Consider the following 55,740-nt stretch of genomic DNA (forward strand, 5'->3'; position numbering starts at 1 on the left):
CCAGGCGTTCCTGGTGATCCCGGTCTTCGCCGGGGTCTACCTGCTGGCCGCGCCGACCGGGCCCGGCCGGCGGATCCGCCACCTGCTGCTGGCCGGGCTGGCCGTGGTGGTCTCCGCCGGCTGGTGGGTGGCGATCGTGGAGCTGGTGCCGGCGAGCGCCCGTCCGTACATCGGTGGTTCGCAGCACAACAGCATCCTGGAGCTGACGCTCGGCTACAACGGACTGGGCCGGATCACCGGTGACGAGGTGGGCAGCGTCGGTGGGGGAGGGCGGCCGGGCGGCGGGGGCGGCGGACCGTTCTCCGGCCAGGCGGGCCTGCTGCGGATGTTCGACACCGAGGTCGGCGGGCAGATCTCCTGGCTGCTCCCGGCCGCGCTGATCCTGCTGGTCGCCGGCCTGTGGCTGGCCGGGCGCGCGCCGCGTACCGACCGGACCCGGGCCGGCCTGCTGCTCTGGGGCGGCTGGCTGCTGGTCACCGGGCTGATCTTCAGCTTCATGTCCGGGATCTTCCACGCCTACTACACCGTCGCCCTCGCCCCGGCGATCGGCGGGATCGTCGGCATCGGCGTCACCCTGCTGTGGCGGGCCGCCCGAACCGCCCCGGCGGGTGTCGCGCCGACCGGCCCGGTTCCCCCGGCGGGCGTGGCGCCGACCGGCCCGGTTCCGTCGGCGGGCGTCACGCCGGCGGACGGCGGCTCGGCCCCAACGGGACCCGTGCGGTGGCGTCGACCGACGGCCGCGTTCGCGGGCCGGTGGCGCGGTCCGGTCGCCACGTTGGTGCTGTCCGGCACGCTGGCGGTCACCACCTGGTGGTCGTGGCACCTGCTCGGGCGCAGCCCCGAGTGGTACCCCTGGCTGCGCACCACCGTGCTGGTCACCGGCCTGGCCGTGGCGGCCCTCCTTCTCCTGCTCTCCCTCCTCCCGCGCACCACCCCCGCCCCCGTGACCAAGGAGTTGGCGTCGGGCGGCGGGGCCGGAGCCGACGCGAACTCCTTGGTCACCCCGGCCTGGCGCGGGCGGCGCGCGGGACGGTGGCTCGGCGCTGTGGTGGTGGGGGTCGGGCTGGCGGTGGGGTTGGCCGGGCCGGCGGCGTACGCGCTGCAGACGGCGGCCACCCCGCACACCGGTGCGATCCCGAGTGCCGGGCCGTTCGTGGCGGGCGGCTTCGGGCCCGGCGGTCGGGGCGGCTTCCCCGGTGGGCGGATGCCGGGCGGAGGCAGCGGAGAGTTCCCGGGCTTCCCGGGCGGCGGCAACGGCCAGTTCCCGGGCTTCCCGGGCGGCGGCGGCACCGGCGCGTTCCCCGGCCTCCCGGGCGGCCAGGACGGCGGGTCGAACGGGACGGGCGCCGTCCCGGGTTTCCCGGGCGGCGGCCAACCGCCGGCCATGCCGGGCGGTCAGAACGGCGGCACCGGCCCGGACGGTGGGAGCCGGGGGCAGCGCGGCGGCGGCATGGGTGGGCTGCTCGACGCCCGCGAGCCCAGCGCCGAGATGACGGCGCTGCTGACCGCCGAGGCGGACGACTACACCTGGGTGGCCGCCACGATCGGCTCGAACAACGCCTCCGGCTACCAGCTCGCCACCGGTGAACCGGTGATGCCGATCGGCGGCTTCAACGGCAGCGACCCGTCGCCGACGCTGGCCCAGTTCCAGCGGTACGTCGCCGACGGACGCGTCCACTACTTCATCGGCGGCGGCGGGTTCCGGGCCGACGGCGGCAGCGACGCCTCGGGCCAGATCGCCGCCTGGGTCGCGCAGACCTTCACCGCCACCACCGTCGACGGCGTGACCGTCTACGACCTGAGCAGCGGAAGGCAGGGCTGAGCGATGACCTTCACGCAGGAGCCCCGGGCCGCCGTACGGGCCCGGCCCACCGCCGAGGGCGCGGTGCTGGACGTGGTGGTCCCGGTCTACAACGAGGAGGCCGACCTCGGCCCCTGTGTCCGGCGGCTGCACGCGCACCTGACCGCGCACTTCCCGTACCCGTTCCGGATCACGGTGGCCGACAACGCCAGCGTGGACGGCACCCGGGCGGTCGCCGAGGCGCTCGCCGCCGAACTGCCCGGGGTGGAGGTGGTGCACCTGGCGGAGAAGGGGCGGGGCCGGGCGCTGCGCGCCGCCTGGTCCGCCTCGCCGGCGCCGGTGCTGGCGTACATGGACGTGGACCTCTCCACCGACCTGGCCGCGTTGCTGCCGCTGGTCGCGCCGCTCATCTCGGGCCACTCCGACCTGGCCATCGGCACCCGGCTGGCGCGGACCAGCCGGGTGGTCCGGGGCGCGAAGCGGGAGGTGATCTCCCGGGGCTACAACCTGCTGCTGCGCGGCACGCTCGCGGTGCGCTTCTCCGACGCGCAGTGCGGGTTCAAGGCGATCCGCGCCGACGTGGCGGCGGAGCTGCTGCCGCTGGTACGGGACACCGGCTGGTTCTTCGACACCGAACTGCTGGTCCTGGCCCAGCGCGCCGGGCTGCGGATCCACGAGGTGCCGGTGGACTGGGTGGACGACCCGGACAGCCGGGTCGACATCGTCGCCACCGCGCTGGCCGACCTGCGCGGGATCGGGCGGCTGGCCCGGGCGCTGCTCACCGGCGCGCTGCCCCTGCCCCGGCTGCGCGCCCAGCTCGGCCGGGCCCCGTTGCCGGCGCCGCCGGCCCAGGTGCCGGTGGGGCTGCCCCGCCAGCTCGTCCGGTTCGCCGCGGTGGGGGTGGCCAGCACGGTGGCGTACCTGGTGATCTTCGTGGCGGCCCGTGGGCCGCTCGGGGCGCAACCGGCGAACCTGCTCGCGCTGCTGCTGACCGCGGTGGCCAACACGGCGGCCAACCGGCGGCTCACCTTCGGCGTCACCGGCCGCCGGCACGCCGGCCGGCACCACCTCCAGGGGCTGCTCGCGTTCGCCCTCGGGCTGGCCCTGACCAGTGGCGCGCTGGCGGTCCTGCACGCGCTCACGGCGCCGCCGCGCGCGGTCGAGCTGGTCGTCCTGGTGGCGGCCAACCTCGCCGCGACCGCGCTGCGGTTCCTGCTGCTCCGCCTGGCGATGCACCACCGCCCATGACCGTCACGACCCGCCGCCGGGGGTGGCAGGCTGGAGGCATGTACCGGGAGCGGGCCGAGGAGCGGATCCGGGGCGCGGTGCGGTGGGCGAGCGTGTCCGACGGCGCGGGGCGGACCCGGGTGCTGCCGGACGGGTGCCTGGACCTGCTCTGGTCCAGCCGGGCCGGCCTGCTGGTCGCCGGCCCCGACCGGACCGCCCACCTGTCCCGGTCGGCGCCGGGGGAGCGGTGGATCGGGCTGCGGCTGCCGCCGGGCACGGGCCCGACCGTGTTCGGGGTGCCGGCGGAGAAGCTGCGCGACCTCCGCGTCCCGCTCGCCGACCTCTGGGGGCGGGACGCGGAGGTCCTGGCCGCGCGGGTCGAGGAGGCGGCATCCGCCGCCGCCGGTTGGTCGGACGCCGGCGCGGTGGTCCTGGCCGAGGTCGCCCGGGCCCGGCTGGCGGCCGCCGGGGGCCCCGACCCGCTCGGCGCCCGGGTGGCCGCCCGGCTGGCCGCGGGGGCGACGGTCGCCGCGACGGCCGCCGAGGTCGGCCTCGGGGCGCGGGCCCTGCACCGGCGCAGCCTGGCCCTGTTCGGGTACGGCCCGAAGACGCTCGCCCGGATCCTGCGGATGCGTCGCGCGCTCGACCTGGCCCACGGCGGCGCGCCGCTCGCCGAGGTCGCCGCCCGGATCGGGTACGCCGACCAGGCGCACCTCACCCGCGACGTCCGGGAGATCGCCGGCGTGCCCCCGACGCGCCTGCTCGGCGGCTGACCCGGCGCGAATGGCCGGACCCGCCCGCGGTGCCCGGGCGGGTGGTCAGTCGGCGGACAGCGGCGCGAACAGGTCCACGCCGTTGCCGTCCGGGTCGTGCAGGACCGCGTACCGCTGGCCCCAGAAGGCGTCCCACGGCGGCAGCTCCCCGTGGTGGCCGGCGGCGGTCAGCTCGGCGTACCAGCGGTCCACCTCCGCCGGGTCGGCGCAGCGGAAGGCGAGGCTCATCCGGGAGTGGCCGCCGGACGGGTCGAAGGCGGGGTGGAAGCTGCGCACCATCTCTTCGGTGTCCCAGGCCAGCCGTACGCCGGAGGGCAGGGTGACCTCCACGTGGGGTTCGGTGTCGGCGCCGGGCGGGATCGGCAGCCCCAGCCGGCGGTAGAAGTCGAGCGTGCGGGCCATGTCGGTGACGACCGTCCCGACGAGATCGAACTGCGGTGTCATGACCGCCACGCTAGGCCGCGCGGGCCGCTGCGGTCTTGAACGGATCGGACGGGGGACGAGTCACCGGTGTGCCCGCGCGTCCGGATCGCAGGGCGTACGGTGAGTGACAAGTCCGGCTTAGAGCAACAAAGCTCGCATACCGGGCTGCGCTCCGATGACCGGCGAGGGAAGGAAAGCAGCCGTGACGCACCTGGCCTACCTGGACGCGGGATCCGGCAGTCTCATCGTGCAGGCGGTGGTCGGCGGGGTGGCCGGAGTGGCCGTGGCCGCCAAGCTCTACTGGCGCCGCCTGGTGTCCCGCTTCCGCCGTCAGCCCACCGACCAGGGCTGACCGGCGTGACGATCCCCGACACCGGCGTACGCGTCGAGCCCGGCTCGTTCCGCGACCCCGGCAACCGCGTCTTCCACCGGGGCCACGAGGTGCTGCGCGGCCTCGACGAGCGCTCCGCCCGCGACTGGCGCGCCCTGTCCGCCGCCGACTTCTTCCGGAACCTGACCGCCACCGGTCAGGTCGTCGGCACCGAGGAGCTGACCCCGACACCGGTCGACGCGCCCTGGGCCGCGGTGCTGCGACACGAGCGGATCCCGTTCGTGTCGCACCCCTACGAGTGGTCGTACGCGATGCTGCGCGACGCGGCGCTGCTGCACCTGGACGTGCTGGGCGCCGCACTGGACGCCGGCTTCACCACCAAGGACGGCTCGGCCTACAACGTGCAGTGGCGCGGCGCCCGGCCGGTCTTCATCGACGTCGGCTCCTTCGAGGCGCTGCGCGACGGCGAGCCCTGGGCCGGCTACCGGCAGTTCTGCCAGACGCTGCTCTACCCCCTGCTCGTCCAGGCCCACCTCGGCCTGGACTTCCAGCCGTTCCTGCGGGCCCGCGTCGACGGGATCGAGCCGGACCAGATGCGCCGGTTGTTCGCCGGGACCCGACGGTGGCGGGCCGGCGTACCCACCCACGTGCACCTGCACGGCGCGATGCAGGCGCGCAACTCCGCCGCCAGCACCAGCGACGTCCGCGCCCAACTGCGCGACGCCGGCTTCTCCCGGGAACTGGCCCGGGCCACCGTACGCGGGCTGACGAAGCTGGTCCGCCGGCTCGACCACCGGCCCGGCGACAGCCACTGGACGGACTACCAGCGCACCTGCGCGTACTCGGTGCCGGACCGGCAGGCCAAGGAGACCTTCGTCGACCGGGCCGTCGCCGCCACCGGCCCCGGCACGGTGCTGGACCTGGGCGCCAACGACGGCCGGTACGCCCGCATCGCCGCCCGGCACGCCGCGCACGTGGTCGCGGTCGAGCAGGACCCGGTCGTGGTCGACGCGCTCTACCGCGCCCTGCGCGACGAGGGGGAGCAGCGCATCCTGCCGCTGGTGCTGGACCTGGCCGACCCGTCGCCCGGCGGCGGCTGGCGCGGCGTCGAACGGGCCGCGTTCGCCGACCGGGCCCGCGCCGACGTGGTGCTCGCCCTGGCCGTGGTGCACCACCTGGCGATCGGCCGCAACGTCCCGCTGCCGGAGGTGCTGGACCAGCTCACCGCGTTCACCGCGACCGGCGGCGTCCTGGTGGTGGAGTTCGTCCACCCGGAGGACCCGATGGCCCGCCGGCTGCTGGCCAACAAGCCGGACGGGCTCTTCCCCGACTACCGGCGGGACACCTTCGAGGCGCTGCTGGCCCGCCGGGGGCGGGTGGTCGCCCGCACCGAGCTGCCGTCCAGCACCCGCACCCTCTACCAGGTGGTGGTGGGTGGCTGAGGACGTCCTCGCGCCACCGCGGGAGCGCCCGCCGGACACCGACCGGCCCCGGCGGCGGGCCGGCTGGCGGGCCGAGGCGGCGCGGCTGGCGGAGGTGGCGGCGCTGGTCGGGCTGGTGGTCACCCAGCCGCTGCTGGACGTGCTCGGTCGCAGCCCCGACTTCTTCCTGTTCCACCGCGCCGCGCGCGGCGACGTGCTGCTGCTGGTCGCCCTGATCGCGCTGGTGCCGACGCTGCCGTTCGCGGCGCTCGGCGCGCTGTCCCTGCTCGCCGGACGGGTCACCCGCGCCGTGGTGCACACGGTGATCGTGGGACTGCTGCTCGCCGCGTTGGCGGTCCAGGTCGGCCGGCACGTCACGCCGCTGCGCGGCGTACCCCTGCTGGTCGTGGCCGGCCTGGTCGGGGCCGCCGCGGCGGCCGCCCACCGGCGGTGGCGGGCGCTGCGCCGGATGCTGCGGGTGGCCGCGCTCGGGCCGGTGGTCTTCGTCGGGCTGTTCCTGTTCGCGTCCCCGGCCTCGGCGGTGGTGCTGCCGCGCGGCGAGGGTGGCGCGGCCGGGACCGCCGGCGCCGGCGCCCACCCGCCGGTGGTCATGATCGTGCTGGACGAGCTTCCGCTGGTGTCGCTGCTCGGTCCCGACGGGCGGATCGACGCGGCCCGCTACCCCAACTTCGCCGCGCTGGCCGCCGGGTCGACCTGGTACCGCAACGCCACCGGGGTCAGCGGCTGGACGCCCTACGCGCTGCCGGCGATGCTCACCGGGCGCTACCCCGAGCGGGGTGCGGCGCCGCACTACTCGCAGTACCCGGACAACCTGTTCACCGCGCTCGGCGGCCTCTACCAGATAAAGGCCGAGGAGAGCATCACCCGGCTCTGCCCGCCCAGCCGGTGCGAGCAGGCGGTCACCCCGGAACAGGGGCTCGGCGTGCTGACCCGGGAGAGCGGGAAACTGCTGCGCCAGCTCGCCGCGCCGGTGGACAGCCGGGTCGACCCCGAGGACTCCTACCGCGAGCAGACCGCGGCCGAGGTCGGGCTGGACGCCGCCGAGCCGGTGCCCGACGACCCGAAGTTCCGCTGGGACACCCTCGACGACAACCAGCCCGCCCGGTTCACCGCGTTCCTGGCCGGCCTGCGCCCCGCCGACCGGCCCACGCTGCACTTCCTGCACCTGCTCATGCCGCACACGCCGTGGACGTACCTGCCCTCCGGGGCGCGCTACGACGCGCCGGAGGACCTGCCCAACGACGGCGCCGGCTGGGTGGACCTGGCCCGGGCCCGGCACCTGGCCCAGCTCGGCTACACCGACCGGCTGATCGGCGAGACGCTGCGGACGCTGCGCGCCACCGGCCTCTACGACAAGGCGCTGGTCATGGTCACCGCCGACCACGGGGTCAGCTTCCGCCAGGACTGGCAGGGACGCGGCATGGACGCCATCGACCACGCCGCGAACCAGGTGGCCTGGGTGCCGATGTTCGTCAAGGAGCCGGGCCAGCGGACCGGCCGGGTCGACGACCGCAACTGGGAACACGTCGACCTGCTGCCGACCGTCGCCGACGAGACCCACATGCGGGTGCCCTGGTCGATGGACGGCCGCTCGGCGAACGCCACCCCGCGCGAGCGCGCCGACAAACGCTTCTACGACCGGCCCGGCCAACCCGTCACGATCACCGGCCGGGTGCCCGCTCCCGTACCGCTGCCCGCCACCGACCCGCTGGTCGGCACCCGGGTCGGCGCCGTGCCGGCCGGCGGCTCCGCCACGGTGGCCAACCTCGCCGCGTTCGACGCGGTCGACCCGGCGCGGGGTGCGCTGCCGGCGCTGGTCTGGGGGACCGTGCCCCCGTCGGTGCCGGACGGCACGCGGCTCGCGGTCGCGGTCAACGGCACGGTCGGCGCGGTGGTGCCGGTGGTGCCGCCGGACGCCGGTGGCCGGCGGTTCGCCGCGTTCCTCCCCGACGACCGGCTGTTCGCCGCCGGCGCCAACCGGCTCGAGCTCTACCGGGTGCAGGCCGACGGGAAGCTGCGGCGGCTCACCCTGTCCTGACCGGCAGCGCTCCCACCCGGTTTCCGACCCGGCAAGTCGGGAATCAGGTGACGCATACCTCACCCCGAAACCATGCCGAGCGTTGTCCGCCGCACCGTGATTACGGTAGAAGCGAAGGCAATTCAACGAAGATCTTGCCGGCGAAGCGAGGAACAGATGACGGAAGTCAAGCTCGACCACCCCGGTGGGCAGCTGTCGATGCCGGTGCAGTCCGCGGTCGAGGGCCCCGCCGGCATCGGGGTGAGCAAGCTGCTCAAGGAAACCGGGATGACCACGTACGACCCCGGTTTCGTCAACACCGCGTCCTGCTCGTCCGCGATCACCTACATCGACGGTGACGCGGGCATCCTGCGGTACCGCGGCTACCCCATCGACCAGCTGGCCGAGAAGTCCTCCTTCCTGGAGGTCTCCTACCTGCTGATCTACGGTGAGCTGCCGAGCCAGACCCAGCTGACCGAGTTCAGCGACCGGATCCGCCGGCACTCGCTGCTGCACGAGGAGATGCGTCGCTTCTTCGACGGCTTCCCCCGTGAGGCGCACCCGATGGCCGTGCTCTCCTCGGCCGTCAGCGCCATCTCGACCTTCTACCAGGACAGCCTGGACCCGTTCGACTCCGAGCACGTGGAGATGTCCACGATCCGGCTGATGGCGAAGGTGCCCACCATCGCCTCGTACGCGTACAAGAAGTCGATCGGCCAGCCGCTGCTCTACCCGGACAACTCGCTGGGCTACGTCGAGAACTTCCTGCGGATGACCTTCGGCGTGCCGGCCGAGCCGTACGAGGTCGACCCGGTGGTGGCCCGGGTGCTGGACATGCTGTTCATCCTGCACGCCGACCACGAGCAGAACTGCTCCACCAGCACCGTGCGGCTGGTCGGCTCCAGCAACGCCAACCTGTTCGCCTCGGTCTCGGCCGGCGTGAACGCGCTGTTCGGCCCGCTGCACGGCGGCGCCAACCAGGCCGTGCTGGAGATGCTCCAGAAGATCCAGGCCGACGGCGGCGACGTCCGTACCTTCGTGCAGAAGGTGAAGGACAAGCAGGACGGTGTCAAGCTGATGGGCTTCGGCCACCGGGTCTACAAGAACTACGACCCGCGCGCCGCGATCGTGAAGAAGGCCGCCCAGGACGTGCTCGGCCGGATGGCCAAGCCCGACCCGCTGCTGGACCTCGCGATGCAGCTGGAGGAGATCGCGCTCGCCGACGACTTCTTCGTCTCCCGCCGGCTCTACCCGAACGTGGACTTCTACACCGGGCTGATCTACAAGGCCATGGGCTTCCCGACCAAGATGTTCACGGTGCTGTTCGCGCTGGGCCGGCTGCCGGGCTGGATCGCCCAGTGGCGCGAGATGATCAACGACCCGGAGACCAAGATCGGCCGTCCGCGGCAGATCTACACCGGTGCCGCCGAGCGGGACTACCTCCCCGCCGCCGACCGCTGAGGTGCAAGGAAGGGCCCCCTCTTAACGCCTGAGGTAGAGCAGGGGCCCCTTCTTAACAGACAGGCTGACGACGGAGGCCGCCGACCCGGCTCGGGTGGGCGGCCTCTGTCGTGCGCGTGTGCAGGGGTGCGGGAGGTGTTAAAAGGGGGCCCTTCCTCTACCGGAGGCGTTAAGAGGGGGCCCTTCCTTTCACCGCAGGCCGGCGGCGGTGAGGAGGTTTCCCTCGGGGAGGGCGGGCAGGGCACGGCCGGCGGCCATGCGCTGCTCGGCCCGGGCCGCGGTGAACGCCGGGTCCCCGGCGATGGCGGCGGCGTACGCGGCGGCCGTGCGGGACGCGATGGCGGCCCAGCCGTACTGCTCGTGCACCATGGTCCGGGCGCGCCGGGCCAGCGCGCGGGCCCGCTCCCGGTCCGACAGCAGCGCGTGCACCGCCTCGGCGAGGCCGTCCGGATCGTGCGGGGCGAAGGTCATCCCGGTCACGCCCGGCTCGACGATCTCGGCCAGCCCACCGGTGCGGGACACCGCCAGCGGCGCGCCGGCCGCCGCGCCCTCCAGCGCGACCATGCCGAACGGCTCGTAGATGCTCGGCACCGCGAAGCAGTCCGAGGCGGCCATCACCGCGGGCAGGTCGGTGCCGCCGAGGAAGCCCGGCATGCTGACCGTGGCGCCGAGCCCGAGCCGGTGCACCTCGGCCTCCAGGTCAGCCTTGTAGGGACCGTCGCCGACGATCACCGCACGCAGCCCGGGGTGCCGGTCGCGTAGTCGGGGCAGCCCGGCGAGCAGGTGCTGTACGCCCTTCTCGTAGACCAGTCGGCCGGCGAACGTGACCAGCGGGCCGTCGCCGGCGAAGCGGGCCCGGGCGGCGGCGACCGCCGAGGCGGGCACTCGCCAGCGGTGCGGCTCGACCCCGTTGGGCACCACGTCGACCCGGGCCGGCTCCACGCCGAACAGCGCGCCCACCTCGTCGCGCATGTAGCCGGAGCAGACGATCACCCGGCCGGACTCACCGGCCAGCCACTGCTCGACGCCATGGATGGTGCGGTTCATCTCCTCCGGCAGCCAGCCCTGGTGCCGGCCGGCCTCGGTGGCGTGGATGGTGGTCACCAGCGGCACGTCGAGGTGCTCGCGCAGCGTCATCGCGGTGTGCGCGACCAGCCAGTCGTGGGCGTGGATCACGTCGTAGGCGCCCGACTCGGCGGCGCGCAGGGCGGCCCGGGTGAGGGTGTGGTTGAACGCCATGGTCCAGGCCAGCAGCGAGCCGGTGGCCAGCGGGAAGGTCACCGGGTCCTCGGCGGCGCGGACGATCCGCACACCGTCGGCGTACTCCTCCAGCGGCGCGCCCTCGGCGTGCCGGGTGACCACGGTGACCTCGTGCCCGGCGGCGACCAGCGCGACGGAGAGCGCGTGCACGTGCCGACCGAGCCCACCCACGAGCACCGGCGGGTACTCCCACGACAGCATGAGGATGCGCCGGGTCCGCGGCGCGGCGCCGGGCTGCGGCGGTGGTGTCGGGCGGGAGGTCAGGGTGGGCCGGTGGAGCCGGTCCGTCGCGGTGGCGGGCTGCGCGCCGACCCGCAGAGAGGTCACGTCGATCTCCGTCCATGGCAGGGGAGGACACGCCGGCATCGGTGGCGGCGGAAGGGAGTGGTGAGGGGTGGCCGAACGGCCGGGCGGAGACGCGCGGGCGCGTGTCCGCGATCCAGGAAAGTCCATCCGGCGCGAACCCGCATCTCGAAAAGGGCGATCGTGACGGACAACACCCGATCGTTTCGGTTACGGTCCGAACGGGTGGATTGGCGGCGCGTGAGGCGGGGCATGAACGGCGTGCGCATCGGCCGTCCCCCGTCCGGTGCGCTCACGATCATGGGCCCGAAGGAGCGACATGCAGGTCTGGCCGGGCGAGAGCTATCCCCTCGGTGCCACCTACGACGGGATGGGGACCAACTTCGCGATCTTCTCCGAGGTGGCGGAGAAGATCGAGCTCTGCCTGTTCGACGAGTGGGACATCGGCACCGAGCGGCGCGTCGAGCTGCGCGAGGTCGACGCGTACGTCTGGCACGCCTACATCCCGGGCGTGGAGCCCGGCCAGCGTTACGGGTTCCGGGTGCACGGGCCGTGGGACCCGGCCAACGGACTGCGGTGCAACCCGCACAAGCTGCTGCTCGACCCGTACGCGAAGGCGGTCGACGGTGAGGTCTCCTGGGACCCGTCGGTCTACGACTACGAGGTCGGCGGCGACCCGGACCGGATGAACACCGTCGACTCGGCGCCGTTCATGCCGAAGTCCGTGGTGGTGAACCCGTACTTCGACTGGGGCAACGACAAGCCGCCGCGCACGCCCTACCACCACTCGGTGATCTACGAGGCGCACGTGCGCGGGCTGACCATGCGTCACCCCGGCATCCCGGAGGAACTGCGCGGCACGTACGCGGCGATCGCCTCCCCGGTGATGATCGAGCACTTCAAGCAGCTCGGGGTGACCGCGGTCGAGCTGATGCCGGTGCACGAGTTCGTGCACGACCACCGCCTGGTCGACCTGGGGCTGCGCAACTACTGGGGCTACAACACCATCGGCTTCTTCGCCCCGCACCACGGCTACTCCGCGCTGGGCCGCCTGGGCCAGCAGGTGCAGGAGTTCCGGGGCATGGTCAAGGCGCTGCACGCCGCCGGGATCGAGGTCATCCTCGACGTGGTCTACAACCACACCGCCGAGGGCAACCACCTCGGGCCGTCGCTGAGCTTCAAGGGCATCGACACCCCGAGCTACTACCGGTTGTCGGAGGAGGATCGGCGCTACTTCGTCGACTACACCGGCACCGGCAACAGCCTCAACGTGCGCAGCCCGCACTCGCTGCAACTGATCATGGACTCGCTGCGCTACTGGGTCACCGAGATGCACGTCGACGGCTTCCGCTTCGACCTCGCCGCCACCCTGGCGCGCGAGTTCTACGAGGTGGACCGCCTCTCCACGTTCTTCGAGGTGGTGCAGCAGGACCCGGTGGTGGGCCGGGTCAAGCTGATCGCCGAGCCGTGGGACATCGGCCCCGGCGGCTACCAGGTGGGCAACTTCCCGCCTCAGTGGACCGAGTGGAACGGCAAGTACCGGGACACGGTCCGTGACTTCTGGCGCGGCGAGCCGGCCACGCTGGCCGAGTTCGCGTCCCGCATCTCCGGCTCCGCCGACCTGTACCAGGACGACGGCCGCCGCCCGTTCCACAGCATCAACTTCGTCACCTGCCACGACGGCTTCACCCTCGCCGACCTGGTCTCCTACAACGACAAGCACAACGAGGCCAACGGCGAGGAGAACCGGGACGGGGAGAGCCACAACCGCTCCTGGAACTGCGGCGTCGAGGGGGAGACCGACGACCCCGGTGTGCTGGCGCTGCGGGCGCGGCAGCGGCGCAACTTCCTCGCCACGCTGATCCTGTCCCAGGGCGTGCCGATGCTCGGCCACGGCGACGAGCTGGGCCGCACCCAGCGCGGCAACAACAACGCCTACTGCCAGGACAGCGAGCTGGCCTGGGTGGACTGGGAACGGGCCGACACCGAGCTGCTCGCGTTCGTGCGCCGGCTCACCGACTTCCGCAACCGGCACCAGGTGTTCCGCCGCCGGCGGTTCTTCACCGGGCTGCCGGTCGGCGGCCGGGCCACCGGGTCCGGCCTGCCGGACCTCGCCTGGTACACCCCGGACGGCCGGGAGATGACCGGCGAGGACTGGGGCAACGACTTCGGCCGCTCGGTGGCCCTGTTCGTCAACGGCGACGGCATCCCGGAGCGCGGCCAGTACGGCCAGCGCCACCGGGACAGCTCGTTCCTGCTGCTGTTCAACGCGCACGACGCGCCGCTGGACTTCACGCTGCCCGGCGAGGAGTTCGGTCCCCGGTGGGAACTGGTGATCAGCACGGCGGAACCGGATCCGGAGAAGACCACACTGGTCGAGGCGGGGGGCACGGTCTGCGTACCGGACCGCTCGCTGCTGGTCCTGGAGAGGACGGCCTGACCCATGCCCGACACCCCTCGTTCCACCTACCGGGTGCAGGTGCGCCCCGGCTTCGACCTGGACGCCACGGCCGAGCTGGCCGACTACCTGTCCGCGCTCGGCGTCACCCACCTCTACACCGCGCCCCTGCTCACCGCCACCCCCGGCTCGCAACACGGCTACGACGTGGTCGACCCCCGGGCGGTCAACCCGGAGCTGGGCGGCGAGGCCGGCCGGCGGCGCCTGGTCCGGGCGCTGCGCGCGGCCGGGCTGGGCCTGGTCGTCGACATCGTGCCCAACCACGCCGGGGTGGCCCGTCCGGAGGCCAACCCGGCCTGGTGGGACGTGCTGCGCCGGGGCCGCGACTCGGCGTACGCGGACTGGTTCGACATCGACTGGGACCGCGGCCGGCTGCTGCTGCCGGTGCTCGCCGACGCTCCCGACGCGCTCGACGACCTCAAGCTGGTCGACGGCGAGCTGCGCTACCACGAGCACCGTTTCCCGATCGCCGACGGCACCGGCGGCGGGACGCCCCGGCAGGTGCACGACCGGCAGCACTACGAGCTGGTGAACTGGCGGCGCGGGGACGCCGAGCTGACGTACCGCCGGTTCTTCGCCGTGTCGGACCTGGCCGGCCTGCGGGTGGAGGACCCGGCGGTCTTCGACGCCACGCACGCGGAGATCCTGCGCTGGGTCGACGCCGGCGACGTCGACGGCATCCGGGTCGACCACCCGGACGGCCTGCGCGACCCGGCCGGCTACCTGGCCCGGCTGCGCGCGGCCGCGCCGGAGCGCTGGCTGGTGGTGGAGAAGATCCTGGAGTACGGCGAGGACCTGCCGGACTGGCCGGTCGACGGCACCACCGGCTACGACGCCCTGGCGGCGGTCAGCGGGCTGTTCGTCGACCCGGACGCCGAACCGGACTTCACCGCGCTGGACGGCCGGCTCACCGGCCGGCACACCTCCTGGGAGGACCTGACCCACGGCACCAAGCTGGAGGCCGCCACCCGGCTGCTCGCCGCCGAGCTGACCCGCCTCGCCGCGCTCGTCCCCGAGCTGCCGCGCGAGCAGGTCCGCGCCGCCCTGGCCGAGCTGGCCGCGTGCTTCCCGGTCTACCGCGGCTACCCGCCCGAGGGGGCACGGCACCTCGCCGCCGCCCGCAGCGAGGCCGGCCGGCGCCGGCCCGACCTGACCGGCGTGCTGGACGCCGTCACCGCCCGGCTCCGCGACCCCGACCACGAGCTGGCCGCCCGGTTCCCGCAGCTGACCGGCGCGGTGATGGCCAAGGGCGTGGAGGACACCGCCTACTACCGGTGGAGCCGGTTCGTGGCGCTCAACGAGGTGGGCGGCAGCCCGGCCCACTTCGGGGTGCCGCCGGCGGAGCTGCACCGGTTCGCCGCCGCCCGCCAGGTGCGGTGGCCGGCGAGCATGACCACGCTGTCGACCCACGACACCAAGCGCGGCGAGGACGTGCGGGCCCGGCTCGCCGTGCTCAGCGAGATGCCCGGCCGCTGGGCCGAGCGGGTGACCGACTGGATGTCCCGGGCCCCGCTGGCCGACCCGGCGCTGGCCCACCTGCTCTGGCAGACCGCCGTCGGCGCCTGGCCGATCGAGCGGGACCGGCTGCACGGGTACGCCGAGAAGGCCGCCCGGGAGGCGTCGGTCAGCACCAGCTGGGCCGACCCCGACCCGGCGTTCGAGCACGAGATGCACGCCCTGGTCGACCGGATGTACGACGACCCGGAGCTGCACGCGCAGATCACCGCGTTCGCCGACGAGATCACCCCGGCCGGCTGGTCGAACTCGCTCGGGCAGAAGCTGGTCCAGCTCACCATGCCCGGCGTTCCGGACACCTACCAGGGCACCGAGCTGTGGGAGAACTCCCTGGTCGATCCGGACAACCGGCGGCCGGTCGACTTCGCCGTACGCCGCAGGACGCTGGCCCGGCTCGACGCCGGCTGGCGGCCGGCGGTGGCCGCCGACGGCGCGGCCAAGCTGCTCGTGGTCTCCCGGACGCTGCGCCTGCGCCGCGACCGCCCGGAGCTGTTCGCCGGCTACCGGCCGGTGCCGGCGCACGGACCGGCCGGCGCGCACGCGGTGGCCTTCGACCGGGGTGGCGCGGTCGCGGTGGCGACCCGGCTGCCGCTGCGGCTGGCCCGCTCGGGCGGCTGGCGGGACACCACCCTGTCACTTCCCGTTCACGAGTGCACCGACTTGTTCACCGGTCGGGTCTACAGTGGTTCTGAGCTGCTCCTGGATGATCTGCTGAGCACCTACCCCGTCGCCCTCCTCGCACCCACCGACTCTGTGGAGGCCGCCGCATGACCGAGTTCACGGTGTGGGCGCCCGAGGCCGCCCGGGTGCGGCTGCGCCTGCCCGGCGTCGCCGACCACGAGATGCGCCCCGGGCGGTCCGGCTGGTGGCGGGTCGAGGTGCCCGACGCGGGCCCGGGCACCGACTACGCGTTCCTGCTCGACGACGACGAGCAGGCGCTGCCCGACCCCCGGTCGGCGTGGCAGCCGGCCGGGGTGCACGGCCCCAGCCGCCTCTACTCGCACGCCGCGTTCGACTGGACCGACGCGGCCTGGACCGGTCGGCAACTGCCCGGCAGCGTCCTCTACGAGCTGCACATCGGCACGTTCTCCCCGGAGGGCACGTTCGACGGCGCGATCGCCCGGCTCGACCACCTGGTCGACCTCGGCGTCGACCTGGTCGAGCTGCTGCCGGTCAACGCGTTCAACGGCGAGCACAACTGGGGCTACGACGGCGTCTGCTGGTACGCCCCGCACGAGCCCTACGGCGGGCCGGACGGGTTGAAGCGGTTCGTCGACGCGGCCCACGCCAAGGGCCTGGGGGTGATCCTCGACGTCGTCTACAACCATTTCGGGCCCTCCGGGGCCTACGCGCCGCGCTTCGCGCCGTACCTCACCGAGCAGAGCAACACCTGGGGCCGCACGGTCAACCTGGACGGTCCGCACTCCGACGGGGTGCGCCGCTACATCGTCGACAGCGTGCTGATGTGGCTGCGCGACTACCACGTCGACGGGCTGCGGCTGGACGCCGTGCACGCGATGCCGGACGGTCGGGCCACCCACTGGCTGGAGGAGGTGGCCACCGAGGTCGAGGCGTTGTCCACGCACCTCGGTCGGCCGCTGTCGCTGATCGCCGAGAGCGACCTCAACGACCCGACGCTGATCACGCCGCGCGAGGCCGGCGGCTACGGCCTGCACGCCCAGTGGAACGACGACGCCCACCACGCGCTGCACACGCTGCTCACCGGCGAGCGGCAGGGCTACTACGGCGACTTCGGCTCCCTCGAGTGCCTCACCGACGTGCTGACCGGCGCGTTCTTCCACGCCGGCACCTGGTCCAGCTTCCGCAATCGCAGCCACGGCCGACCGGTCGACCGGCAGCGTACCCCGGGTCACCGCTTCGTCGCCTACCTGCAGAACCACGACCAGATCGGCAACCGGGCCACCGGTGACCGGATCTCCGCCACGCTCTCGCCCGGGCTGCTGCGGGTCGGCGCCACCCTGCTGATGACCGCGCCGTTCACCCCGATGCTGTTCATGGGGGAGGAGTGGGCTGCCACGACGCCGTGGCAGTTCTTCACCAGCCATCCGGAGCCGGAGCTGGCGACGGCGGTGGCCACCGGCCGCAGGCGCGAGTTCGCCGCGCACGGCTGGCCGGAGGGGGACGTGCCGGACCCGCAGGACCCGCAGACGTTCCTGCGGTCCCGGCTGGACTGGGCCGAGCTGGACAAGCCCGAACACCGCGAGATGTACGAGTTCCACCGGCGGCTGATCGCGCTGCGCCGGTCCCGGGCCGACCTGTCCGACCCCCGGCTGCACCGGGTCGAGGTGCGCCACGGCGACCAGTTCCTGGTGATGCGCCGAGGCTCGACGCTGGTGGTGGCCAACCTGGCGGACCGGCCGCAGCGGGTGAACCTGCCCGGGGTGGTCCGCCGGGTGCTGCTGGCGACCTCCGAGGGGGTCACGGTGATGCGCGACGGCATCGAGCTGCCGGCCGAGAGCGCGGCGATCGTCTCCCTCTGAGCGTCGCGGTCCGCGGTGCACCGGTGAGTTCGGCGGCGGGGCGCGGTCTGACCTCCGACGACCCGACCGTGGAGGTTCCATGTCCGACACCCCGACCCGCGACGAGTTGTGGGCGCTCACCCACGCCGAGCGTGCCGCCCTCGCCGACGACCTGGCCGCGCTCGACCCGGCGCGGTGGGCGCAGCCCTCGCTGTGCGGCCGTTGGACGGTCGAGGAGGTGGTCGCGCACCTCACCGCCGCGGCGAGCGTCGGCCGGGCCCGCTGGGTGGCCAGCGTGCTCGGCGCCCGGTTCGACTTCGACCGGCACAACGACCGCCGGCTGGCGGAGCACCGGGGCGCTGATCCGGGGGAGACGCTCGACCGGTTCCGCCGGGTTCTCGGCAGCACCACGTCGACGTTCGGGCCGACCGAGGCCTGGCTCGGTGAGGTGATCGTGCACGCCCAGGACATCCGGCGTCCGCTCGGACTGGACCGGACGCCGCCGGTCGAGGCGGTCACGCCGGTCGCCGCCTTCTACGCGAGGCGGGACTTCACCGTGGCCGGGCGCAGCGCCGTCGACGGCCTGCGGATCGAGGCGACCGACGGTCCCTTCGCCGCCGGAGCCGGCCCGTTGGTCAGCGGCACCACGCTGGCGCTGACCATGGCGATGGCGGGCCGGGTCGCCTACTGTGACGACCTCACCGGGCCCGGCCTGCCCACCCTGCGGGAGCGCTGCGCCACGGCCTGACGGCACGCGAGCCGGTGGATGCCGGCGCAGGAGAGCAAGCCGGATGGTCGAGGTCAGCCGGGCGGCGATCGTGGTGACGCTCGACGCCCTGCGCTGAGCCGACGGACGAGCCGGAGAGCATACTCAGTATGCTCCCGCGCATGCCTCCCTCGCGTCGCCGCCTGACCCTGGTCGCCCCCCTCGCCGGCTTCCTGCTCGGCTTCCTCGACTTCGTCTGGATCAGGTGGGTGCCGTACCCGCTCGCCGAACTCGGCAACTCCACCGCCGTCTGGGCGGTCGCCGCGTTCGCGCTCGGCTGGTGGGTCCGGTGCGGCGCGGTGCGGGCCGCCGTGGCCGCCGCCGTGTTGCTGGTGGTCGCGGTGCCGAGCTACTACCTGGCGGCCACGCTGCTCCAGGGCGACGACCTCGCCGTGGTCGCGGCACCCAGCTCGCTGCTCTGGATGGTGCTCGGGGTGCTCGCCGGCGTGGTGTTCGGCCCGGCCGGCACCTGGGCCCGCGCCGACGGGTGGCGGGGCGTGCTCGGCGTCGCGCTGCCGGCGGCCGTGTTCGTCGAGGAGGCGCTGCGCTTCGTCGGTCGGGCGCGGTCCGGCTACCCGGGCGGATGGTGGAACGTCCCGATCGACCTGGCGCTCGCCGCGCTGCTGGTCGTGCTCGTCGGGCGTACCGCCCGGACGCGGCTGCTCGCGGCGGCCGTGGCGCTGCCACTGGCCGCCGTCGGCGCGTTGGTGTTCGCCGTCGTTTTCGGGTGACGCCGCCGCGCACCGATTGATTTTCGATAGCTAGACGCCGAAACTCGATATATGAACGATCTCGACGTGCTGGTTGTCGGCGCCGGACTGGCCGGGCTGCACACCGCCACGCTGCTCGCCCGGCACGGCCACGACGTGCTGCTGGTCGACCGGCGACCCACCCTGGCCGGCGCGATCCGCACCACCGGGATCTTCGTCCGCCGCACGCTCGACGACTTCCCGCTGCCCGAGGACTGCCTCGGCCCGCCCATCCGGCGCGTCGTGCTCTACCCGCCCGGGCTGCGCCGCCCGGTGACGCTGGACAGCGGGCGCGACGAGTACCGCGTCGGCGACATGGCGGGGCTCTACACGGCAGCCGCGCACGCCGCCGCCGACGCCGGCGTGCGGATCGCGCTCGGCACCCGCTACACCGGCCGGCGGGCCGACGCCCTCGCGCTGCACGGGCCCGACGGGCCGGTCGAGGTCCGCGCCCGGTTCGTCGTCGGCGCCGACGGCGCCCGTTCCCGGGTGGCCCGCGACCTGCGCCTGGACCGCAACCGCCACCTGCTGGTCGGCGCCGAGGAGGTCTTCGGGGTTCCCGCCGGCGAGGGTCCACCCACGTTCCACTGCGTGCTCGACCCCACGCTCGCACCCGGCTACCTGGCCTGGGTCGTCAACGACGGGCGGCACGCCCACGTCGGCGTCGCCGGCTACCCCGACCGCTTCCCCGGCGGGCTCCGGCACGCGCTGCGGCGGTTCGCCGCGACGGCCCCGGGACTGCCCGGCGCGGGCCGACCCGAGCGGGTCGAGCGGCGCGGCGGGCCGATCCCGGTCGGCGGGCTGCTGCGCCGCATCGGCTGCCCGGACGGACTGCTGGTGGGCGACGCGGCGGGCGCGGTCAGCCCGCTCACCGCCGGCGGCCTCGACCCGTGCCTGCGGCTGTCCGCGCACGCCGCGGACGTCCTCGACGAGGCGTTGCGCACGGGCCGCCCCGAAGCCGTGCGCCGCTACGACGGCGCGGCCCTGCGGGCCCGCTTCCGGGGCCGGCTGACGCTGCGCCGGGGACTGGCCCAGGTGCGCACGCCGGCCGTCGCGACGGCGGCGTTCACCCTCCTGCGGACGCCGATCGGGCGCGCCGCGGCCCGGGGTGTGCTGTTCGGGGACCGGTCGTTCCCCACCCCGTGACGGTCAGGGGATCGGCCACTCGTGCACCGGACGGTTGCTGTGCATCAGGTCCACGTAGTGGCGGACCACCTCCCGCAACGCGGCCGGCCGGTCCAGGTGGTCGGCGGACTCCAACCGGTGCAACGTCTCCACCTGCCAGGTCGCGCCGTTGCGGCCGGTCAGGCAGCGCTGCTCGACGATGCCGAGCAGTCGGTCCCGCTCCACCGGGTCCAGGCCCCAGCGGTCGAGCCCGTGGTGGGCCAGCGGCAGCAACCGGCGCAGCACCAGCTCGGTCACCGGCAGGTAGCCCAGGCCGGGCCAGAACACCTGGGCGTCGATGCCGTGCCGGGCGCAGGCGTTGAAGTTCTCCTCGGCGGCGCTGAACGACATCTGGGACCAGAGCGGGCGGTCCGACTCGGCCAGCGCCCGGACCACGCCGAAGTAGAACGCGCCGTTGGCGACCGTGTCCAGCACGGTCGGCCCGGCCGGCAGCACCCGGTTCTCCACCCGCAGGTGCGGGCGGCCCCGCAGCACGTCGTAGACCGGCCGGTTCCAGCGGTAGATGGTGCCGTTGTGCAGGCGCAGCTCGGCGAGCTTCGGCACCCCGCCGCTGTGCAGCGTGGTCGCCGGGTCCTCCGGGTCGCAGACCGGCAGCAACGCCGGGAAGTAGCGCACGTTCTCCTCGAACAGGTCGAACACCGACGTGATCCAGCGTTCCCCGAACCACACCCGCGGGCGTACCCCCTGGGCCTTGATCTCCTCCGCCCGGGTGTCGGTGGCCTGCTGGAACAGCGGGACCCGGGTCTCCCGCCACAGCTCCCGGCCGAAGAACAGCGGGGAGTTCGCGCCGAGGGCCACCTGGATGCCGGCGACCGCCTGGGCGGCGTTCCAGTAGTCGGCGAACTGCGCCGGGCTGACCTGAAGATGGAACTGGGTGCTGGTGCAGGCGGCCTCGGGCGTGATGGTGTCGGCGGTGGTGGCCAGCCGCTCCACCCCGCTGATCGCGATCGGCAGGTCCTCGCCCCGGGCGGCGAAGATCTGCTCGTTGAGCAGCGCGTAGCGCGGGTTGGCCGACAGCGAGGACGCGGTCAGGTGCTCCGGGCGCAGCGTCGGCAGGATGCCGATCATGACCATGTGCGCGCCGACGGTGCGGGCCTTCTCCTCGGCGGCGTTGAGGCTGGCCCGCACGTGCTCCTCGAACTGGGCGGTGCCGGTGCCGGCGAGCCGGCGCGGCGCAACGTTGATCTCCACGTTGAACTGGCCCAGCTCGGTCTGGAACGCCGGGTCGGCGATCGCCTCCAGCGCGTCGGCGTTGCGCATCGCCGGGTCGAACCCGTCGTCGACCAGGTTCAGCTCGATCTCCAGCCCGGTCATCGGCCGTTCCACGTCGAACCGGGACTCGCGCAGCATTTCGGCGAAGACGTCGAGGCACCGCCGTACCTTGTCGCGGTAGCGGGCCCGGTCCTCCCGGCTGAAGGTGCGCACGCCGACGTCCTCGCCCATGGTCACCACCCTGTCACCGTTGGTCCTCCCAACCTCGCACGGAGCGGCGGGTCAGGAAAGGCCTGAAGGACCTTTTCTGTACCCCGTGCCGCCCCCGCTGATCCCCGGTGGTAAGGAAGGGCCCCCTCTTAACGCCTCGTGCATAGGCGGGGCCCCCTTTTAACACCTGGTCACCGGGCGGCCGGCTACCATGGGCCGCCGGCCGAAGGGGGAGTGTTGATGCGCGACGGGTGGATCCGGGCGTTCGTGTGGGCGGCGATCGCCGAGGCGTGCTCCTGGGCGGCGCTGCTGGCCGGCATGGCGGTCAAGTACGGGCCGCCGCGCGACGAGATCGGCGTGCAGATCTTCGGCCCGATCCACGGCGGGCTCTTCGTGGCGTACGGGCTGCTGGCGCTCGTGGTGGCCCGGCGCCGCCGCTGGTCGCTGGTGCAGACCGGGCTGGCGCTGGCCAGCGCCGTGCCCCCGTTCGCCACCGTGCTGTTCGAGCGCTGGGCCCGTCGCCGTGGCCTCCTCGCCGCTCCCGCCGTGCCCGCCGAGCCCCCGCTCACCCGCGTCGGTGGTTAACAAGGGGCCCCGCCTCTACCGCAGGCGTTAAAAGGGGGCCCTTCCTTTCAGGTCAGGGCGGAGCAGGCGGCGACGCCGAGCACCAGCACCGCGCCGAGCGCCGCCTGCAGCAGCAGCGCCGGCCCGAGGTGCGACCAGAGCGTCGCGGTACGCGGGGTGAGCAGCTGCCCGGTGGTGAGGTTGACGATCCGCTCGATCCGGGGCGGCAGGTCGCCGTCGCGCTGCGGGCGCAGCGTGAGCTGGACGTGGTCGCCCGGGTGCAGCGCGCTCTGCGGCAGGTGGCCGTGCAGCTCGACCTCGACCAGCCGGTCGGCGGCGTCGCGCACCCGGACCGGGGTGACCAGGAACTCCGGCCCCTTCTTGAGCTCCTTGAAGCTGCGCCGGGCGCCTCCGCCGCCGTTGCTGAGCAACGCGCGCACCACCCGCAGCAGCAGCCCCACCACCCCGGCCGCGGTCAGCACCGCCACCAGCGCCGGCTGTCCCACCCGGACCTCCCGGGCGTAACCCTCCATCAGCCGCACCAGGCGCCCGGTGACGATGCGTTCCGTCGGCCGGACGACGCGTCGGGTGTGCAGCTCCGTGTCCATGTTCACCACCGAGAGTTCCGTTCCGTGCACAGATGGTATCGGTCCTTCGGGTTGAACGACGTGAATGAACGGCGGTCACGCCCCACCGGTGGAAGGTGACATCGGCCGGGGCGCGGGTATGCGTGCGGCCGAGCTGGAAAGGGGTCGAGCATGCAGCTGTCCTTCCTGCGCCCGCTCTACGACCGTCCCGGGCCCTGGTGCTCGGTGTATCTGGACGCCTCCCGGGACACCCACGACGCCCGTCCGCAGGTCGACCTGCGATGGCGTGCCCTCAAGGGGAACCTGTTGGCCCAGGGCGCCGATCCGGTCACCGTCGAGGCGGTGGAGGAGGTGGTCCGCCGGCACGACCCGATGCCGGGCGACTACGGCATCGCGGTCTTCGCCACCCGGGGTCGGGTGGTGCTCACCGAGTACCTCTCCGCGCCGCCGCTGCGGGACCTGGCCACCTGGTCCGCCCTGCCGCACACCATGCCGCTCGTCGCCCAACGGGGCGAACAGGTGGCCTGGGTGCGGGTGCTGGCCGACCGCACCGGCGCGGACGCGATGGCGGTCAGCGCCGGTGGGGTGCCCCGACGGGCCCAGGTGGCCGGTGGGCAGAGCCGGCAGCTGCGGCGCGTGCAGCCCGGCGGTTGGTCGCAGTCCCGCTACCAGCGGGCCGCCATGGAGGCCTGGCACCAGAACGCCGGTGACGCCGCGGCGGCCACGGCCGACCTGGCCGAGCGGGTGGGCGCCGACGTGGTCGTCGTCGCCGGGGACGTCCGGGCCACCGGGATGATCGCCGCCCAGCTGCCCGAGCGGTGGCAGGACGTGCTGGTCCGCACCGACGCCGGATCCCGCGACCCGGGCGCGGACGACACGCTGATGGACGACATCACGGTGCAGACGGTCGCCGAGGTCGCCGACCGTCGGATCGCCGCCGCGCTCGACCGGTTCGGCGTGCAGGAGGACGTCGGCGCCGGCCTCGACGCGGTCGTCGCCGCGCTGCAACGCAACCAGGTCGACACCATGCTGATCGTCGACGACGCCTCCGCCGACGGCGAGCTGTGGGTCGGGCCCGAGCCGACCGAGATCGCCACCGACCCGGCGCAGCTGGCCGGCATGTCGGTGGCCGACCCGCAGAGGGTACGCGCCGACGCCGCGCTGCTGCGCGCGCTGATCGGCACCGACGCCGACGTGACGGTGCTCGCGCCGGAGGAGGCGCCGGAGCTGACCGACGGGGTCGGCGCGGTGCTGCGCTACGTCGACGCCGGCACCCCGGGGCGGGGCGATGGCTGAGCGTACCGTCGCCGACCTGGTGGTCGAACGCCTGCGGGCCTGGCGGGTGCCGCGGGCCTTCGGCTATCCCGGCGCGGCGATCGCGCCGATGCTGGCCGCGCTGGACGAGGCGGGCGGGGACCCGGAGTTCGTCCCCGCCCGGCACGAGGAGACCGCCGCGTTCATGGCCACCGGGCACGCCAAGTTCACCGGCGGCATCGGGGTGTGCCTGGCCACCCAGGGCCCCAGCGCGGTGCACCTGCTCAACGGCCTCTACGACGCCAAGCTGGACAGCAAGCCGGTGGTGGCGATCATCGGCGAGGACGTCAGCGGCCCGCTCGGCGGCGCGCACGAGGAGATCGGCCTGAGCCGGCTCTTCGGCGACGTGTGCAACCAGTTCGTCCGCTACGGCCGCAGCCCGGAGCAGGTGCCGGCGCTGCTGGACCAGGCGTTCCGCACCGCGGCGGCCACCCGCAGCCCGACCTGCGTGGTGCTGCCGCGGGCCCTGCAGGTGACGGTCGTGCCGGACCTGCTGCCGCAGACCGCCGGTGTGGTCACCGCGACGCCCGGCGAACCGCTGGCCCGGGTGCTGCCCCACGAGGCCGACCTGGACGCCGCCGCCGCGCTGCTGGGCACCGGGGCGCGGGTGGCCCTCCTGGTCGGTCAGGGCGCGCACGGCGCGGAGGAGGAGATCGTCGCGCTCGCCGACCGGCTCGGCGCCGGCGTGGCCACGTCGTTGCTCGGCAAGCCGGTGCTGGACGAGCGGCTGCCCTTCCACACCGGGGTGCTCGGTGAGGTCGGCACCACGGCCGCCGCGCAGCTGATGGGCGGCTGCGACACGCTGCTGATGGTCGGCACCAACGACCCGTGGACCGACTGGTTCCCGCTGGTCGGTCAGGTCCGCACCATCCAGATCGACATCGACGGCCGGCGGATCGGCACCCGCTACCCGGTCGACGTGCCGCTGGTCGGCGACGCCGCCGAGACGCTGCGCGCGTTGCTGACCCGGGTGCCGGAGCGGCGCAACGGGCAGTGGCGGGGCGTGGTGGAGAGGTCGGTGGACCGGTGGCGGGAGGCCGCCGCGGAGCGCGCCGCCGCCCCGGCCGAGCCGGTCAACCCGCAGCTCGTGCTCCGCGAGCTGTCGGCCCGGCTGCCCCAGCGGGCCTCGGTCGCCGTCGACGTCGGCTCGGTCGTCTACTGGTACGCCCGGCACCTGGAACTGCCCCCGGGCGTGCAGGCCCGGCTCTGCGGCACGCTCGGCTCGATGGGCTGCGCCCTGCCCTACGCGGTGGCCGCCAAGCTGGCCCGACCGGACGAGCCGGTGATCGCGCTGCTCGGCGACGGTGCGATGCAGCTCAACGGCCTGGCCGAGCTGATCACGGTGGCGCACCACTGGACCGAGTGGCGGGACCCGCGGCTGGTGGTGCTGGTGCTGAACAACCGGGACCAGTCCGGCGTGGGCGGGGGACGGCCGCCGGGCGTTCTCGCCGACCGGCGTGCCGCCGTGCCGTACGCCGGGTGGGCCCGACTGCTCGGGCTGCACGGCGTCCGGGTGGACCGGCCGGAACTGGTCGGCGCGGCCTGGGACGAGGTGTTGGCGGCGGACCGGCCGAGCGTGCTGGAGGCGGTGGTCGACCCGGCCGTGGCGCTGGACGTGCCGGAGCCGGCGTTGGCGGACCTGCGCGGCCTGGTGGCCGACGGGGACGCCGCGCGCCGGGTGCGGGAGCGGGTGAACCAGACCGAGGCCATCGCGGCGGAGGACCTCGTTTAGCCAGCTCACGTCAGGGCACTGCCTCGAGGCAGTCACCTCAGGAGGTCAGATGCCCGCCGCCCCCACCGACCGTCGCTACGGCCCCGCCCCGCTGCCCGGGCCACGCGGGCCGGTCTCCGCCGCCCTGCTCGACGCGCTGCGCGCGGCGCCCGGCGACCTGCCGGCCGGGCTGGGCGTCGAGTTCGGGGCGGTGGCCGAGCCGCTGGTCGACGAGGACCTCCAGCTCACCCTCTTTCTCTGCTACGAGTTGCACTACCGGGGCTGGCGGGGGGTCGCCGACGACTGGGAGTGGGAACCCTCGCTGCTGGCCCTGCGGGCGCGGGCCGAGCGGCCGTTCGAGGCGGCGCTGCGCCGGCTGGCCGGGCCGCTGCCGGCGGTGCTGCCGGCGGCGCTGCCGGGCGCGCTGACCGACCTGGTGGCGGCCGACGACGGTCCGCCGCTCGCCGCCACGCTGCAACGCCGGGCCGACCTCGACCAGTTCCGCGAGTTCGTCACCCACCGCTCGATCTACCACCTGCGGGAGGCCGACCCGCACAGCTGGGCCCTGCCCCGGCTCGGCGGCGCGGCCAAGGCCGCGCTCGTGGAGATCCAGATGGACGAGTACGGCAACGGCCGGCTGGACCGGATGCACGCCGAGTTGTTCCGCGCCACCATGGAGCGGCTCGACCTGGACACCGGCTACGGCGTCCACCTGGACCGGGTTCCGGCGGTCACGCTGGCGACCAACAACCTGATGTCGCTGTTCGGCCTGCACCGGCGGCTGCGTGGGGCGCTGCTCGGACACCTGGCCGCGTACGAGATGACCTCGTCGCTGCCGAACCGTCGCTACGGCAACGGGCTGCGGCGGCTCGGTGTCGACGCGGTGGCCACCCGCTTCTACGACGAGCACGTCGAGGCCGACGCGGTGCACGAGCAGATCGCCGCGTACGACCTGTGCGGCGGGCTGGTCCGCGCGGAGCCGGCCCTCGCCGCCGACGTGCTGTTCGGGGCGGCCGCGGCGCTGGCGGTGGACCGTCTCTTCGCCGACCACGTGCTCTCCGCCTGGTCCGCCGGCGGTTCGTCGCTGCGCTCGTCGGACCGGGCTCTCGCCGCCGCGTGACCAAGTGTTAAGAGGGGTCCCTTCCTCTACCGGAGGCGTTAAGAAGGGGCCCTTCCTTAACCGCGGAAGCCGGCGACCTTGTGCGTGCCGTCGCAGAACGGTTTGATCGCGCTCTTGCCGCACCGGCAGAGCGCGATCGTGCCCCGGCGCGTCTCGATCGGTTCCCCTTCCGGGGTCACCAGCGCGAAGTCGCCGCGCACCAGCAGCGGTCCGTCCCGGTACGGGGTGATGGTCGCGGCCGGGGTGCTCTCGTCGTCGGGCATGCGCGGTGCAGTGCCCGTCCCGGTCCGGCCCAAACCCGCTCCCACGTGCCGTTGCGTCCACGGCGGCGGGGGAGCGGCGCGACGGCGTACCTGGGTGTCCCGGGCGGTGCGGTCGCCCGAGCGGGCGTTGGTCCGCGCCGTGGGGAGATGCCCCGTTTAGACCACAGAGGGACGGGAAGCCGGCCCGCGTGGTGAGCGAACGAGCACAGTCGGGACCGGCGACCGGCGCCGGGCTGCCCGGTGACCGGGTGGTGGCGGCGGGCAGCGCCGCCCGGCTCCTGGTGGCCGCCACCGCCCGGGCGCTGCGCGGCGACGACTGCGGCGACCTCGGCCACCCCGCGGCGCTGTCCCGGCTCCCCGGCACGCCCGAGCCGGTGCGCCGCGCCGCCGCCGGCCGCGCGGCCGGTCGGGCCGCGTTGAGCGCCGCCCAGGTGGCCCGGGTCGACGCCGAACGGGTGGCCGGCTGGTTCGTCGAGCAGTACCCGGACCGGCGCTGGCCCGGAGCGGTGCTCGGTTCACCGCACGGCGCGGCGGCCCACCTCGCGGTGGCGCTCGGCGTGCCCTGGCTGCCGGCGGGGTTCGAACTCGCGGCGACCTGGAGCCGGGGCGCGGTGGACCGCCCGGACCGGGCGTACGACCACGGCGCCGCGCTGGCCGGGCGACTGCTCGCCGGCAACCCCCGGCTGCACGTGCGGCAGGTGCACTGCCCGGCCAGCCGGGGCGTGGCGGCCGGCGCCACCGTGACCCTCACCGCCCGCTGGCGCACGCTGCCCACGGCGTACGCGGGGTTCCTGGCCGACCGGCTGGAACCGGCGGCGCCGGTGCTGCTGCTGCACGACGCGCGCACGTGGCCGGTGCGGGACACCGGCGACGGGCACAGCTTCCAGGCCGGCTGCCCGACCAGTGGGCTGGACCCGGTCGACTTCCACCCGGACGCGCACGGGCTGCGCCAGGTGCTGCGCGCGGCCGGCGGCGAGGAGACGCGCTGGGCCGCGCCGGAGGTCACGCTGCCGGCCGCGTTCGCCGAACACGGCGTGGAGTCCGGTTTCGAGCACGCCGCCCGGGAGTGGGGCGACCGGCACGGGCACCCGCTGCACCGGGTGGTGGTGCCGCAGCCGGACGCGCTCAGCGCGGCGACCGCCGACCTGTACCGCCGGTGGCTGCGCCGGGCCGGCAAGACCGGCGACCGGCTGGTCGTGGAGTGCGGCCGGCTGCTCGACCCGGCGCAGGTGCTGCGGGCCGGCCTGGTGCCCTACTGGTGCGAGAACGCCACCCGCCGCCGGGTCGAGGGCGCGGAGTGGTGGCTGGCCGGCAGCGAGCCGTTCACGTCGGTGGACGTGCTGCCGGAACCGCCCGGGCTCCGCTCGCCCGCGCTCGCCGGGCTGCCCCAGTGGCTCGCGGTGGCGGGCTTCGGGCGGCGCCGGCGGGCCCTCGACCGGGGCGCGGCCCGCGGCTACCCGGTCACCTCGGTTCCCACCCGACGTGCCACGGAGGTGTTGCGCAACCAGCCCTGCGACCTGCCCGCGCCGCCGCCGCTGCGGATGGCCGAGGCCCTCGCCGCGCTCCGGGACTCCGGCGCGCACCAGGGTCTGCTGGTCTGCTGAGCGCGGCGCCCGCGCCGGCGGCCCCGGCCGGCCGGCCAACCTGGCGAAACATCCTCGCGATCCTGCGGTCCGTGATTGAGTACCTACGGAGCGGGAAGACCGCTCGCCGCGGAACGGCCCACGACGCCGTGCGGCGGGCAGCCACCGCTTTCGACGTGTCCGTCACGTAACCAACTTCCTCACCCGGTGCGTGGTCCGACCACGCGCACGACCGGTTCCGACCGGGCGGGGGGATCTTCGGCGAGGGAGGCGCGGATGTTCGGTCAGACCACCACGACACCCACACCACCGACCAACGAGCGGGGTCTGGAGGATCTCGACGCGGCGGCGCTCGCGTACGCGGCCCGGATCGAGGGGCTGCCACCCGAGCGGCGGCAGGAGGCGCGGGACGACCTGGTCCGCTTCGCGTTGCCGTTCGCCGGCCGGCTGGCCCGCCGCTACCGGGGACGCGGGGAACCGCTGGAGGATCTGGAGCAGGTGGCCCGGCTCGGTCTGGTCAACGCCGTCGACCGGTACGACCCGGAGCGGGGTTCGTTCACCGCGTACGCGGCCATCACCATCGTCGGCGAGATCAAACGCCACTTCCGGGACCGCACCTGGGGCGTGCACGTGCCACGCCGGCTGCGCGACCTGATCCTGGAGGTGGGGCAGGCGACGGCGACGTTGACCAGCGAGCTGTCCCGGGCCCCGTCCGTGGCCGAGCTGGCGGAACGGCTGGAGACGCCGGAGGAGGAGATCCTCGCCGCGCTGGAGTCGGCCGCCGGCTACAGCCCGGCCTCGCTCAACGCGCCGGTCGGTGGGGAGAGCTCGGCCGAGTTCGGCGACCTGGTCGGCGAGTCCGACAACGCGCTGGAGTCGGTCGACGACCGGGTGACGGTCAGCGGCCTGCTGCACCGGTTGCCCTGGCGGGAGCGGCGGATCCTGGCCATGCGCTTCTACGGCAACCAGACCCAGGCGGAGATCGCCGCCCGCTTCGGCATCTCGCAGATGCACGTCTCCCGCCTGCTGTCCCGGGCGCTGACCTGGCTGCGCCAGGCGATGCTCGCCGACGCCCCGCCGCCGTGGCAGAACGGCACGGCCGAGACCGAACCGGCGAAGGCCCGGATCTCGGTGCGGCAGAACGGCGACCGGGTGGTCGTCGAGGTCGGCGGCGAGGTGGACCGGGCCGGCGCGGACCAGTTGCGCCGGGCGATGCTGGAGGCGGTCACCGGGCAGCCCCGCGAGGTCATCGTCGACCTGGTCGGCGCGGGCGGCTTCGACGCCGGCGGGATCGCCGCCCTGATGGCCGGCCGGGACGCCGCCGTGCGGACCGGGGTGCCGCTGCGGCTGACCCGGGTGCAGCCCGCGGTACGCCGTTCGCTGGCCGCCGCCGGCCTGCCCGCCGCCGACTGACGCGCATACGCGACGCCGGCTCCCGAACGGGGAGCCGGCGTTCGGCGTACCCGGGACGGGGGCCGGCGCCCGACGCGGCCGGCCCCCGTCCCGCTCAGTTCTCCCGGGTGTCGCCGTGCCCGCGCGGGTGTCGCCACCGGTCGTTCGGCGGATCCCCTCGTTCCGCGCCGAGGATGGTGTCCTCCGGCTCGTCGGTCTGGTCGAAGCTGGGCCGGATCACCCCCTCCGGTTCGGGCACGTCGACCGGCCGCGCGCCGGACTGCGGCGCGGGCTGGTACTCCACGGCCTCGCGGGCGCCGTGCGCGCCTTCCGCGGCCGGCGACTCCGGCACCCGCCGCTCGTGGTGTATCTCCTCCGCGAAGTGCTGCGGCGGCTTGGTGCTGCGCTGGGGCAGGTCCCGGCCGAGGTCGGAGACGAGCGGCCCGTACTTGGCGTCGAAGGCCGGCCGCTCGGAGCGGATCCGGGGCATCCGGTCGAAGTTGCGCAGCGGCGGCGGGCAGGTGGTGGCCCACTCCAGCGAGTTGCCGAAGCCCCACGGGTCGTCCACCGTGACCATGGCGCCGTAGCGCCACGACTTCCACACGTTGTAGATGAAGAACAGCGTCGACGCGCCGAGGACGAACGAGCCCACCGTGGAGATCTCGTTCAGCACGGTGAAGCCGTCGCTGGGCAGGTAGTCGGCGTAGCGGCGCGGCATGCCCTCGTTGCCCAGCCAGTGCTGCACCAGGAAGGTGGCGTGGAAGCCGACGAACATGGTCCAGAAGTGGATCTTGCCGAGTCGTTCGTCGAGCAGTCGGCCGGTCATCTTCGGGAACCAGAAGTAGACCCCGCCGAACGCGGCGAACACGATGGTGCCGAAGAGCACGTAGTGGAAGTGCGCCACCACGAAGTACGAGTCGGTGACGTGGAAGTCCACCGGCGGGCTGGCCAACAGCACGCCGGTGAGGCCGCCGAGCAGGAACGTGACGAGGAAGCCGACCGCGAACAGCATCGGCGTCTCGAACGTGATCTGCCCCTTCCACATGGTGCCGATCCAGTTGAAGAACTTCACGCCGGTGGGCACCGCGATCAGGTAGCTGAGGATGCTGAAGAACGGCAGCAGCACCTGGCCGGTGGCGAACATGTGGTGCGCCCACACGCTCATCGACAGCACCGTGATGGCGACGGTGGCCAGGACCAGGCCGGTGTAGCCGAAGATCGGCTTACGGGAGAAGACCGGGATGATCTCGGTGATGATGCCGAAGAACGGCAGCGCCACGATGTAGACCTCGGGATGCCCGAAGAACCAGAACAGGTGCTGCCACAGCATCGGGCCGCCGGTGGTCGGGTCGTAGACGTGCGAGTGCAGGATCCGGTCCGAGGCGAGCGCGAACAGCGCGGCCGCCAGCAGGGGGAACACGAAGATCACCAGGACGCTGGTGAGCAGCATGTTCCAGGTGAAGATCGGCATCCGGAACATGGTCATGCCGGGGGCGCGCAGGGTGAGGATCGTGGTGATCAGGTTGACCGCGCCGAGGATGGTGCCGAGACCGGAGATGGCCAGGCCGACCACCCACATGTTCGCCCCGACGCCCGGGCTGTGCTGCGCGGTGCTCAGCGGCGTGTACGCGGTCCAACCGAAGTCCGCCGCACCCTGCGGGGTGACGAACCCCGCCATGACCATCGTGCCGCCGAACAGGTACAGCCAGTACGCGAACGCGTTCAGGCGTGGAAACGCCACGTCGGGTGCGCCGATCTGCAGCGGCACGATGTAGTTGCCGAACGCGAAGACCAGCGGGGTGGCGAACAGCAGCAGCATGATCGTGCCGTGCATGGTGAACATCTGGTTGTACTGCTCGGGGGAGAGGAACTGCATCCCCGGCCGGGCCAGCTCGGCCCGGATCACCAGGGCCAGCACGCCCCCGATCAGGAAGAAGATGAACGACGTGCTCAGGTAGAGCAGCCCGATCACCTTCGCGTCGGTGGTCCGCAGCAACCGCCACAGCGCGTTGCCCTTCACCGCCTCCCGGACGGGGCCGGGATATCCCCCGAACCGGGCCGGCGCGAGAATCGCGGGCCCCCGGTCTCGTGCCGGCTCCGTGACTACCCGCTTGGGCATGGCATCTCACCCCGTGTGACGACAGACAGGACGGGCGCGCGTACCCGGCCCTCTGCCCATGTAACCAGGCGAGAGCGGAGAATTCGGTCAGTTCGCCGGGAGCATGGCCCAGACGACCTTGCCGGCGCCGACCGGCGTGCTGCCCCAGCGCTGGGCCAACTCGCGGACCAGCATCAGCCCTCGGCCCCCCTCCGCCCGCGGGTCACGGCCGGTCGCCGCCCGCGCGTCGGCCGGGCTGCCGTCGAGCACCGCCACCCGCAGGTACGGCCGCCGCAGGGTCAACGTGACCTGCATCGGGGTGCCGGCGTGCCGGACCACGTTGCCGACCAGCTCGCTGAGCACCAGCGACGCCGGACCGGCCAGCTCCGGCACGTCCCACCGGCCGCACGCCTCGGTCACCAGCTCCCGGGCCCGCCGGCAGGCCCCGGCGACCGGCTCCAGCCGGGCCCGCAGCCGGGGCGACGCCGCCGTGCCGGCCAGCGCCGTGGCCTCGGCGCAGTCGCGGCGCACCGGCACCACCCGGCAGGCGGTCGTCTCGGCCAGCCACGCCGCCGTCGTCGGCGGGGGAGCGGAGAGGACCATCGGCACCGCCGGCCAGTCGGCGGCCCGCCGGGCCGCCGCGGCGAACACGGACAGCGCCAGCGGCTCGGTGACGTCGATCTCCTCCAGGTCGACCACGAGCGCGTCCGGCTGCTCGGCGAGGCACCGGTCCAGCACCTCGTGCACCGCGCGCATCGTGCCCAGGTCGAGCGCCCCGGCCAGCCGCACCACGGTGACCGGGGACTCGTCGCGGACCTCGCACCTGATCCGGGTCGACATCGGGCCCTCGCTTCTGTCCGTCGGGGAGGACTACGGACGTACCCGGGGCATGGGCCGGTGAAACCGGGCATCGGGACCGGGAGGGGCAGGTCAGCGACGGTGCGCGCGCCGGCCGGCCAGCAGGCCCAGGGCCGGCATGGCCACCCCCAGCAGCAGGTGCAACCAGGTGCCGGCCCGGTCGACCGCCAGGAGGTTCGCCGCGCTGCGCCGGTCGACCGCCAGGTCGTAGAGCCAGAGCACCAGGAAGATCGCGCCGCCGCCGAGCAGGAACGCCCGCGCGCCGGCGACCGTGCGGGCCAACGCCAGACCGGCCACCCCGAGGACCAGGTTGACGAGGTTGTGCAGCGCCGAGACCTGAAGCAGCCCGAGCAGCCGCGCGCCCGATCCCGGCCCGGCGAACCGTAGGTCGGCGTAGGCGCTGGTCACCCCCGGCACGAAACCCAACGCGCCGAGCAGCAGCAGGAACACGGCGAACGCCGAGGCGACCCGGCGCACCGGCGCCCGCCCGTCGGCCGGGTTGCGTCGGGCCCGGGAGTGCGCCATCGAGTTCGTCACGCCGGCCCTCCTCGCCACCGCGGGACCGACGGTTTCCCCGGCCCACCGGTGGCAAACGCCGCACGGGTGGGCCGGGGTCCCGCTCAGACGGGCTGCAACGGCACCGTGGCGCCGTGGCGGACCCGGTCGTACAGCTCCACGTACCGCTCGGCCATCCGGGCCGGGGTGAACCGGGTCGCGGCCTCCCGCCGACACTCGTCCGGCTCCAACAGCCCGGCGGCCAGCACCAGGTCGCCCAGCTCCTGCTCGTCCGCGGTGAGCAGACCGGTGCGGCCGTGCTCGATCAACTCCGGCAGGCAGCCCCGGGCGGTGGCCACCACCGGCGTGCCCAGCGACAGCGACTCGACCACGGCCGTCCCGCCCGGCTCCTCCCACCGCAGCGGGAACAACGACGCCCGCGCCGAGGCGACCAGGTCGTCGCGCTCCTGCCCGGCCACCGTGCCCACCCAGCGCACCCGGTCACCGTCGACGTAGGGGGCGACGTGCTCGTGGAAGAACCGCACGTCCGGGTTCTGCCGGGCCTCGTCCCCGGCCGCGGCCAGGTCCTCCGGCCGGTGGTACGGGCCGACCGGGCCGGCCAGCACCAGCGGGAAACCCACCTCGTGGGCCAGCCGGGCGCCCAGGTCCTGGCCCTTGCCCGGATTGATCCGGCCGAGGATCACCAGGTGGTCGCCCTTCGGCGTGCTCGGCCGGCGGTCCGCGTCCACCGCGAGCGGCGTGGACAGGTGCACGTGGCCGACCGAGTGCTCCCGCAACGCCCGCGGCGCCCGGGCCAGCTGCGACGCGGACACGCCGTTCACCCGGACCCGGTCGCCGCCGTCGAGCGTGCCGTACAGCTCCGGGTGCTTGGCCAGGTCCCAGTGCAGCGTGTGCAGCGCGGGCGGGGCGTCCGGGCCCATCGCGGCCATCGTGGCCAGCCCGACCGCCTCCACGTGGTCGTGCACCAGGTCGATGTCGTCGCGGCGGTGCAACGCCCGCACCACGCCGGCCAGGTGCGCCTGCGACACGCCGCAGACCTGGTTGTACGGCCGCTGCAACGCGGAGAACTGCCCGTCCGGGAAGACCGCGATCTTCTCGTCCACCGGCAACGTGCTGCTCTCCACCGAGGCCAGCACCACCCGTACGCCGAGCCGGCGCAGCTCCGGCACCAGCGTGGCGACGACGTTCTCGATCCCGCCGTAGCCGGGCGGCGGCACGGACAGCCACGGACCGGCGTTCATCAGCACGGTGAGCGTCATGCGCTGCCCTCTCTTTGCGTCCGATGTCTCACGCGGCGACCCGGCGGTGCGGGATGCGGTGCCGCAGCTGCGCCAGCGGCGGCCGTTCCTCGACCGAGACGTCGTTGACCACGATCTCCCGGTCGAGGTTGGGCAGTGCCTCCGAGCCGCCCCGACGGAACTGGGTCAGCAGCGCGGTCGGTGCCACCCCGGGCGCCGCCCAGCCGCGCCGTTGCAGCCGCGACCAGGCGGTCAGCATGATCTGCGCCGACATCCGGCCCAGCGCGGCGGTGTCCTGGTGCCGGTGCTTGCGCTCACCCAGGTCGACCTGGGCCAGCGCGTCCAGCCCGACCAGCTCCAGCAGGTCGATCAGCATGGCCGTCTCGACGCCGTACCCGGTGACGAACGGCACCCGCTCCAGGACGTCACGGCGGCCGGCGTACTCACCGGCGAGGGGCTGCACGAAGCCGGCCAGCTCCGGCCAGAACAGGTTGAGCAGCGGTCGGGCCATCAGCTCCGTCACCCGGCCGCCGCCGTCGGGCTCGACGCTCGTCGCACCGACCAGGGGCCGGTGGTAGAAGCCCTTCACGAAGTCCACGCTCGGATCGGTGAGCAGCGGACCGAGCAGGCCGGTGACGAAGTGCGGCCGGAACTCGCGCAGGTCGGCGTCGACGAACGCGACGATGTCCCCCTCGGCCGCCGCCAGCCCGGCCCAGAGCGCGTCGCCCTTGCCGGTCAGGCGCGGCAGGCCGCGCGTCATCGCGTCCTGGCTCACCACCTCGGCGCCGGCCGCGCGGGCCACCTGGGCGGTGCGGTCGGTGGAACGGGAGTCCACCACGATCAGCTCGTCGACCAGCGGCACCCGGTCCACCAGGTGTTCCCGGATGGTCGACACGATCGCGCCGACCGTGGCCTCCTCGTTGCGCGCCGGCAGCACCACACTGACCCGGCTGTTCCCCTTGGCCCGGACCAGCCGACGGGCCGGCCAGTCGCCGGCCGTACTGGTCCGGTACGTGGCCCACGCCTCCACCACCGGTGAGACGGTCACATCTGAATCCCGCACGGGCACCCCCATCAGTGGCGGAATCGCGAACTCCTGTTTTTCCCAGTACCGCATCCGCGCTAACCGGATCTTGCCTAACAACTCGATCACCAGGTGCGTACCGGGTGGTTCCCGGCGGATGAACGTTGCGTTGCGTACCCCCTCGCGTTTGGCGGGACGCCGGCCAGGGGAGTGCTGTCGACGGTTCGTTCAGTCGTGGTGGGAGGGGCGGTCGGATGCGGGTGGGACTGGTCGGAGCCGGTGGGGTGGCGCAACGCCACGCCCGCGTGCTCACGGGGTTCGAGGACGTGGAACTGCTCGGGGTGACCGACGTCGCGCCGGACGCGGCGCGGGCGCTCGCCGACGCGCACGGCGGGCGGACCTTCCGGGACGTGGAGGAGCTGCTCGCCGCCGGCCCGGACGCGGTGTACGTCTGCGTGCCGCCGTTCGCCCACGGCCCGGCGGAGGAGGCGGTCGTCGCCGCCGGCGTACCGATGTTCGTGGAGAAGCCGGTCGCGGTCGACCTGGAGACGGCCGAGCGGATCGCCGACCTGGTGCAGCGGCGCGGCCTGCTGACCGGCGTCGGGCACCACTGGCGCTACCTGCACGTGGTCGAGGAGGCGCGGCGGCTGCTCGCGGACCGTCCGGTGCGCATGGTCAACGGCGCCTGGCTGGACAAGGTGCCACCGGTCGCCTGGTGGGCCCGGCGGGACCGCTCCGGCGGCCCGGTGGTCGAGCAGGCCGCCCACGTGCTGGACCTGGTCCGGCTGCTGGTCGGTGAGGCCACCGAGGTGACCGCGTACGGCGACGGGACGCCGCCGCCGGTCGACGGCGCCGACATCGACTCGGTCACCGCGGCCACGCTGCGCTTCGCCTCCGGGGCGGTCGGCACGCTCGCCGCGGCCTGCGTGCTCACCTGGAAGCACCGGGCCGGGCTGGAGATCCTCGCCGACGGCCTGGCCCTGTCGCTGGCCGAGGACGGCCTGACGATCCGCGACGCGGACGGCGAGCGGCACCTGCCCGCCGACCCGGACGGCGCCCGGGTCGCCGTCGACCGGGCCTTCGTCGACGCCGTCCGGGGCGTCGGCGACGACGTCCGGGTCCCGTACGCCGAGGCCCTGCGCACCCAGCGGCTCGCGCTGGCGGTCGCCGAGTCGGCGCGGACCGGCCGTCCGGTGGCGCTGCCCACCGGCCCGGCGGCCCGGCTCACCGCCGCGGTCGCGGACGCGGGGGTGGGCGTCGATGCGTGACCGGGTGGTGGTGGTCAGCGGCCCGGGCCGGGTCGAGCTGGTCGAGCAGGAAGCGGCCGAGCTTCGCGCGGGCGCCTTCCGGGTGGAGACGCTCTTCAGCGGCGTCTCCGCCGGCACCGAGCTGAGCTACGTCAAGGGCACCAACCCCTATCTGCACGTCACCTGGGACGCCGCGCTCGGGCTGTTCCGGCCGGGCGGGGCGAGCACCCCGTACCCGGTGACCCGGCTCGGCTACATGCAGGTCGGCCGGGTGGTGGAGAGCCGCACCCCGGCGGTCGCGGTGGGCACGGTCGGCGCCATGACGTACGGCCACCGCAGCGGCTGGGTCGCCGACCCGGTGGCCGAGCGGTTCGTGCCGCTGCCCGACGACCTCGACCCGCTGCTCGGCGTCTACGTCGCGCACATGGGCCCGATCTGCGCCAACGGGCTGCTGCACGCCGCCGCCGACCTGTGCGGCACCGACGTGCGCACGCTCGGCGACGGGGTACGCGGCCGCCGGGTCGCGGTGGTCGGCAGCGGCGTGGTCGCCCTGCTCACCGCTCTGTTCGCCCGCCGTTACGGTGCCGCCTCGGTGGTCGTGGTGGATCCGACGCCGGCCCGCCGTCAGGTGGCCGAGGCGCTCGGCCTGGAGGCGCTCGACCCGGAGGCCGACGACCCGGCGGTGGTGCTCAAGACCCGGTGGAACCACGCCGCCGGCGACCGGGGCGCGGACGTGGTGTTCCAGTGCCGGGGCCAGGACTGGGCGTTGCAGCTGGCGCTGCGGCTGCTGCGGCCCCAGGGCACCGTGATCGACCTGGCCTTCTACCAGGGCGGCGCGAACGCGGTCCGGCTCGGCGAGGAGTTCCACCACAACGGGCTGTCGCTGCGCTGCGCGCAGATCGGCCGGGTGCCCCGTGGCCTCGCCCCGACCTGGGACCGGGAACGGCTCTCCGCCGAGACGGTGGAGCTGCTGCGCCAGTACGGCGAGGAGATCCGCAAGCACGTGGTCTCCGCCGTGGCGCCGCTGGACGAGGCGCCGACCCTGCTGACCGACCTGGCCGAGCGCCGCCGCTCGGAACTGCAGGTGGTCCTGACCGGCTGACCCCGGGTGCGCCCGCGGCCGTCCCGGTGCGGCGTCCGGCTACCGTTCGGGCATGACCGTCGAAGCCGGCCCGACGCCGGGGCTCGCCGCGTTGCTGCCCTACCTGCGCGCCCACCGCGGCACCCTCGTCGCGGTGGGCGCGCTGTCGCTCTCCGGCGCCGCCGCCGCGCTGGCCCAGCCGCTGCTCACCCGCGCCGTGCTGGACCGGATCACCGCCGACCGGCCGGCCGGCGCGCTGGTGGTCGCGTTGGTCGTCCTGGTGGTGGCCGGCGCGCTGCTCGGTGGACTCCGCGACTACCTGCTGCAACGCACCGGCGAGGGGCTCGTGCTGGGGGTCCGCCGACGCCTGGCCGGGCACCTGCTGCGCCTGCCGATCGTCGAGTACGACCGGCGCCGCACCGGCGACCTGCTGTCGCGGGTCGGCGCCGACACCACGCTGCTGCGGGCGGTGGTGACGTCCGGCCTGTTCGAGACCGTCACCGGCGCGGTGATGGTGGTCGGCGCCGGCACCGCGATGCTGCTGCTGGACCCGCTGCTGTTCGGGGTGACGCTGGCCGCGGTCGCGGTCGGCGTGGGCTTCGCGGTCACCGTCGCCCGCCGGGTGCGGGGCCTGGCCCGCCGCGCCCAGGAACGCGTCGGGGAGATGACCTCGGCCGTCGAGCGGGCGATCTCCGCGGCGCGGACCATCCGGGCCAGCCGGGCCGAGGGCCGGGAGACCGCCACCGTGGTGACCAGCGCGACCGCGGCGTACGACGCCGGTCTGCGGGTGGCCCGGGCCCAGGCGGTGGTCGGGCCGGCCAGCACGGTCACCGTGCAGGGCGCCTTCCTGCTGGTGCTGGCCGTGGGCGGGGCCCGGGTGGCGGCCGGGGCGATCAGCGTGGGCGACCTGGTCGCCTTCGTGATGTTCCTGTTCTTCCTGGTGCTGCCGCTGGGCCAGGCGGTGCACGCCTACACGCAGCTGCAGAGCGGGCTGGGCGCGCTGGCCCGGATCGAGGAGATCCTCACCGTCGGGGACGAGCGGGTCGACGACCGGCCGTCGGCCGCCGTGACCGTGCCGCCCGCCGGCGTTCCCGCCCGGGTCGAGTTCGACCGGGTCGGTTTCGGCTATCCCGGCGGCCCGCCGGTGCTGCGCGAGGTGAGCTTCACCGTGCCCGCCGGCAGCCGCACCGCGCTCGTCGGCCCGTCCGGCGCCGGCAAGTCCACCCTGCTGGCGCTCGTCGAACGCTTCTACGAGGTGGGCGAGGGCGCGGTGCGCCTGGACGGCGTGGACGTGCGGGAGCTGCCCCGCGACGCGCTGCGCGCCCGGCTCGGCTACGTCGAGCAGGAGGCGCCGGTGCTCGCCGGCACGCTGCGGGACAACCTCCTGATCACCGCGCCCGACGCCACCGACGACCGGCTGCGCGGCGTGCTGGACGAGGTCAACCTGGGTCACCTGGCCGACCGGACCGCCGACGGGCTGGACGTCCAGGTCGGTGAGGGCGGCGTGCTGCTCTCCGGCGGGGAACGGCAGCGGCTGGCCATCGCCCGGGCGCTGCTGGCCGGGCCGCCGGTGCTGCTGCTCGACGAACCGACGAGCAATCTCGACGCGCGCAACGAGGCGGCGCTGCGCCGGGCGATCGACGCGGTGGCGGTGCGGCGGACCCTGCTGATCGTGGCGCACCGCCTGTCGACCGTGGTCGACGCCGACCAGATCGTGGTGCTCGACGGCGGCCGGGTGGTGGCCGTCGGCACGCACGACGAGCTGACCACCGCCAGCCCGCTCTACCGGGAGTTGGCCACCCACCAGCTTCTGGTGGCCTGATCCGCCCACCGCGCGCCTGACCTGGGGTGACGGGCCGAAATCCGGACACGGCGTGGCGGCGGCGCCGGGCGGGGGTCACAATCGGCTGCGGTTCGCGTACCGTTGCGGCTCATGGGTGTGTCGCAACGGTTGAAGACCAGGTTCCGCCGGTTCCTCCAGCGCCCCGGGACGACTGTCGACCTGGCGCCGCTGGAGAAGCTGCTGCCGGCGATCGAGGCCCGCGAGGCCGAGCTGGAGCAGCTCTCCGACGCCGAGCTGACCGAGGCGGCCGGGCAGGCCGAGAAGTACGAGGAGATCTGCGCGATCGGCCGTGAGGCGGCCCGACGCGGGCTCGACCAGCGCCCGTACGACGTGCAGCTGCTCGGCGCGATGGCGCTGCTCTCCGGCAAGGTCGCCGAGATGGCCACCGGTGAGGGCAAGACGCTGACCGCGACCGTCGCCGCGTACGGGCACGTCCGGCTGGGCAACGGCCCGGTGCACGTGCTCACCGTCAACGACTACCTGGCCCGCCGAGACGCCGAGTGGATGGAGCCGGTCTACACCCTGCTCGGGCTCACCGTCGGATGGGTCAACGAGGCGTCCACCCCGCAGGAGCGGCGCGCCGCGTACGCCTGCGACGTCACCTACGTCGCGGTCAGTGAGGCCGGTTTCGACTACCTGCGCGACCAGCTCGCCACCGACCTGGCCGACCGGGTGCAGCCGGCGCTGAAGACCGCGATCGTCGACGAGGCCGACTCGATCCTGATCGACGAGGCCCGGGTGCCGATGGTGCTCGCCGGCGCGGTCCCCGGCGAGCAGGACCCGGTGCACGCCGCCGCCGCGCTGGTGCGGGGCCTGCGCAAGGGCAAGCACTACACGGTCGCCGAGGACGGCCGCAGCGTCGCCTTCACCTCGGTCGGCCTGGCCACCGTCGAGGCCAAGCTCGGCGGCATCGACCTGTACGACGAGGAGCACGTCGGGCAGCTCTCCGCGGTGAACGTGGCGCTGCACGCGCACGCCCTGCTGCACCGCGACGTCGACTACATCGTCCGGGACGACTCGGTCGAGCTGATCGACGAGATGCGCGGGCGGGTAGCCCAGCGCCGCCGCTGGCCCGACGGGTTGCAGGCGGCGGTCGAGGCGAAGGAGGGGCTGGACGCCACCGCCGAGGGCGAGGTGCTGGGCACGGTCACCGTGCAGGCGTACATCGCGCTCTACCCGACGGTCTGCGGGATGACCGCGACCGCGGTGCTCGTCGGCGACCAGCTCCGCGAGTTCTTCGGCCTGGAGGTGGCGGTGATCCCGCCGAACACCCCCTGCGTGCGCGAGGACGAGCCGGACCGGATCTACGCCACCCGCGCCGAGAAGGAGGAGGCGCTGGTCGACGAGATCACCCGCTGCCACCAGGCCGGGCGGCCGGTGCTGGTCGGCACGCTCGACGTCAAGGAGTCCGAGGGGCTGGCCGCCGCGCTGAACGCCGCCGGGGTGCCGTGCGTGGTGCTCAACGCCAAGAACGACGACGAGGAGGCCGGCATCATCGCCGAGGCCGGCGCCCACGGCGCGGTCACGGTCTCGACCCAGATGGCCGGCCGGGGCGTGGACATCCGGCTCGGCGGCAGCGACCAGTCCGACCGGGAGCGGGTGGCCGAGCTGGGCGGTCTGTACGTGATCGGCAGCGGCCGGCACGACAGCCGCCGGGTCGATGACCAGCTGCGCGGCCGGGCCGGCCGGCAGGGCGACCCGGGTGGGTCGGTCTTCTTCGTCAGCCTGGAGGACGACCTGGTCGCGCGGCACGCCGGCGACACCGTCCCGGCGTCGCCCCGGATGAACGCCGACGGCCTGGTCACCGATCCGCAGGTCGACTACGCGGTCGAGCACGCCCAGCGGGTCGCGGAGGGCGTCAACCACGAGATCCACCGCAACACCTGGCGCTACAGCCATGTGATCGAGCAGCAGCGCAAGGCCCTGGCCGAGCGGCGGGAGCGCCTGCTGACCAGTGACATCGCCGCGTTGATGCTGCTGGAGCGGGTACCGGAGAAGGCCGGCGAGATGGACGAGGACCTGCTCGCCGACGTGGCCCGCAAGATCGCCCTCTACCACCTCGACCGGCTCTGGGCCGAGCACCTGGCCGAGCTGTCCGAGGTGCGGGAGGGGGTGCACCTGCGGGCGCTGGGCCGCCTCGACCCGCTCGACGAGTTCCACCGCAGCGCGGTGCCGGCGTTCAACGCGCTGATGCCCGAGATCGAGACGCGGACCGTCGCCACGTTCGAGGAGACGGAGTTCGACGAGGGCTGGGAGCCGGACGCGTCGAAGCTGGTGCGGCCGACCGCGACCTGGACCTACCTGGTGCACGACAACCCGTTCGGCTCGGAGCTGGACCGGCTGATCGCGTCGGTGGGCCGGCGCCTCATCTCCGGGTCCCGCTGACCCACGCTCGGGGCCCCCTCCGGCCGGTACGCGCCGGAAGGGGCCCTTTTGCGCGGTTTCGATCCCGGTCTGCGAGGGTAGTAGGCCGAGGCTCGGCCAGAGAGAGGACGGACATGGACCAGGCAACGGCGCCGGACGGGGACACCGCGTGGACGAACGCGGGGGCGGTGGGGGCCGTGGTCCGGTGAACGTCGAGATGCGCCACGCCATGACCGACAACCTGGGTGTGCTGGAGACCGCCGCGCTGCTGCGTGAGCTGACCGCCGGCCTGATCGGCGTCGCCGACTTCGACGAGGCGCTGGACCGCCTGGTGCGGATCGCCCGCGATGCCGTGCCCGGCGTCGACAGCTGCGGGTTCACCGCGCTGCGTGCCGGGGAGCCGGCTGGGGTGGCCGCCTCCGACCCGCGCCGGGGCGAGCTGGACGACCTGCGGCACGGCCCGGACACGCCGGCCCTGACCGCGGTGCGCCGGCGCGAGATGATCATCGCGGCCGAGCTGACCGGGGAGGAACGCTGGCCGGCCTGGTGCGCGCGGGCCGACGCGCTCGGCGTGCACGGCGTGATCTCCGCCCCGGTCGACGTCGACGAGCAGGTGATCGGCGCGATCAACCTGTACGCCGACTCGCCCGGGACGCTCACCCCCCGGCACCAGCTCACCGCGATGCTGCTCGCCGAGCACGCCGGTCTGCTGCTGGCTGCCGTGCGTGACCGGGAACGGGCCACCGCCCGGGCCGGTCAGCTCGACGGCGCGCTGCTGGCCGAGGGAGTGGTCGGGCAGGCCGTCGGCGTGATCATGACGCAGCGCGGCTGCCCCGCCCCGGAGGCGCTGGACGTGCTCCGCAGCGCCGCCTCCTCGTTGGACATCCCGCTGCGCGAGGTGGCCGAGCGGCTCGTGCTCACCGTCTCCCGGCCCCGCGACAACTGAACGACAGTCGTTTCGCTCCCGAGGGCGTCGGGTAGCACCCTGGACTGGTGAGCTGCGCCGACCTGGGGAGGACGCGATGGAGAGCCGACTGAGGGTGCAGGGGCACCCCATCCAACCGATGCTGGTGACGTTCCCGTTCGGGCTCTTCGTCAGCGCCGCCGTGTTCGACCTGGCGGACGTCGCCGGCGGCCCGGCCTTCCTCGGCGAGGTGGGCTACTGGACGGCGGTGGCCGCGCTGGTCGCGGCCGGGCTCGCCACGGTCGCCGGACTCGTCGACCTGTGGGACGTGCGGATCGGTCGCGCGAACCGGACCGCCGTCACGTTCAACCTGGTCAACGCCGTGATGGCGGCGCTGTTCCTGCTCACCTGCCTGATCCGGGCGCACGCGCCGCAGCGGGGCGCGACCGGCGGCCAGCTCGCGACCGAGTTGGTCGCGCTGGCCGTGGGCGCGGTCGGCGTGGGCCTGGGCGCGCGGCTGATCCAGCAGACCGACCGGGGCCGCGCCGCCGAGCCGGCCCGGTTGGACGCCTTCGACGGTGTCCACGGCGCGACCGTCGAGATCGCCCGGCCCCGACCGTTCTGACCGTCTCCTGCCTGCCGTGTTCCGGTGGTAGCCCTCGCCGCGCCGCCGAGCCGGCCCGGTTGGGCGCCTTCGACGGTGTCCACGGCGTGATCGTCGAGATCGCCCGGCCCCGACCGTCCTGACCGTCCCCCGGCCGCCGTGTTCCAGTGGGGGGCGCCGGGCGTGTCGCGGCAGGCGGGGCAGGCAAGGTGAAACCGTTATGCCTCCTGGTCATAAATATGACCAGGAGGCATAACGCGCTCCGGGCAGGTTGTCTTGCCGGAGCCGTCACGCCCGGTGACCGCGCGGTCGGCACCCGCGCGCTCGTGCGCGGCCGCACTCCGCGCCGCAGGCACCTTGCACTCCGCGCCAGGGGCGGCGCGCACCCCGCGCCGCGTACCCCGCGCACCCGGGCCCGGGGCACGGAAATCGCGTTGCCGTCCGCCGCCGCACGGCGGCACGCTCGGCCCATGGTCACCGATCGCGGGTTCGACGAGCTGGTTGCCGAGGCCGACGCCACGCCGGTCGAGGGGTGGGGCTTCTCCTGGCTGGCCGGGCGGGCGACCGAGGAGCGCCCGCCGTGGGGCTACGCCCGCCTCGTCGGGGCACGGCTGGCGACCGTCGAGGCCGCCCTGGACGTCGACACCGGGGGCGGTGAGGTGCTGGCCGAGGTGCCGACGCCGCCACCGCTGCTGGTCGCGACCGAGGCCTGGCCGCCGAACGTTCCGGTCGCGCGGCGCAACCTGCGCCCGCTCGGCGCGTCCGTGGTGCGGGTGGCCGACCGGCCGCCGCTGCCGTTCCGCGACGCCGCGTTCGACCTGGTGGTCAGTCGGCACCCGGTGCACACCTGGTGGGACGAGGTGGCCCGGGTGTTGCGCCCGGGCGGCGCCTACCTGTCCCAGCAGATCGGCCCCGGCACGGTCCGGGAACTCAGCGAGGCGATCCTCGGGCCGCTGCCGCCGCCGGAGCACCGCCACCCGCAGGCGGCGGTGGCCGACGCGCGGGCCGCCGGGCTGACCGTGGTGGACCTGCGCGAGGCGACGCTGCGTACCGTCTTCCACGACATCGGCGCGGTGGTCTGGTTCCTGCGCAAGGTGGTCTGGACGGTGCCCGGCTTCACGGTCGACCGCTACCGGGCCCAGCTGCGCCGGCTGGACGAGCGGATCCGCGCCGAGGGCCCGTTCGTCGCCCACGCCCGGCGGTTCCTCATCGAGGCGCGTCGTCCCTGACCGACCCGGCCTGGTGCGCGGCGGCGTGGTGCGCGGCCAGCACGTCCGCGCCGAAGTCGCCGGCCGGTCGGCGCAGCACCGTGTGCGCGTGGTTGCCGTCGTCGGTGGTGTTGTCGTACTCGATCAGCAGGTCGTCGCCCTGCACCCGGTAGTAGTGCCGCCGGCCCGGCTCGACCGCGCCGGCCCAGGCGAAGTGCAGCTCGCCGCCGTGCAGCCGGTCCGCCTCGCGCGCGGCCAGCTCCGGGGGGAGCCGGTCGAGGTAGAGCGCGACCAGCCCGTCGAGCAGCGCCCGTCCGGTCGGGCCGAGCCGTCCCCGGGGCACGCCGAGCGGGTCGAGTCGACCGGGCGCGGTGGCCCGGGTGGCGCTGATGATGTCGGCCGGCGCCTCCTCGGCGATCACCGCGGCGGCCCGCCCGCCGGGGCCGAGCGCGTCGAGCAGCTCGCGGGCCAGGTCCTCCTCCGGACCCAGGGGCCGGGAGACCGGGCGGCCGGCGTGCCGGACGGTGGCCGGGTTGGCGCCGAGGAAGACCGGAGCGGGGGAGACCTGGTCGTCGGCGACGGTCATGCTCACCGACAGGTGGTGCCCCTCGAACCGCCACGCCCAGCGGTCGTCGCGCGCCGGGTCGCCGAAGACCGCCACCCAGTAGTCGCCGCTGTGCCGCCCGCGCCGCCACCCCTCCGCCCGGTCCAGCACCTCTTCGAGGGCCATCACGGCCATGGCCTGGGCGTACGCGGCGGGGCTGAGCGCGGTGGCGAGCAGCCGGTGGGCGGCCTTGCGGGCCGGGACGTCGAGGTCGGCGACCGGGACGCCGGGGCGGGGCCGGGGCCGGTACTCCAGCCACCGTCGGGCCGGGTCGTCGTCGAAGTCGTGCCGGGCGCGCCGACGGGCCGGCTCGGCGAGCGCGGCCAGCAGCGCCACGGCCGCCGCGCGCATCTGCTCGGGTACGGGATCCTCCACCGCCCCTGTATACCGTCCCACGTGGCCGGGTGCGGGCCGGTGGCGTCAGCGGCCGAGCAGCGCCAGCATCTCCGGCAGCTCGAAGAACCGGGCGGTCTCGACCGCCGACGGGCCACCGTGGTCCGGGTCGGCGCCGGCGTCGAGCAGTGCCCGGACCGCCGCCGCGTTCTGCCGGAACACCGCCGCGGCCAGCGCGGTCTGCCCGCGGTCGTTGGCCCGGGCCGGGTCGGCGCCGCGGGCGAGCAGCGCGGCCACGGTCTCCGGGTGGGCATGGTAGGCGGCGAGGATCAGCAGCGTGTCGCCCTTGGCGTTGGTGAGGTTGACCGGCAGCCCCGCGTCCACGTTGGCCGCCAGTTCCTCGGTCGCCCCGGCGCGGGCCAGGTCGAACATCCGGTAAGCGAAGGCGACGGTCTCGGCGTCCAGTTCGTCGGGCACCCGCCCAGGTTATGGCGTCGGGGCCGGTCCCGCCTGGTAGCTTGCCCAGCCGGGCGAGCGTCGGGGCGGGGCCTGGCTGGAAGCTTGCCCGGCCGGGCACGGGAGGCGGGCATGGACGATCGGGTGTACGTGGGCAACGCGGCGCGCGACGGCGCGACCGACGCGGGCTGGTTGCTGGGCCACTTCAAGCCGGTGGGCGACGTGCGGCACAGCACCGAGGTCGAGGTGAAGTGGGGCGTGCACCCGGCGGGGGAGACCCGGTCCCGGTGGGCCACCGGCGAGCGGCGTACCGCGCTGCTGGTGCTGGTCAGCGGCGCGTTCCGGATCGAGCTGCCGGACCGCACGGTGGTGCTGCGCACGCCGGGCGACTACGTGGTGTGGGGGCGGGGCGTGGACCACTCCTGGTACGCCGAGCGCGAGTCGACAGTGCTCACCGTGCGCTGGCCCTCGGTGCCGGGCTACCGGGTGGACCCGCCCGTGCTGCGCTGAGGCGGTCGGGTCCGGGCGGGCATCCAGTGTCCCAGCATGTGGTAATACCTACTAAACCTATAGGGTTTACCGTCTAAGGTGTGGAGGCACGCGCCGCTCCGCACCGTGAGGACGTCCCGCCGATGACCAGCACCGACCCGACCGACCTGCTGACCGTCGCCGCACGCTGGGCCGACCCGACCGCCTGGCCGGTCGCCCTGCGCTTCGACCGGTCGCAACGGTGGTACGCCCGGCTGCACGCCGCGGAGGCGTACGAGGTCTGGGCGCTGAGCTGGCTGCCCGGGCAGGGCACCGACCTGCACGACCACGGCGGATCGGCCGGCGCCTTCCGGGTCGTCGCCGGCGTGCTCACGGAGGAGACGGTCAGCGTTGGGCGGCTGCGCCCGCACCGGCTCGCCGCGGGCGCCGGACGGCGGTTCGGCGTGCGGCACGTGCACCAGGTCACCAACCGGGGCGACCAGCCCGCGGTCAGCGTGCACGTCTACCGGCCCGCGCTGAGCCGGATGACCCGCTACCACCTCGTCGCCGGGCGGCTCAGGGTCGCCGAGGTGGCCGAGGCCGGCGTCGCCTGGTGAACCCCCCGCCCCCGCCCGTGAACCCCGCCGAACGGAAGGACGCCACGATGGCGCACACCCCCATCCGCACCGAGAGCTGTCCGGTCCCGCCGCCGGGCTCCCGGGGCATCGACGAGATCCTCGCCGCCGCCCGGTCCCGCCTGCGCCGTCTCGATCCCGAGCAGGCCCACCTGGCCTACCGGGCCGGCGCGCTGCTGGTCGACATCCGGCCGACCGGCCAGCGGGCCGCGCACGGCACCGTGCCCGGCGCGCTCGCCGTCGAACGCAACGTCCTGGAGTGGCGCTTCGACCCACGCTGCGCCGCCCGGCTGCCCGAGGCCGTCGGCTACGACGTGCCGGTGGTCGTCCTCTGCCAGGAGGGCTACACCTCGTCGTTGGCCGCCGCAGCGCTCCAGGAGATCGGCCTGCGCCACGCCACCGACGTGGTCGGCGGCTTCGCCGCCTGGCGCATCGCCGGCCTGCCCACCCTCGGCCCCACCCCGCCGCCCCGACCCTCGTCCACCGCGCCCCCGGTCACCGCCGGCCGGGCGCTCCGCTGACCGTCCCGCCGCACCCGGCGGGGCGGGGCGACCGCCCGCACAGGAGGCCCCCATGTCCGTCGTCGCCCTCAACACCCGTCCGGCCCGACCGGGCCGTACCGACCGGGCGCTGCCACCCCGGCCGCGCACCGCACCGACCCTGACCGTCACCCTCGACCTGGGCGCCGGCCCGTTGACGCCCGGCCTGGCCCGGCTGGTCGACCTGCTGGACGAACTCGCCGCCTCCGGCGAGGGCCTGGTGCGCCCGGACGAGCACTGGGCCGCACGGGCCGTGCTCGACCTGCGCCGTGTCGCCGCCTCGCCGGCCGAGCCGCCGCCGGCCGAGCCGCCGCCGCCCGGGCCGCCGCCGGCCGCGCCGCCCGGCGGCCCGGGCGGGGTGCGCATGCTCACCGGCACCCGCCGGGTCCGGCACGGCGACGTCGAGGTCGCGCTCACCCGGATCGAGTACGACCTGCTGCTGTTCCTCGCCGAGCATCCGCGTCGGGTGTTCACCCGGCGGCAACTGCTCGCCAACGTCTGGGGTTACGAGCACGCGGTGGCGCGCACCGTCGACGTCCACGTGCGTCGGCTGCGCGCGAAATTCGGGCCGGACACGCCGCTGGTGACCACCGTGTACGGCGTCGGCTACCGGCTCGCCGACGACGCTCCGATCGAGGTGGACCGGGACGCCTGACCCGTCGCCGGCCGGCACGCGGCGCACCCGGAACCCGGGTGCGCCGCGTTCACGTTTCGATCGCATCCGCCATTGTGAACCGGTCGGGGACCCCCCGTACCGCCCGTTTTCGGCGCTCTGCTGTAATCAACGGGCCTCGTACGCAGAGCGAGCACCCGGCTCCGATGTGTTCGTCAATTGTCACATTCATGCAACGCAGCCGCCCCTTGACCCTCGCACAGGCGCCGGGAAGCATCGATGAAGCGGCGTCCCGGGCCGTGGGGAGATACCCGGACCAGCCAAGGAGGACCATGTCGGTCAGCCCCGCCTCGTCGCGCGCCGGATGGCATACGTCCCAACCCGCGGTCCCCGGCCGTCCACCCGGCGGCCAGCGTCGTCCCGCCAACACCGCCGCGCCCGTGCTCACCGTCACCCTGAACATCCCGCTGGCCTGCGAGGAGTCGCTCACCCCGGCCGCCCGCCGGCTCCTCGACGCCGCCCGCGAGATGCTCGAACGCGGGGACGCGGTGATCAGCGCCGGCTCGGTCCCGGCGGAGCGCCGACCCGACCCGGTGCCGTCCGGCCGCGGCCCGACGCGCCCGCTCGCCCCGACCATCCCGACCCTGCACATCCTGGCCTCGTCCCGGTCGGTGCTGCGCGACGGCGAACCGCTGCCGCTGACCCGCCTGGAGTTCGACCTGCTGCTGCACCTGGTCGCCCACCCGCGCCGGGTGTTCACCCGGCTGCAGCTGCTCAACGCGGTCTGGGGCTACGAGCACGCCGGCGTCCGCACCGTCGACGTGCACGTGCGCCGGCTGCGCGGCAAGGTCGGCGTGGACGTCCCGCTGGTCACCACCGTCTACGGCGTCGGCTACCGGCTCGCCGACGACGCCCGGGTCACCATCGACCGCACCGGCTGAGGCGCCACCGGCCGAGCGCCCACCGGACGGAGCCCCGACCGCCCGGACGCGACCGGCGTGGTGACCCGCCCGCCCAGGTGGGCATAGTGGTCGGATGCGCGTCCGCCCGATCAGCCCCGACCGGCTCGTCGCCGAGCTGGCCGGGCGTCTCGCCCGCACCGAGACGCCCGGCCGGCTGCGGGTGGCCGTCGACGGCCCACCGGCCGCCGGGCCGGACGCCCTCGCCGCCGCCCTCGTCGACCCGCTGCGCGCCGCCGGGCGGCCGGCGCTGCACGTACGGGCCGCCGACTTCCTCCGCCCCGCCTCGACCCGCCTGGAGCACGGGCGCACCAACCCGGACGCCTACTACGAGGGCTGGCTCGACGAGCCCGGGCTGCGCCGGGAGGTGCTCGATCCGGCCGGGCCGGGTGGGTCCGGGCGGCTGCTGCCCTCGCTCTGGGACGCCGACGCCGACCGGGCCAGCCGGGCCACCTACCGGGCCCTGCCGCCCGGCGGCGTCGTGCTGGTCAGCGGCGCGCTGCTGCTCGGTGGCGCGTTGCCGTTCGACCTGGCCGTGCACCTGGAGCTCTCGCCGGCGGCGCTGGCGCGACGCACCGAGCCCGCGCTGCGCTGGACGCTGCCGGCGTTCGCCCGCTACGCCGACGAGGTCGACCCGGCCTCCTTCGCCGACGTGGTCGTGCGCGTCGACGACCCCCGCCGTCCGGCCCTCGTGGAGGCCGCCTGACCGGCCGCCCGCAACTCACCGGAAAGAGACAGGAAATCTCCGGTTTGGCCGCTCGGGGGGCCGGGTAATCGCCCGGCTCACAGAGCACGGGTGATCTCGCCCGCGCATCCACATTCGGACCTGGTCCTCCGGCGCCCGCCGCCGGAGGACCGGTATGAGGCCGCAGGAAAGGCAGGCAGCGATGCTCGTCCACGACACGACAGCCACGGGCCGCTCCCAGGCGGAGGTCGACCAGATCCGGCAGTCCCTGCGGTCGCGGTACGACGAGCTGACCGCGGAGTACGACCAGGCCGTGATGCAGAGCCAGGTGCTGCGGCTGGTCGAGGTCGGCGACACCGCCGGCGACGACCAGGCCGACAGCGGCACCAAGACCGCCGAGCGGGACACCGCGCAGTCGTTGCTGCGCACCATCCTGGAGCGGCGCGCGCAGTTCGAGCACGCGCTGACCCGGCTCGACGAGGGCACCTACGGCTTCTGCGAGGGCTGCACCGCGCCGATCCCGGTGGAGCGGCTGGAGATCTTCCCGTCCGCCACCTCCTGCGTGGCCTGCAAGCAGAACCGGGAGCGTCGGGCGGCCTGAGCCGCCCGCCCGGGTCACCGGTCGGTCCCATGGGTGAGATCAAGGTGGGCACCGCCTCCTGGACCGACCGGACCCTGCTCGACTCCGGCTGGTACCCGGCGAGCGCCGACACGCCGGAGAAGCGGCTGTCCTACTACGCCCGCCGGTTCCCGCTGGTCGAGGTGGACGCCACCTACTACGCGCCGCCGGCCGAGCGGACCGCGCGGCTCTGGGCGGAGCGCACCCCGCCCGGCTTCACCTTCAACGTCAAGGCGTTCAGCCTGCTGACCGGCCACCCGACCCGGGTGTCCGCGCTCTACAAGGACCTGCGGCCGGACACGGACAAGCGCAACGTCTACCCGGACGACCTGCCGGCGCAGGCGTACGAGGAGGTCTGGACGCGGTTCCTGTCGGCGCTCGACCCGCTGGTCGACGCCGGCAAGCTGGGCGCGCTGCTGTTCCAGTTCCCGCCCTGGTTCACCATCAAGCGGGACAACAAGCAGTACCTGCTGGAGGTGGCGCGGCGCTGCGCCCCGCTGCGGCCGGTCGTCGAGTTCCGGCACGCCTCCTGGTTCGACGGCGACAACGCCCGGGAGACGCTGGACTTCCTGCGCGCGCACGACCTGCCGCTGGTCTGTGTGGACATGCCGCAGGGCCACCGGTCGTCCGTACCCCCGGTGCTGGCCGCCACCGCGGACCTCGCGGTGGTCCGGTTCCACGGGCACAGCGACAAGTGGACCAGCAAGGACATCCACGAGAAGTTCGGCTACGACTACTCCGACCGCGAGCTGCGCGACTGGGCGCCGAAGCTGCGCGAACTGGCCGGGCAGGCGGACCAGACGCACGTGTTGATGAACAACTGTTACCGCGACCACGCGCAACGCAACGCCGCCACCCTCGCCGACCTGCTCGACGGCTGAGCGCGTCTCACCCGGTCCGGGTGAGGACACCTCACCCACCCGCCGCGCAGCATGGACGTGTGCTCCTCCGCCGCCGGTGGAGGCGCCGCGACGAGGAGGTGGGTCATGACGGTACGGGTGGTGGCGGACCGACGCCGCGGTGGCGTACTGCACGTGGTCGGCAACTCCGACGCGCCGCGGCGGGGCGAACGGCCCGGCCGGTTCAGTCCGACCCGGCTGTGGCGGGGTCCCAGCGGGCCACCCCGGCGCGCCGACGACCGCCGCTGGGAGACCGACGTACGGGGGTGAGACAGATGGCGGAGCAGTTGGTGTCCGCGTTCGAGTCCTCACTGGACAAGACGAACGTGATCCTCAAGGAGATCGAGTCGGCGTACGGCTGGCCGCCGGAGCGGCGCAACCAGTCCTACGCGGCGCTGCGCACGGTGCTGCACCTGCTGCGCGACCGGTTGCCGGTGCAGGAGAGCGCCGAGTTCGCCCAGCAGCTGCCGGTGCTGGTGCGCGGCATCTACTTCGACGGCTGGCAACCGCAGGACGTGCCGATCAAGCTCAACCGCGACGACTTCCTCTACGAGGTCCGCCAGGGCTTCCCGTACGACGTCGAGGGCGGCGCCCAGCGGGTGGTCCAGGTCGTGCTGGACACGCTGCGCCGGCACGTCACGCAGGGGGAGTGGCAGGACGTGAAGTCGACCATGCCGCGGGGCCTGGATCAGCTCATTCCCTGACCCGACCCGTCGCCGGCCCGTCCCGCCCCCTCGGCGGGGCGGGCCGGCGGCGTGCGGGAGACCGGCAGCCCGGCCCGCCGGGCCAGCCCGGCGAACGCGACCGTGTCGACGATCGCCGCGCCGCCCGGGTCGTTGTTGAGGTAGACGTACGCCGGCACGCCGTCGCCGAACGTGGCGGCCAGCCGGCGCACCCAGCCGGCCAGGGCGTCCCGGCCGTAGCGGGGCCAGGGCCGCGCCCGCCCCTCGTGCAGCCGCAGGTAGCCGAAGTCGGTGGTGCGCCACCGTGGGGTGATCGGTCGGCTCAGCCGGTCCGCCCAGACCAGCGCCGCCCGGTGGCGCTCCAGCACCCGCCGGGTCTCGTCGGTCCACCACGAGGGGTGCCGGGGCTCCACCGCCACCCGCACGTCGGTCGGGAACCGCCGCAGCACCTCCGCCAGCGCCGCCGGGTCGGCGCGCAGCGTCGGCGGGAGCTGCACCAGCACCGGCCCCAGCCGGTCGCCCAGACCGGACGCCCGGTCGAGGAACCGGGCCACCGGCTCGGCCGGATCGCGCAGCCGCTTCACGTGGGTCAGGTAGCGGCTCATCTTCACCGCCACGCAGAAGTCGCCGGGCGTGCGCTCGCGCCACGCGACGAACGTGTCCCGCTCCGGCAGCCGGTAGAAGGCGTTGTTCACCTCCACCGTGGCGAACTCCGCGGCGAAGTGCTCCAACCAGCGTCGTTGTGGCACGCCGGCGGGATAGAACCGCTCCCGCCAGTCCCGGTACTGCCAGCCGGACGTGCCGACCAGGATCACCGCCGTGCCCTACTGAAGATTGATCTGGAACACCTCGAACGACGCGCCGTAGCGCACGCCGAGCCGGGTTCCCGCCGGGCGGGCCATCCCCTCCAGGAACTCCTCGGCGTCGAAGCCGCCGTCACCGAGCCCGCTCAGGTACGCCCCGTGCGCCCGCAGGGAGTCCACCCCGCGCGCGAAGGTGTCCGTCACGTCCACCCCGTGTCGCGCCACCGGCGACCCGGCCGCCCACACCTCGCGTACCCGCGACCACGGCTGCGTGCCGTCGGTGAGCTGCTCCGGGAAGATCCACCGGTTGCCGGCGTCGCGGACCGCGTCCAGCGTGGCCCGGCCGCAGGCGATGTGGTCGGCCTGGTTCAGCGCGTACGCCCCGTCCCAGGTCTCCCGGAAGTTGTTGGTGAGCACCACGTCCGGCCGGTGCCGGCGGACCGCCCCGGCGATCGCCCGGCGCAGCGGGACGCCGTATTCCAGCAGCCCGTCGGGCAGGCCGAGGAACTCGACGGCGGACACCCCCACCACGGCGGCCGAGGCGCGCTGCTCCTCCTCGCGCAGCACCCGGCTGCGCTCCGGGGCCATCCCGTCGATGCCCGCCTCACCGCTGGTGAGCAGGCAGTAGACGACCTCCTTGCCCTGCCCGGTCCACCGGGCGACCGCCGCGGCGGCGCCGAACTCCAGGTCGTCCGGGTGCGCCACCACGGCCAGCGCCCGCTGCCAGTCCTCGGTCAGCGGCGTGAGCGGTTCCGGCTGCGCCACCTCGTACCTCCTCGCGCGTCTCCTCCCGCCATCCTGGCACCCGCCGGCGTCGGCCGCCTACCGGCGCGAACCGTCCGTGCGGCCGGGTCCGGGCGTCTACCGTGTGGTTAGAGAAGATCGGGCGTGGGGTACCACCCGCTGCACACGGACCCCGGAACGCGCGGGGCGGCACACCGAGGGAGCACCCATGGCATTGAACGACGACGACATCCAGACCAGCGGCGGCGGCGGCCTGGAAGGCCCGGCCGACGGCGGTGCCACCCCGGGTCAGCACGACGGTGGCGCGGACGGCGGCGCGGAGGGCCCGGCCGACGGCGGTGCCACCCCGGGTCAGCACGACGGTGGCGCGGACGGCGGTGCGGAGGGCCCGGCCGACGGCGGCGCGACCCCGGGTCAGCACGACGGTGGCGCGGACGGCGGTGCGGAGGGCCCGGCCGACGGCGGCGCGACCCCCGGCCAGCACGACGGCGGCGCCGACGGCAGCGCCTGACGCATGACCATGACGTACGTCGACCCGCCGGGTGGCCACGGCCGCCCGGCGGTTCCGCTCTCCGCCGTCGAGGCGCTGGCGCGCTGCGTGTCCGTCGAGCCGGCCAAGTTCGCCGCCGACCACTGGGGGCGCAGCCCGCTGCTGTCCCGGGCCGCCGAGCTGCCCAACCCGCACGGCTTCACCGACCTGCTGAGCCCGGCCGACGCCGACGACCTGCTCAGCCGGCGCGGTCTGCGTACCCCGTTCCTGCGGGTGGCCAAGGACGGCCAGCTCGTGCCGGCGGCGCGGTACACCGGTGGTGGTGGCGCCGGCGCCGAGATCGGCGACCAGGTGCTCGACGAGAAGGTCCTGGCGCTCTACGCCGACGGCGCCACCCTGGTGCTCCAGGGCCTGCACCGCACCTGGCCGGCGCTCGTCGACTTCACCCGCGACCTGGGCGCCGCGCTGACGCAGCCGTTGCAGGTCAACGCCTACCTGACCCCGGCCGGCAGTCAGGGCTTCGCCACCCACTACGACACCCACGACGTCTTCGTGCTTCAGGTCGACGGGCGCAAGCACTGGCGGATCCACCCGCCCGTGCTGGTCGACCCGCTGGAGCGTCAGCCGTGGGGCGGCCGGGCCGACGAGGTCGCCGCCACCGCCGACGGCCGGCCCGCGCTGGACGTGGTGCTGGAGCCGGGCGACGCGCTCTACCTGCCGCGCGGCTGGCTGCACAGCGCGCAGGCGCAGGAGTCCAGCTCGTTGCACCTGACCGTGGGCATCCGGGCACTGACCCGGTACGCCGTGGTGGAGGAACTGCTCGGCCTGGCCGCCGAGGACGCCCGGCTGCGCGCCGGCCTGCCGTTCGGGCTCGACCTGGCCGACCCGGACGCGATCGAACCGGAACTGACCGAGACCGTCGAGGCGCTGCGCGACTGGCTGCTGCGCGCCGACCCGGCGGCGGTGGCCGCGCGCCTGCGGGCCCGGGTCTGGCCGGGCGCCCGGCCGGCGCCGATCCGCCCCCTCGCGCAGGCCGAGGCGCTGACGCGGCTGGCCCCGGACAGCCGGGTGGCGATCC

Annotated in this window: 52 protein-coding genes (2 of these 52 cut by a window edge); 38 read left to right on the plus strand and 14 right to left on the minus strand. The window is 74.5% G+C overall.

Features of this window, described 5'->3' with window-relative positions:
• The 3 genes in view from ACN27B_RS22995 to ACN27B_RS23005 are tightly spaced (at most 38 nt apart) and all read left to right on the plus strand, a layout consistent with a single transcriptional unit that may run on beyond the window.
• A protein-coding gene (locus ACN27B_RS22995) for an ArnT family glycosyltransferase (protein ID WP_422741504.1) crosses the window boundary here: on the plus strand, positions 1-1,822 show its 3' portion. It extends 683 nt beyond the left edge of the window; only the last 1,822 of its 2,505 coding nucleotides appear in the window; the start codon falls outside the window, past its left edge; it ends in the stop codon at positions 1,820-1,822.
• Between the two features lie 3 nt (positions 1,823-1,825).
• Positions 1,826-3,049 carry a glycosyltransferase gene (locus ACN27B_RS23000; RefSeq protein ID WP_422741505.1) on the plus strand — a complete coding sequence of 408 codons (1,224 nt, stop codon included), beginning with the start codon at positions 1,826-1,828 and terminating at the stop codon, positions 3,047-3,049.
• Positions 3,050-3,087: 38 nt separating this feature from the next.
• Positions 3,088-3,801, plus strand: a complete 714-nt coding sequence (locus tag ACN27B_RS23005; protein ID WP_422741506.1) for a helix-turn-helix domain-containing protein — start codon at positions 3,088-3,090, stop codon at positions 3,799-3,801.
• A 45-nt stretch (positions 3,802-3,846) separates the two neighbouring features.
• On the opposite strand, the gene ACN27B_RS23010 is transcribed toward ACN27B_RS23005, so the two are convergent.
• On the minus strand, positions 3,847-4,245 hold the full coding sequence (locus tag ACN27B_RS23010; RefSeq protein ID WP_099164614.1) for a VOC family protein: 399 nt from the start codon (positions 4,243-4,245) through the stop codon (positions 3,847-3,849).
• Positions 4,246-4,426: 181 nt separating this feature from the next.
• On the opposite strand from ACN27B_RS23010, the gene ACN27B_RS23015 reads away from it, so the two are divergent.
• The 4 genes from ACN27B_RS23015 (at position 4,427) to ACN27B_RS23030 (ending at position 9,475) form a co-directional block, all read left to right on the plus strand.
• A complete protein-coding gene (locus ACN27B_RS23015; RefSeq protein ID WP_172967795.1) occupies positions 4,427-4,576 on the plus strand; it encodes a hypothetical protein in 150 nt (49 codons plus the stop codon).
• A gap of 5 nt (positions 4,577-4,581) precedes the next feature.
• Entirely contained in the window at positions 4,582-5,997 is a 1,416-nt protein-coding gene (locus ACN27B_RS23020) for a methyltransferase domain-containing protein (RefSeq protein WP_422741507.1), read from the plus strand.
• Positions 5,990-8,035 (plus strand): sulfatase-like hydrolase/transferase, encoded by a 2,046-nt coding sequence (locus tag ACN27B_RS23025; protein WP_422741508.1) that lies wholly within the window; start codon positions 5,990-5,992, stop codon positions 8,033-8,035. The genes ACN27B_RS23020 and ACN27B_RS23025 overlap by 8 nt, the downstream gene beginning before the upstream one ends.
• A 156-nt stretch (positions 8,036-8,191) precedes the next feature.
• Positions 8,192-9,475, plus strand: a complete 1,284-nt coding sequence (locus ACN27B_RS23030) for a citrate synthase (protein ID WP_099161293.1) — start codon at positions 8,192-8,194, stop codon at positions 9,473-9,475.
• A 189-nt stretch (positions 9,476-9,664) separates the two neighbouring features.
• Here ACN27B_RS23030 and ACN27B_RS23035 read toward each other — a convergent pair whose 3' ends face one another.
• Positions 9,665-11,062, minus strand: coding sequence for a glycosyltransferase family 4 protein (locus ACN27B_RS23035; protein ID WP_422741509.1), 1,398 nt, complete (start codon positions 11,060-11,062; stop codon positions 9,665-9,667).
• A gap of 295 nt (positions 11,063-11,357) precedes the next feature.
• On the opposite strand from ACN27B_RS23035, the gene glgX reads away from it, so the two are divergent.
• The 6 genes from glgX (at position 11,358) to ACN27B_RS23065 (ending at position 20,152) form a co-directional block, all read left to right on the plus strand.
• The gene (gene glgX / locus ACN27B_RS23040) at positions 11,358-13,478 is read left to right on the plus strand and encodes a glycogen debranching protein GlgX (protein ID WP_091575397.1); all 2,121 of its coding nucleotides are present in this window, start codon (positions 11,358-11,360) and stop codon (positions 13,476-13,478) included.
• Positions 13,479-13,481: 3 nt separating this feature from the next.
• The gene (gene treY, locus ACN27B_RS23045; RefSeq protein WP_422741510.1) at positions 13,482-15,782 is read left to right on the plus strand and encodes a malto-oligosyltrehalose synthase; all 2,301 of its coding nucleotides are present in this window, start codon (positions 13,482-13,484) and stop codon (positions 15,780-15,782) included.
• Positions 15,779-17,512, plus strand: coding sequence for a malto-oligosyltrehalose trehalohydrolase (gene treZ / locus ACN27B_RS23050; protein ID WP_355520501.1), 1,734 nt, complete (start codon positions 15,779-15,781; stop codon positions 17,510-17,512). The genes treY and treZ overlap by 4 nt, the downstream gene beginning before the upstream one ends.
• A 79-nt stretch (positions 17,513-17,591) precedes the next feature.
• Positions 17,592-18,239, plus strand: coding sequence for a maleylpyruvate isomerase family mycothiol-dependent enzyme (locus tag ACN27B_RS23055; protein WP_357629196.1), 648 nt, complete (start codon positions 17,592-17,594; stop codon positions 18,237-18,239).
• A gap of 140 nt (positions 18,240-18,379) precedes the next feature.
• Complete coding sequence (locus ACN27B_RS23060; protein ID WP_253866494.1) at positions 18,380-18,988, plus strand: DUF6518 family protein; 609 nt, start codon at positions 18,380-18,382, stop codon at positions 18,986-18,988.
• A 51-nt stretch (positions 18,989-19,039) separates the two neighbouring features.
• Positions 19,040-20,152: an NAD(P)/FAD-dependent oxidoreductase gene (locus ACN27B_RS23065; protein ID WP_099161287.1), complete on the plus strand. Its 1,113-nt coding sequence runs from the start codon at positions 19,040-19,042 to the stop codon at positions 20,150-20,152.
• A 3-nt stretch (positions 20,153-20,155) separates the two neighbouring features.
• Here the strand turns inward: ACN27B_RS23065 and ACN27B_RS23070 are convergent, their stop codons facing one another.
• Complete coding sequence (locus ACN27B_RS23070) at positions 20,156-21,634, minus strand: glutamate--cysteine ligase (protein WP_099164613.1); 1,479 nt, start codon at positions 21,632-21,634, stop codon at positions 20,156-20,158.
• 219 nt (positions 21,635-21,853) lie between these two features.
• Between ACN27B_RS23070 and ACN27B_RS23075 the strand changes: the two genes are divergently transcribed.
• Positions 21,854-22,198: a DUF3817 domain-containing protein gene (locus ACN27B_RS23075; RefSeq protein WP_099161286.1), complete on the plus strand. Its 345-nt coding sequence runs from the start codon at positions 21,854-21,856 to the stop codon at positions 22,196-22,198.
• 47 nt (positions 22,199-22,245) lie between these two features.
• Here ACN27B_RS23075 and ACN27B_RS23080 read toward each other — a convergent pair whose 3' ends face one another.
• Positions 22,246-22,794 carry a hypothetical protein gene (locus tag ACN27B_RS23080; RefSeq protein ID WP_172967992.1) on the minus strand — a complete coding sequence of 183 codons (549 nt, stop codon included), beginning with the start codon at positions 22,792-22,794 and terminating at the stop codon, positions 22,246-22,248.
• A gap of 141 nt (positions 22,795-22,935) precedes the next feature.
• On the opposite strand from ACN27B_RS23080, the gene ACN27B_RS23085 reads away from it, so the two are divergent.
• The 3 genes from ACN27B_RS23085 to ACN27B_RS23095 are packed head-to-tail and all read left to right on the plus strand — an operon-like array spanning position 22,936 to position 26,909.
• On the plus strand, positions 22,936-24,060 hold the full coding sequence (locus tag ACN27B_RS23085; protein ID WP_099161285.1) for a Vms1/Ankzf1 family peptidyl-tRNA hydrolase: 1,125 nt from the start codon (positions 22,936-22,938) through the stop codon (positions 24,058-24,060).
• Positions 24,053-25,810 carry a thiamine pyrophosphate-binding protein gene (locus ACN27B_RS23090; RefSeq protein WP_422741511.1) on the plus strand — a complete coding sequence of 586 codons (1,758 nt, stop codon included), beginning with the start codon at positions 24,053-24,055 and terminating at the stop codon, positions 25,808-25,810. Before ACN27B_RS23085 ends, ACN27B_RS23090 begins: the two co-directional genes overlap by 8 nt.
• A 49-nt stretch (positions 25,811-25,859) precedes the next feature.
• A complete protein-coding gene (locus ACN27B_RS23095) occupies positions 25,860-26,909 on the plus strand; it encodes an iron-containing redox enzyme family protein (protein ID WP_422741512.1) in 1,050 nt (349 codons plus the stop codon).
• A gap of 56 nt (positions 26,910-26,965) precedes the next feature.
• Here the strand turns inward: ACN27B_RS23095 and ACN27B_RS23100 are convergent, their stop codons facing one another.
• The gene (locus ACN27B_RS23100) at positions 26,966-27,172 is read right to left on the minus strand and encodes a CDGSH iron-sulfur domain-containing protein (RefSeq protein ID WP_422741513.1); all 207 of its coding nucleotides are present in this window, start codon (positions 27,170-27,172) and stop codon (positions 26,966-26,968) included.
• 188 nt (positions 27,173-27,360) lie between these two features.
• Here ACN27B_RS23100 and ACN27B_RS23105 point away from each other — a divergent pair, with 188 nt between their 5' ends.
• Both ACN27B_RS23105 and ACN27B_RS23110 read left to right on the plus strand, forming a co-directional pair.
• A complete protein-coding gene (locus ACN27B_RS23105) occupies positions 27,361-28,776 on the plus strand; it encodes a hypothetical protein (RefSeq protein ID WP_422741514.1) in 1,416 nt (471 codons plus the stop codon).
• A 255-nt stretch (positions 28,777-29,031) separates the two neighbouring features.
• A complete protein-coding gene (locus ACN27B_RS23110) occupies positions 29,032-30,168 on the plus strand; it encodes a SigB/SigF/SigG family RNA polymerase sigma factor (protein ID WP_099161280.1) in 1,137 nt (378 codons plus the stop codon).
• 94 nt (positions 30,169-30,262) lie between these two features.
• On the opposite strand, the gene ctaD is transcribed toward ACN27B_RS23110, so the two are convergent.
• The 5 genes from ctaD to ACN27B_RS23135 form a co-directional block, all read right to left on the minus strand.
• Entirely contained in the window at positions 30,263-32,266 is a 2,004-nt protein-coding gene (gene ctaD / locus ACN27B_RS23115) for a cytochrome c oxidase subunit I (protein WP_422741515.1), read from the minus strand.
• Between the two features lie 87 nt (positions 32,267-32,353).
• Positions 32,354-33,085 carry an ATP-binding protein gene (locus tag ACN27B_RS23120; protein ID WP_099161278.1) on the minus strand — a complete coding sequence of 244 codons (732 nt, stop codon included), beginning with the start codon at positions 33,083-33,085 and terminating at the stop codon, positions 32,354-32,356.
• 90 nt (positions 33,086-33,175) lie between these two features.
• Entirely contained in the window at positions 33,176-33,628 is a 453-nt protein-coding gene (locus ACN27B_RS23125) for a DUF4383 domain-containing protein (protein ID WP_091577706.1), read from the minus strand.
• Between the two features lie 95 nt (positions 33,629-33,723).
• Positions 33,724-34,878: a glycosyltransferase gene (locus ACN27B_RS23130; RefSeq protein WP_099161276.1), complete on the minus strand. Its 1,155-nt coding sequence runs from the start codon at positions 34,876-34,878 to the stop codon at positions 33,724-33,726.
• Between the two features lie 28 nt (positions 34,879-34,906).
• Positions 34,907-35,932 carry a glucosyl-3-phosphoglycerate synthase gene (locus ACN27B_RS23135; protein ID WP_172967991.1) on the minus strand — a complete coding sequence of 342 codons (1,026 nt, stop codon included), beginning with the start codon at positions 35,930-35,932 and terminating at the stop codon, positions 34,907-34,909.
• Between the two features lie 203 nt (positions 35,933-36,135).
• On the opposite strand from ACN27B_RS23135, the gene ACN27B_RS23140 reads away from it, so the two are divergent.
• From ACN27B_RS23140 to ACN27B_RS23170, 7 genes are all read left to right on the plus strand, one after another.
• Positions 36,136-37,149: a Gfo/Idh/MocA family protein gene (locus tag ACN27B_RS23140; protein WP_091575354.1), complete on the plus strand. Its 1,014-nt coding sequence runs from the start codon at positions 36,136-36,138 to the stop codon at positions 37,147-37,149.
• The gene (locus ACN27B_RS23145) at positions 37,142-38,230 is read left to right on the plus strand and encodes a zinc-binding dehydrogenase (RefSeq protein ID WP_422741516.1); all 1,089 of its coding nucleotides are present in this window, start codon (positions 37,142-37,144) and stop codon (positions 38,228-38,230) included. The genes ACN27B_RS23140 and ACN27B_RS23145 overlap by 8 nt, the downstream gene beginning before the upstream one ends.
• Before the next feature lie 52 nt (positions 38,231-38,282).
• Positions 38,283-40,031 (plus strand): ABC transporter ATP-binding protein, encoded by a 1,749-nt coding sequence (locus ACN27B_RS23150; protein ID WP_355520547.1) that lies wholly within the window; start codon positions 38,283-38,285, stop codon positions 40,029-40,031.
• A 111-nt stretch (positions 40,032-40,142) separates the two neighbouring features.
• Positions 40,143-42,437 carry an accessory Sec system translocase SecA2 gene (gene secA2 / locus ACN27B_RS23155; protein ID WP_099161273.1) on the plus strand — a complete coding sequence of 765 codons (2,295 nt, stop codon included), beginning with the start codon at positions 40,143-40,145 and terminating at the stop codon, positions 42,435-42,437.
• A 208-nt stretch (positions 42,438-42,645) separates the two neighbouring features.
• Positions 42,646-43,362 (plus strand): GAF and ANTAR domain-containing protein, encoded by a 717-nt coding sequence (locus ACN27B_RS23160; RefSeq protein WP_172967990.1) that lies wholly within the window; start codon positions 42,646-42,648, stop codon positions 43,360-43,362.
• Positions 43,363-43,438: 76 nt separating this feature from the next.
• Positions 43,439-43,945, plus strand: coding sequence for a DUF2231 domain-containing protein (locus tag ACN27B_RS23165; RefSeq protein WP_099161271.1), 507 nt, complete (start codon positions 43,439-43,441; stop codon positions 43,943-43,945).
• A gap of 449 nt (positions 43,946-44,394) precedes the next feature.
• Complete coding sequence (locus tag ACN27B_RS23170; protein WP_422741517.1) at positions 44,395-45,153, plus strand: class I SAM-dependent methyltransferase; 759 nt, start codon at positions 44,395-44,397, stop codon at positions 45,151-45,153.
• On the opposite strand, the gene ACN27B_RS23175 is transcribed toward ACN27B_RS23170, so the two are convergent.
• Both ACN27B_RS23175 and ACN27B_RS23180 read right to left on the minus strand, forming a co-directional pair.
• The gene (locus tag ACN27B_RS23175) at positions 45,131-46,087 is read right to left on the minus strand and encodes a DUF3500 domain-containing protein (protein ID WP_422746045.1); all 957 of its coding nucleotides are present in this window, start codon (positions 46,085-46,087) and stop codon (positions 45,131-45,133) included. The genes ACN27B_RS23170 and ACN27B_RS23175 overlap by 23 nt on opposite strands.
• Positions 46,088-46,156: 69 nt before the next feature.
• Positions 46,157-46,546 (minus strand): ankyrin repeat domain-containing protein, encoded by a 390-nt coding sequence (locus tag ACN27B_RS23180; protein WP_422741518.1) that lies wholly within the window; start codon positions 46,544-46,546, stop codon positions 46,157-46,159.
• A gap of 111 nt (positions 46,547-46,657) precedes the next feature.
• Between ACN27B_RS23180 and ACN27B_RS23185 the strand changes: the two genes are divergently transcribed.
• From ACN27B_RS23185 to ACN27B_RS23230, 10 genes are all read left to right on the plus strand, one after another.
• Entirely contained in the window at positions 46,658-47,035 is a 378-nt protein-coding gene (locus tag ACN27B_RS23185; RefSeq protein WP_091575331.1) for a signal peptidase I, read from the plus strand.
• Positions 47,036-47,157: 122 nt separating this feature from the next.
• Positions 47,158-47,610 (plus strand): cysteine dioxygenase, encoded by a 453-nt coding sequence (locus tag ACN27B_RS23190; protein WP_099161265.1) that lies wholly within the window; start codon positions 47,158-47,160, stop codon positions 47,608-47,610.
• A gap of 47 nt (positions 47,611-47,657) precedes the next feature.
• Positions 47,658-48,149 (plus strand): rhodanese-like domain-containing protein, encoded by a 492-nt coding sequence (locus tag ACN27B_RS23195; RefSeq protein ID WP_099164610.1) that lies wholly within the window; start codon positions 47,658-47,660, stop codon positions 48,147-48,149.
• A gap of 52 nt (positions 48,150-48,201) precedes the next feature.
• On the plus strand, positions 48,202-48,822 hold the full coding sequence (locus tag ACN27B_RS23200) for a winged helix-turn-helix domain-containing protein (protein WP_422741519.1): 621 nt from the start codon (positions 48,202-48,204) through the stop codon (positions 48,820-48,822).
• A 290-nt stretch (positions 48,823-49,112) separates the two neighbouring features.
• The gene (locus tag ACN27B_RS23205) at positions 49,113-49,721 is read left to right on the plus strand and encodes a winged helix-turn-helix domain-containing protein (RefSeq protein WP_099161263.1); all 609 of its coding nucleotides are present in this window, start codon (positions 49,113-49,115) and stop codon (positions 49,719-49,721) included.
• 94 nt (positions 49,722-49,815) lie between these two features.
• Positions 49,816-50,445, plus strand: coding sequence for a uridine kinase (locus ACN27B_RS23210; RefSeq protein ID WP_099161262.1), 630 nt, complete (start codon positions 49,816-49,818; stop codon positions 50,443-50,445).
• Between the two features lie 181 nt (positions 50,446-50,626).
• Positions 50,627-51,025, plus strand: a complete 399-nt coding sequence (locus ACN27B_RS23215) for a TraR/DksA family transcriptional regulator (RefSeq protein WP_099161261.1) — start codon at positions 50,627-50,629, stop codon at positions 51,023-51,025.
• Positions 51,026-51,054: 29 nt separating this feature from the next.
• Positions 51,055-51,924 carry a DUF72 domain-containing protein gene (locus ACN27B_RS23220; RefSeq protein ID WP_099161260.1) on the plus strand — a complete coding sequence of 290 codons (870 nt, stop codon included), beginning with the start codon at positions 51,055-51,057 and terminating at the stop codon, positions 51,922-51,924.
• A 105-nt stretch (positions 51,925-52,029) separates the two neighbouring features.
• Positions 52,030-52,212 (plus strand): hypothetical protein, encoded by a 183-nt coding sequence (locus ACN27B_RS23225; protein WP_091575315.1) that lies wholly within the window; start codon positions 52,030-52,032, stop codon positions 52,210-52,212.
• Between the two features lie 5 nt (positions 52,213-52,217).
• Positions 52,218-52,646, plus strand: coding sequence for a DUF2267 domain-containing protein (locus ACN27B_RS23230; protein ID WP_091575313.1), 429 nt, complete (start codon positions 52,218-52,220; stop codon positions 52,644-52,646).
• Here ACN27B_RS23230 and ACN27B_RS23235 read toward each other — a convergent pair.
• Together ACN27B_RS23235 and ACN27B_RS23240 are read right to left on the minus strand one after the other, a co-directional pair.
• Complete coding sequence (locus ACN27B_RS23235) at positions 52,631-53,440, minus strand: DUF72 domain-containing protein (protein WP_422741520.1); 810 nt, start codon at positions 53,438-53,440, stop codon at positions 52,631-52,633. The genes ACN27B_RS23230 and ACN27B_RS23235 overlap by 16 nt on opposite strands.
• 9 nt (positions 53,441-53,449) lie before the next feature.
• A complete protein-coding gene (locus ACN27B_RS23240) occupies positions 53,450-54,193 on the minus strand; it encodes a PIG-L deacetylase family protein (protein WP_099161258.1) in 744 nt (247 codons plus the stop codon).
• Between the two features lie 187 nt (positions 54,194-54,380).
• Between ACN27B_RS23240 and ACN27B_RS23245 the strand changes: the two genes are divergently transcribed.
• Both ACN27B_RS23245 and ACN27B_RS23250 read left to right on the plus strand, forming a co-directional pair.
• Complete coding sequence (locus ACN27B_RS23245; protein WP_091575306.1) at positions 54,381-54,683, plus strand: hypothetical protein; 303 nt, start codon at positions 54,381-54,383, stop codon at positions 54,681-54,683.
• A gap of 9 nt (positions 54,684-54,692) precedes the next feature.
• Positions 54,693-55,740, plus strand: partial view of a cupin domain-containing protein gene (locus tag ACN27B_RS23250; RefSeq protein WP_422746047.1) — the 5' portion only. Its footprint extends 224 nt past the window's final position; 1,048 of the gene's 1,272 nt are visible here — the first part of the coding sequence; the start codon lies at positions 54,693-54,695; the stop codon falls past the right edge of the window.

Origin of the sequence: Micromonospora sp. WMMD754, from assembly GCF_049315235.1 — a bacterium.
Taxonomy (GTDB): domain Bacteria; phylum Actinomycetota; class Actinomycetes; order Mycobacteriales; family Micromonosporaceae; genus Micromonospora; species Micromonospora sediminicola.

Excerpts from the sequence above, each read along its gene's own strand:
- ACN27B_RS23070 (WP_099164613.1), bottom strand. The coding sequence starts at position 21,634 with ATGGGCGAGGACGTCGGCGTGCGCACCTTCAGCCGGGAGGACCGGGCC.
- ACN27B_RS23125 (WP_091577706.1), bottom strand. The coding sequence starts at position 33,628 with ATGGCGCACTCCCGGGCCCGACGCAACCCGGCCGACGGGCGGGCGCCG.
- ACN27B_RS23135 (WP_172967991.1), bottom strand. The coding sequence starts at position 35,932 with ATGGGGGTGCCCGTGCGGGATTCAGATGTGACCGTCTCACCGGTGGTG.
- ACN27B_RS23030 (WP_099161293.1), top strand. The coding sequence starts at position 8,192 with ATGACGGAAGTCAAGCTCGACCACCCCGGTGGGCAGCTGTCGATGCCG.
- ACN27B_RS23130 (WP_099161276.1), bottom strand. The coding sequence starts at position 34,878 with ATGACGCTCACCGTGCTGATGAACGCCGGTCCGTGGCTGTCCGTGCCG.
- ACN27B_RS23215 (WP_099161261.1), top strand. The coding sequence starts at position 50,627 with ATGCTCGTCCACGACACGACAGCCACGGGCCGCTCCCAGGCGGAGGTC.
- ACN27B_RS23170 (WP_422741517.1), top strand. The coding sequence starts at position 44,395 with ATGGTCACCGATCGCGGGTTCGACGAGCTGGTTGCCGAGGCCGACGCC.
- ACN27B_RS23150 (WP_355520547.1), top strand. The coding sequence starts at position 38,283 with ATGACCGTCGAAGCCGGCCCGACGCCGGGGCTCGCCGCGTTGCTGCCC.
- ACN27B_RS23000 (WP_422741505.1), top strand. The coding sequence starts at position 1,826 with ATGACCTTCACGCAGGAGCCCCGGGCCGCCGTACGGGCCCGGCCCACC.
- ACN27B_RS23210 (WP_099161262.1), top strand. The coding sequence starts at position 49,816 with ATGCGCGTCCGCCCGATCAGCCCCGACCGGCTCGTCGCCGAGCTGGCC.
- ACN27B_RS23095 (WP_422741512.1), top strand. The coding sequence starts at position 25,860 with ATGCCCGCCGCCCCCACCGACCGTCGCTACGGCCCCGCCCCGCTGCCC.
- ACN27B_RS23225 (WP_091575315.1), top strand. The coding sequence starts at position 52,030 with ATGACGGTACGGGTGGTGGCGGACCGACGCCGCGGTGGCGTACTGCAC.
- ACN27B_RS23065 (WP_099161287.1), top strand. The coding sequence starts at position 19,040 with ATGAACGATCTCGACGTGCTGGTTGTCGGCGCCGGACTGGCCGGGCTG.
- ACN27B_RS23195 (WP_099164610.1), top strand. The coding sequence starts at position 47,658 with ATGGCGCACACCCCCATCCGCACCGAGAGCTGTCCGGTCCCGCCGCCG.
- secA2 (WP_099161273.1), top strand. The coding sequence starts at position 40,143 with ATGGGTGTGTCGCAACGGTTGAAGACCAGGTTCCGCCGGTTCCTCCAG.
- ACN27B_RS23140 (WP_091575354.1), top strand. The coding sequence starts at position 36,136 with ATGCGGGTGGGACTGGTCGGAGCCGGTGGGGTGGCGCAACGCCACGCC.
- treY (WP_422741510.1), top strand. The coding sequence starts at position 13,482 with ATGCCCGACACCCCTCGTTCCACCTACCGGGTGCAGGTGCGCCCCGGC.
- ACN27B_RS23160 (WP_172967990.1), top strand. The coding sequence starts at position 42,646 with ATGACCGACAACCTGGGTGTGCTGGAGACCGCCGCGCTGCTGCGTGAG.
- ACN27B_RS23190 (WP_099161265.1), top strand. The coding sequence starts at position 47,158 with ATGACCAGCACCGACCCGACCGACCTGCTGACCGTCGCCGCACGCTGG.
- ctaD (WP_422741515.1), bottom strand. The coding sequence starts at position 32,266 with ATGCCCAAGCGGGTAGTCACGGAGCCGGCACGAGACCGGGGGCCCGCG.
- ACN27B_RS23100 (WP_422741513.1), bottom strand. The coding sequence starts at position 27,172 with ATGCCCGACGACGAGAGCACCCCGGCCGCGACCATCACCCCGTACCGG.
- ACN27B_RS23245 (WP_091575306.1), top strand. The coding sequence starts at position 54,381 with ATGGCATTGAACGACGACGACATCCAGACCAGCGGCGGCGGCGGCCTG.
- ACN27B_RS23145 (WP_422741516.1), top strand. The coding sequence starts at position 37,142 with ATGCGTGACCGGGTGGTGGTGGTCAGCGGCCCGGGCCGGGTCGAGCTG.
- ACN27B_RS23055 (WP_357629196.1), top strand. The coding sequence starts at position 17,592 with ATGTCCGACACCCCGACCCGCGACGAGTTGTGGGCGCTCACCCACGCC.
- ACN27B_RS23185 (WP_091575331.1), top strand. The coding sequence starts at position 46,658 with ATGGACGATCGGGTGTACGTGGGCAACGCGGCGCGCGACGGCGCGACC.
- ACN27B_RS23075 (WP_099161286.1), top strand. The coding sequence starts at position 21,854 with ATGCGCGACGGGTGGATCCGGGCGTTCGTGTGGGCGGCGATCGCCGAG.
- ACN27B_RS23230 (WP_091575313.1), top strand. The coding sequence starts at position 52,218 with ATGGCGGAGCAGTTGGTGTCCGCGTTCGAGTCCTCACTGGACAAGACG.
- ACN27B_RS23010 (WP_099164614.1), bottom strand. The coding sequence starts at position 4,245 with ATGACACCGCAGTTCGATCTCGTCGGGACGGTCGTCACCGACATGGCC.
- ACN27B_RS23110 (WP_099161280.1), top strand. The coding sequence starts at position 29,032 with ATGTTCGGTCAGACCACCACGACACCCACACCACCGACCAACGAGCGG.
- ACN27B_RS23205 (WP_099161263.1), top strand. The coding sequence starts at position 49,113 with ATGTCGGTCAGCCCCGCCTCGTCGCGCGCCGGATGGCATACGTCCCAA.
- ACN27B_RS23090 (WP_422741511.1), top strand. The coding sequence starts at position 24,053 with ATGGCTGAGCGTACCGTCGCCGACCTGGTGGTCGAACGCCTGCGGGCC.
- ACN27B_RS23220 (WP_099161260.1), top strand. The coding sequence starts at position 51,055 with ATGGGTGAGATCAAGGTGGGCACCGCCTCCTGGACCGACCGGACCCTG.
- ACN27B_RS23060 (WP_253866494.1), top strand. The coding sequence starts at position 18,380 with ATGCCTCCCTCGCGTCGCCGCCTGACCCTGGTCGCCCCCCTCGCCGGC.
- ACN27B_RS23165 (WP_099161271.1), top strand. The coding sequence starts at position 43,439 with ATGGAGAGCCGACTGAGGGTGCAGGGGCACCCCATCCAACCGATGCTG.
- ACN27B_RS23085 (WP_099161285.1), top strand. The coding sequence starts at position 22,936 with ATGCAGCTGTCCTTCCTGCGCCCGCTCTACGACCGTCCCGGGCCCTGG.
- ACN27B_RS23005 (WP_422741506.1), top strand. The coding sequence starts at position 3,088 with ATGTACCGGGAGCGGGCCGAGGAGCGGATCCGGGGCGCGGTGCGGTGG.
- ACN27B_RS23175 (WP_422746045.1), bottom strand. The coding sequence starts at position 46,087 with ATGCGCGCGGCGGCCGTGGCGCTGCTGGCCGCGCTCGCCGAGCCGGCC.
- ACN27B_RS23120 (WP_099161278.1), bottom strand. The coding sequence starts at position 33,085 with ATGTCGACCCGGATCAGGTGCGAGGTCCGCGACGAGTCCCCGGTCACC.
- treZ (WP_355520501.1), top strand. The coding sequence starts at position 15,779 with ATGACCGAGTTCACGGTGTGGGCGCCCGAGGCCGCCCGGGTGCGGCTG.
- ACN27B_RS23200 (WP_422741519.1), top strand. The coding sequence starts at position 48,202 with ATGTCCGTCGTCGCCCTCAACACCCGTCCGGCCCGACCGGGCCGTACC.
- glgX (WP_091575397.1), top strand. The coding sequence starts at position 11,358 with ATGCAGGTCTGGCCGGGCGAGAGCTATCCCCTCGGTGCCACCTACGAC.